Annotated in this window: 47 protein-coding genes and 1 pseudogene (1 of these 48 running past the window's edge); 38 read left to right on the top strand and 10 right to left on the bottom strand. The window is 55.1% G+C overall.

Annotated features, from left to right (window positions below; translation table 11 throughout):
- From GDA65_18145 to GDA65_18135, 3 genes and pseudogenes are all read left to right on the top strand, one after another.
- Nucleotides 1-1,369 carry the 3' portion of a filamentous hemagglutinin N-terminal domain-containing protein gene (locus GDA65_18145; GenBank protein MBA5864606.1) on the top strand. Its footprint begins 1,400 nt before the window's first position, so only the last 1,369 of its 2,769 coding nucleotides appear in the window; the start codon falls outside the window, past its left edge; it ends in the stop codon at nucleotides 1,367-1,369.
- 9 nt (nucleotides 1,370-1,378) lie between these two features.
- Nucleotides 1,379-3,232 (top strand): BamA/TamA family outer membrane protein, encoded by a 1,854-nt coding sequence (locus GDA65_18140; GenBank protein MBA5864605.1) that lies wholly within the window; start codon nucleotides 1,379-1,381, stop codon nucleotides 3,230-3,232.
- 9 nt (nucleotides 3,233-3,241) lie between these two features.
- A pseudogene (locus GDA65_18135) lies at nucleotides 3,242-3,487 on the top strand (hypothetical protein).
- On the opposite strand, the gene GDA65_18130 reads toward GDA65_18135, so the two are convergent.
- Nucleotides 3,451-4,350, bottom strand: a complete 900-nt coding sequence (locus GDA65_18130) for an OmpA family protein (GenBank protein ID MBA5864604.1) — start codon at nucleotides 4,348-4,350, stop codon at nucleotides 3,451-3,453. The pseudogene GDA65_18135 and the gene GDA65_18130 overlap by 37 nt on opposite strands.
- A gap of 138 nt (nucleotides 4,351-4,488) precedes the next feature.
- Entirely contained in the window at nucleotides 4,489-7,164 is a 2,676-nt protein-coding gene (locus GDA65_18125) for a CHAT domain-containing protein (GenBank protein ID MBA5864603.1), read from the bottom strand.
- A 155-nt stretch (nucleotides 7,165-7,319) separates the two neighbouring features.
- On the opposite strand from GDA65_18125, the gene GDA65_18120 reads away from it, so the two are divergent.
- Entirely contained in the window at nucleotides 7,320-8,264 is a 945-nt protein-coding gene (locus tag GDA65_18120; GenBank protein ID MBA5864602.1) for a DUF4384 domain-containing protein, read from the top strand.
- Nucleotides 8,265-8,320: 56 nt separating this feature from the next.
- On the opposite strand, the gene GDA65_18115 is transcribed toward GDA65_18120, so the two are convergent.
- A complete protein-coding gene (locus tag GDA65_18115) occupies nucleotides 8,321-9,298 on the bottom strand; it encodes an FHA domain-containing protein (protein MBA5864601.1) in 978 nt (325 codons plus the stop codon).
- Between the two features lie 79 nt (nucleotides 9,299-9,377).
- Nucleotides 9,378-10,166, bottom strand: coding sequence for a Stp1/IreP family PP2C-type Ser/Thr phosphatase (locus tag GDA65_18110; protein MBA5864600.1), 789 nt, complete (start codon nucleotides 10,164-10,166; stop codon nucleotides 9,378-9,380).
- A 285-nt stretch (nucleotides 10,167-10,451) separates the two neighbouring features.
- On the opposite strand from GDA65_18110, the gene GDA65_18105 reads away from it, so the two are divergent.
- Nucleotides 10,452-11,465: a hypothetical protein gene (locus tag GDA65_18105; protein MBA5864599.1), complete on the top strand. Its 1,014-nt coding sequence runs from the start codon at nucleotides 10,452-10,454 to the stop codon at nucleotides 11,463-11,465.
- Nucleotides 11,466-11,547: 82 nt separating this feature from the next.
- Complete coding sequence (locus GDA65_18100) at nucleotides 11,548-12,213, top strand: hypothetical protein (GenBank protein MBA5864598.1); 666 nt, start codon at nucleotides 11,548-11,550, stop codon at nucleotides 12,211-12,213.
- A gap of 7 nt (nucleotides 12,214-12,220) precedes the next feature.
- Here GDA65_18100 and GDA65_18095 read toward each other — a convergent pair whose 3' ends face one another.
- Both GDA65_18095 and GDA65_18090 read right to left on the bottom strand, forming a co-directional pair.
- On the bottom strand, nucleotides 12,221-15,346 hold the full coding sequence (locus GDA65_18095; GenBank protein ID MBA5864597.1) for a tetratricopeptide repeat protein: 3,126 nt from the start codon (nucleotides 15,344-15,346) through the stop codon (nucleotides 12,221-12,223).
- A gap of 63 nt (nucleotides 15,347-15,409) precedes the next feature.
- Nucleotides 15,410-17,077, bottom strand: a complete 1,668-nt coding sequence (locus tag GDA65_18090) for a tetratricopeptide repeat protein (GenBank protein MBA5864596.1) — start codon at nucleotides 17,075-17,077, stop codon at nucleotides 15,410-15,412.
- Between the two features lie 160 nt (nucleotides 17,078-17,237).
- Between GDA65_18090 and GDA65_18085 the strand changes: the two genes are divergently transcribed.
- From GDA65_18085 to GDA65_17945, 29 genes are all read left to right on the top strand, one after another.
- On the top strand, nucleotides 17,238-20,378 hold the full coding sequence (locus GDA65_18085; GenBank protein MBA5864595.1) for a hypothetical protein: 3,141 nt from the start codon (nucleotides 17,238-17,240) through the stop codon (nucleotides 20,376-20,378).
- Nucleotides 20,379-20,444: 66 nt separating this feature from the next.
- Nucleotides 20,445-20,900 carry a hypothetical protein gene (locus tag GDA65_18080; protein MBA5864594.1) on the top strand — a complete coding sequence of 152 codons (456 nt, stop codon included), beginning with the start codon at nucleotides 20,445-20,447 and terminating at the stop codon, nucleotides 20,898-20,900.
- Between the two features lie 785 nt (nucleotides 20,901-21,685).
- Nucleotides 21,686-22,996, top strand: coding sequence for a hypothetical protein (locus GDA65_18075; protein MBA5864593.1), 1,311 nt, complete (start codon nucleotides 21,686-21,688; stop codon nucleotides 22,994-22,996).
- Between the two features lie 8 nt (nucleotides 22,997-23,004).
- Entirely contained in the window at nucleotides 23,005-24,258 is a 1,254-nt protein-coding gene (gene tagH, locus GDA65_18070; protein ID MBA5864592.1) for a type VI secretion system-associated FHA domain protein TagH, read from the top strand.
- Nucleotides 24,230-24,721, top strand: coding sequence for a type VI secretion system lipoprotein TssJ (gene tssJ, locus GDA65_18065; protein ID MBA5864591.1), 492 nt, complete (start codon nucleotides 24,230-24,232; stop codon nucleotides 24,719-24,721). The genes tagH and tssJ overlap by 29 nt, the downstream gene beginning before the upstream one ends.
- 9 nt (nucleotides 24,722-24,730) lie before the next feature.
- Nucleotides 24,731-26,086: a type VI secretion system baseplate subunit TssK gene (tssK, locus tag GDA65_18060; GenBank protein ID MBA5864590.1), complete on the top strand. Its 1,356-nt coding sequence runs from the start codon at nucleotides 24,731-24,733 to the stop codon at nucleotides 26,084-26,086.
- Nucleotides 26,087-26,092: 6 nt separating this feature from the next.
- On the top strand, nucleotides 26,093-26,791 hold the full coding sequence (locus GDA65_18055) for a hypothetical protein (protein ID MBA5864589.1): 699 nt from the start codon (nucleotides 26,093-26,095) through the stop codon (nucleotides 26,789-26,791).
- Nucleotides 26,788-30,417: a type VI secretion system membrane subunit TssM gene (gene tssM / locus GDA65_18050; protein ID MBA5864588.1), complete on the top strand. Its 3,630-nt coding sequence runs from the start codon at nucleotides 26,788-26,790 to the stop codon at nucleotides 30,415-30,417. The genes GDA65_18055 and tssM overlap by 4 nt, the downstream gene beginning before the upstream one ends.
- 5 nt (nucleotides 30,418-30,422) lie before the next feature.
- Nucleotides 30,423-31,373, top strand: a complete 951-nt coding sequence (gene tagF / locus GDA65_18045) for a type VI secretion system-associated protein TagF (protein MBA5864587.1) — start codon at nucleotides 30,423-30,425, stop codon at nucleotides 31,371-31,373.
- A gap of 183 nt (nucleotides 31,374-31,556) precedes the next feature.
- Nucleotides 31,557-32,357 (top strand): avirulence locus temperature-dependent protein secretion protein, encoded by an 801-nt coding sequence (locus tag GDA65_18040; protein ID MBA5864586.1) that lies wholly within the window; start codon nucleotides 31,557-31,559, stop codon nucleotides 32,355-32,357.
- Nucleotides 32,358-32,372: 15 nt separating this feature from the next.
- Nucleotides 32,373-33,491: a type VI secretion system protein TssA gene (gene tssA / locus GDA65_18035; GenBank protein MBA5864585.1), complete on the top strand. Its 1,119-nt coding sequence runs from the start codon at nucleotides 32,373-32,375 to the stop codon at nucleotides 33,489-33,491.
- Between the two features lie 23 nt (nucleotides 33,492-33,514).
- A complete protein-coding gene (gene tssB, locus GDA65_18030) occupies nucleotides 33,515-34,048 on the top strand; it encodes a type VI secretion system contractile sheath small subunit (GenBank protein ID MBA5864584.1) in 534 nt (177 codons plus the stop codon).
- A gap of 2 nt (nucleotides 34,049-34,050) precedes the next feature.
- Entirely contained in the window at nucleotides 34,051-35,544 is a 1,494-nt protein-coding gene (tssC, locus tag GDA65_18025) for a type VI secretion system contractile sheath large subunit (protein MBA5864583.1), read from the top strand.
- Nucleotides 35,545-36,014: 470 nt separating this feature from the next.
- Nucleotides 36,015-36,470, top strand: a complete 456-nt coding sequence (locus tag GDA65_18020) for a hypothetical protein (GenBank protein MBA5864582.1) — start codon at nucleotides 36,015-36,017, stop codon at nucleotides 36,468-36,470.
- A 264-nt stretch (nucleotides 36,471-36,734) separates the two neighbouring features.
- A complete protein-coding gene (locus tag GDA65_18015) occupies nucleotides 36,735-37,133 on the top strand; it encodes a hypothetical protein (GenBank protein ID MBA5864581.1) in 399 nt (132 codons plus the stop codon).
- 188 nt (nucleotides 37,134-37,321) lie between these two features.
- A complete protein-coding gene (locus tag GDA65_18010) occupies nucleotides 37,322-37,798 on the top strand; it encodes a hypothetical protein (GenBank protein ID MBA5864580.1) in 477 nt (158 codons plus the stop codon).
- Nucleotides 37,799-37,896: 98 nt separating this feature from the next.
- Nucleotides 37,897-38,751, top strand: coding sequence for a type VI secretion system baseplate subunit TssE (gene tssE, locus GDA65_18005; protein ID MBA5864579.1), 855 nt, complete (start codon nucleotides 37,897-37,899; stop codon nucleotides 38,749-38,751).
- Nucleotides 38,751-40,565, top strand: coding sequence for a type VI secretion system baseplate subunit TssF (gene tssF / locus GDA65_18000; GenBank protein ID MBA5864578.1), 1,815 nt, complete (start codon nucleotides 38,751-38,753; stop codon nucleotides 40,563-40,565). Before tssE ends, tssF begins: the two co-directional genes overlap by 1 nt.
- The gene (gene tssG, locus GDA65_17995) at nucleotides 40,529-41,593 is read left to right on the top strand and encodes a type VI secretion system baseplate subunit TssG (protein ID MBA5864577.1); all 1,065 of its coding nucleotides are present in this window, start codon (nucleotides 40,529-40,531) and stop codon (nucleotides 41,591-41,593) included. The genes tssF and tssG overlap by 37 nt, the downstream gene beginning before the upstream one ends.
- Nucleotides 41,594-41,617: 24 nt before the next feature.
- Nucleotides 41,618-44,347, top strand: coding sequence for a type VI secretion system ATPase TssH (tssH, locus tag GDA65_17990; protein ID MBA5864576.1), 2,730 nt, complete (start codon nucleotides 41,618-41,620; stop codon nucleotides 44,345-44,347).
- Nucleotides 44,348-44,411: 64 nt separating this feature from the next.
- Nucleotides 44,412-45,065 carry a hypothetical protein gene (locus GDA65_17985; GenBank protein ID MBA5864575.1) on the top strand — a complete coding sequence of 218 codons (654 nt, stop codon included), beginning with the start codon at nucleotides 44,412-44,414 and terminating at the stop codon, nucleotides 45,063-45,065.
- A gap of 496 nt (nucleotides 45,066-45,561) precedes the next feature.
- Complete coding sequence (gene tssI, locus GDA65_17980; GenBank protein MBA5864574.1) at nucleotides 45,562-47,790, top strand: type VI secretion system tip protein VgrG; 2,229 nt, start codon at nucleotides 45,562-45,564, stop codon at nucleotides 47,788-47,790.
- 13 nt (nucleotides 47,791-47,803) lie between these two features.
- Nucleotides 47,804-48,316: a hypothetical protein gene (locus tag GDA65_17975; GenBank protein MBA5864573.1), complete on the top strand. Its 513-nt coding sequence runs from the start codon at nucleotides 47,804-47,806 to the stop codon at nucleotides 48,314-48,316.
- 11 nt (nucleotides 48,317-48,327) lie between these two features.
- Nucleotides 48,328-49,449 (top strand): DUF2169 domain-containing protein, encoded by a 1,122-nt coding sequence (locus GDA65_17970; protein ID MBA5864572.1) that lies wholly within the window; start codon nucleotides 48,328-48,330, stop codon nucleotides 49,447-49,449.
- Between the two features lie 62 nt (nucleotides 49,450-49,511).
- Entirely contained in the window at nucleotides 49,512-50,537 is a 1,026-nt protein-coding gene (locus GDA65_17965) for a hypothetical protein (protein MBA5864571.1), read from the top strand.
- Nucleotides 50,538-50,550: 13 nt separating this feature from the next.
- Complete coding sequence (locus GDA65_17960; GenBank protein ID MBA5864570.1) at nucleotides 50,551-51,438, top strand: DUF4150 domain-containing protein; 888 nt, start codon at nucleotides 50,551-50,553, stop codon at nucleotides 51,436-51,438.
- Between the two features lie 11 nt (nucleotides 51,439-51,449).
- On the top strand, nucleotides 51,450-51,923 hold the full coding sequence (locus GDA65_17955; GenBank protein MBA5864569.1) for a hypothetical protein: 474 nt from the start codon (nucleotides 51,450-51,452) through the stop codon (nucleotides 51,921-51,923).
- Entirely contained in the window at nucleotides 51,920-52,381 is a 462-nt protein-coding gene (locus tag GDA65_17950; GenBank protein ID MBA5864568.1) for a DUF4259 domain-containing protein, read from the top strand. Before GDA65_17955 ends, GDA65_17950 begins: the two co-directional genes overlap by 4 nt.
- 131 nt (nucleotides 52,382-52,512) lie before the next feature.
- Nucleotides 52,513-53,769: a TIGR02270 family protein gene (locus tag GDA65_17945; GenBank protein MBA5864567.1), complete on the top strand. Its 1,257-nt coding sequence runs from the start codon at nucleotides 52,513-52,515 to the stop codon at nucleotides 53,767-53,769.
- Nucleotides 53,770-53,784: 15 nt separating this feature from the next.
- On the opposite strand, the gene GDA65_17940 is transcribed toward GDA65_17945, so the two are convergent.
- The 4 genes from GDA65_17940 to GDA65_17925 form a co-directional block, all read right to left on the bottom strand.
- The gene (locus GDA65_17940) at nucleotides 53,785-53,979 is read right to left on the bottom strand and encodes a hypothetical protein (GenBank protein ID MBA5864566.1); all 195 of its coding nucleotides are present in this window, start codon (nucleotides 53,977-53,979) and stop codon (nucleotides 53,785-53,787) included.
- Between the two features lie 49 nt (nucleotides 53,980-54,028).
- Nucleotides 54,029-54,334, bottom strand: coding sequence for a BrnT family toxin (locus GDA65_17935; GenBank protein MBA5864565.1), 306 nt, complete (start codon nucleotides 54,332-54,334; stop codon nucleotides 54,029-54,031).
- A gap of 186 nt (nucleotides 54,335-54,520) precedes the next feature.
- Complete coding sequence (locus GDA65_17930; GenBank protein MBA5864564.1) at nucleotides 54,521-54,784, bottom strand: Txe/YoeB family addiction module toxin; 264 nt, start codon at nucleotides 54,782-54,784, stop codon at nucleotides 54,521-54,523.
- A complete protein-coding gene (locus GDA65_17925; protein ID MBA5864563.1) occupies nucleotides 54,781-55,023 on the bottom strand; it encodes a type II toxin-antitoxin system prevent-host-death family antitoxin in 243 nt (80 codons plus the stop codon). The genes GDA65_17930 and GDA65_17925 overlap by 4 nt, the downstream gene beginning before the upstream one ends.
- 336 nt (nucleotides 55,024-55,359) lie before the next feature.
- On the opposite strand from GDA65_17925, the gene GDA65_17920 reads away from it, so the two are divergent.
- From GDA65_17920 to GDA65_17910, 3 genes are all read left to right on the top strand, one after another.
- On the top strand, nucleotides 55,360-56,058 hold the full coding sequence (locus tag GDA65_17920) for a hypothetical protein (protein ID MBA5864562.1): 699 nt from the start codon (nucleotides 55,360-55,362) through the stop codon (nucleotides 56,056-56,058).
- A 72-nt stretch (nucleotides 56,059-56,130) separates the two neighbouring features.
- Nucleotides 56,131-56,664, top strand: a complete 534-nt coding sequence (locus GDA65_17915) for a hypothetical protein (GenBank protein ID MBA5864561.1) — start codon at nucleotides 56,131-56,133, stop codon at nucleotides 56,662-56,664.
- Nucleotides 56,665-56,832: 168 nt separating this feature from the next.
- Nucleotides 56,833-57,471 (top strand): DUF922 domain-containing protein, encoded by a 639-nt coding sequence (locus GDA65_17910; protein MBA5864560.1) that lies wholly within the window; start codon nucleotides 56,833-56,835, stop codon nucleotides 57,469-57,471.
- Nucleotides 57,472-57,671 lie beyond the last annotated feature (200 nt).

Here is a 57,671-nt window from a genome sequence, read left to right as displayed (position 1 = left end):
TTCCGATCACAAAGGCATCGTATTGAAAGCTGGCGAGTCTATTTCCCTGACAGCAGGAGACATCGTGGCTGCTGTTGAACACGCTAGTATTCATTCGGCACATTTTTCACCAGACAATATCCTCATTGCCGCCCCCACTTTATCCTTTAGGGCGACAAAGATATCTGCGGACGGTGGATCACTCGGCAGTGCGGGTGACATCGATATTCGTGCTAGGGATATTGTTGTCTTTGATGATTCTGTCATCAGCACAAAGAATTCCGGCTCAGATCCGTTGAATGGCGGAGGAGCTGCCGGCACAATCACTATTTCAGGTGTCGAAGACGGTGTCGGTGCCAAAACCATTCAAGTCCTGAATGACAGTAAGATATCGAGCAGTGGCCCTTCTGATAATAGTTTTGGATTTGCAGGTTCCATCAGTGTAAAGGGCGATTCTGTCGTCTTCGATGCGGGACACGCGGCAGTGAGTCATGCAGGTATAGGCGGTGGTGGAAGAATATCTATACGTGGCAACAATTTATTATTCGCAAATAACTCGAGTCTGGAAGCAACCACAACCGGTCTCGATAGGATAGCTCCTTCCCCTCAAGGTGTCAGTCAACTTTATCCAGCAGCAAGTGGAGGAAACATTGTAATCGCCGGAACTAATATAGTTCTGGCTGATCATTCCACGATAAACACCTCCTCAACTGGGGATGGAAAGGCCGGCGATATCACTCTTAATTCAGGTGGTAGTATCTCTATCGCGAATAGTATGGTGACGACCTCGGCGGCTGAAGCGTCTGGCGGCAATATTACCCTCACTGCGCCGAATCTGGTGCGCCTTCGTAGTAGCCAGATCACCACCTCGGTAACTGCTGGAACGGGTGGTGGTGGTAACATCACGATTGACCCACAATTTGTGGTTCTTCAGAATAGCCAAATTCTTGCCCAGGCAACTCAGGGGAAGGGCGGAGCGATTTCCATCGTTGCTGGGGTCCTGTTGGCTGACCCTGCAAGCGTGATCAATGCCGACTCTGGAAATCAGGCACTCAATGGTACCGTCAACATTCAAGCACCTCTCCAGCAACTTGCCGGTGCCATTGCGCCGTTGCCGCAAGCCTTTGCGGTCGCAACCAATCTCTATGGCCAGCGTTGTGCTGCGGAGAAGGGCGGGCAATTCAGCAGCTTCGTGCAAGGGGCGCGGGACGGCGTGCCGCCGCAGCCAGGGGATCTGATTCCGAGCCCGTTGCTGCTGGAGTTGGATGAGGTTCCGTTGAGCCGTAGCCTACAGTCCCCATCAAAGCTGTCAGCGATCCGTCTCGGATTGCCTGATTTCGAGCAGTCGTCTCGCAGCAGCCTGACAGTCTTTGTCGGCTGTCGATCGTAAGGCGGCAAGGTGGGGCACCTGATCGTCAAGAGCCAGGAGGAGGGGACCATCCATTACGCCACCGAGCATCAGCCTATGCCTTCCTCGCAGCCGAACAGCATGCAGAGAGGGTGGAGCGGTTGTTCCCGGAACGTCTTCTTCCAACTCTTGATGCTGGTTGCCTGCAGTCTGTTGATGCCTGAGCTTGACTATGCGCAGGTCGGCCTGCCCCCTGTGATCGATCCTTCCGGCCGATCCGGCCTTCCACCTCCGGTGGAACAGAAGCAGCCCTTGCGTCCGGAGCAGCCTCCCACGGAGATTCTTCCTCCGGTCCAACCTTCGCCGAGAGATCTCCGCCAGAAGGGCCCGCTATTGCGGGTTTTTGTCAGACAGATCCAGGTGGTCGGCAGCACCGTACTGTCACAGGAGGAGTTGACCCAACTCACCGCTCTCTACGAAAACCGGGAGGTGACGACCGAAGATTTGGAGGAATTGCGAAGGCGCATTACGCTGGCCTATATCGACAAGGGCTATCCCAATTCAGGCGCGGTGCTGCCTGATCAAGCGGTGGTCGATGGCACGATCACGCTGCAGGTGATTGAAGGAAGGCTCAGTGATGTCAGAATTCAAGGCACGAAATGGTTTCGGCCCTCCTACCTCCGCGACCGTATTGAGCTGAGCGCAGGGCCCCCCTTTAACATGAACCCGCTCCGGGACCGGCTGCAGCTGCTTTTGCAGGACGACCGGCTGGAGCGCTTGAATGCCGAACTCAAACCGGGCACAGTTCCCGGTGAAGCTATATTGGATGTCGCGGTGCAGGAGGCGAATCCCGTCAGGGCTTTTGTTGAGTATAACAACTACATCAACCCCACGGTCGGCGAAAATCAGCTGCGCGGGACGATGGCCCATCGCAACCTCACGGGCCGTGGCGATGTGTTGAGTATGAGTTTCGGGGCTTCGGGTCAGGCTTCCCCCGCTAAGATAGGCGTGTTCCCGGCGGTGGATGCCTCCTATGCGATTCCCCTCAACCGATACGACACCACTTTGTTTGCGGGCTACCGGTATTTCAAGTTCAAGGTGGTGGAAGATCCGTTTCGGCCGCTGGATATCAAGAGCGAGACACAGATCTTCACCCTGTCGCTGCGCCAGCCGGTCTATCGCACCCTGAACGACGAGGTTACGATCGCGCTCGTGGGCGAATACGAGCAGAATGCCAATAGTCTCCTTGGCACGCCGTTCGACTTCGTCACTGGCATGAAGAACGGCTTTGGGAATGTCGCCGCGCTCCGCTTCATCCAGGAATGGACCCATCGGACCACGGAGTCCGTATTTTCGGTGCGCTCCCGCTTTTCCACGGGGGTCGATGTCCTGGGGGCTACGGTCAACGGAGCGTCGGGAGCGGCGGAAGGTCAGTTTTTTTCCTGGCTCGGGCAGGCGGAATGGTTGAAGCGTTTTGAATCGCGTATCGAAATATTAAACTTTCTCAATATGCAGCTCGCCAATGACCATCTGTTTCCTCTCGAACAAATGGCGGTAGGGGGACGCTACAGCGTGCGGGGCTATCGCGAAAACACCCTGCTTCGGGACAACGCCTTCGTGTATCAGTTTGAGACCCGCTTTCCTCTGTGGAGTTCAAGCGAAGGATTCCCTTACGTGCAGTTCTGTCCCTTCGCGGATGTTGGCCATTCCTGGTCGGCCAAGGGCGTGAGCGGCGATCCGCAAACGTTGGCGAGCGTGGGGGCCGGACTCCGGTTCAATATCAGCACGGTGGCAAACCTCAATGTGTATTGGGGACGGCGTCTCGTGACGAATAATGTCTCGAACCCTCATAACGGTCTGCAGGATGAGGGGGTGCATATCCAGTTTGTGCTCAACATCCTCTAGCAGGATGCGGAAAAATTCGCCAGCGGCGCTCTCGCAAGACACTGCCGCCTCACCGGCTCGGCGGCGTTCACAAACGTGACGCGCGTTATTCCGCGCGTCGTGAACCTCAGAGTCTCACCGTACGGCACGAGTACGATTCGCCTCTTCGCTCGCTGTGGCCTTGCTGGATGGCCCTTTTGCGCATCCTGCGGGCTGTTTCTGAAAAGCTTGCTGTGTGCTTATCGGGGGCTAGGGGCGGGAGCCTTGGCGGAATAGGGTTCTCCCTGTTGGATGCGACGCAGGTAGGGGTGACCGGCCGCGACCATTGCATTCTCACCGAGCGGAGCATTGGTCGCAAGTTTGAGGCGGACTAGACAGCCCTGTTGGGACTCGACGGGAGAGAGCAGGCGGATGGACCATTTCATACGCAGATTGTCTTCCCAACAGGTCGTCGACTTTTGTTGGCAAGCTGGTTGTTGTAGACCGTAACTGACTGTCGTGACCTGCGTCTCTCCTACTCGCATCTCCTGCAATCGACGGCTCACATCTGATACCCAGGCCTGGCCGATGACGAAACTATAGGCCTCTGTCCCACGTTCATCACAATAGGCTTCCAGCGTCAGATGCGTTCCTGGATCTCGATCAAGGAGCAGGGCTGTCGAGGCCAGGAGTTGTGCCGCTTCTGCCGCCACGATGGGATGATCGTCGGCAAGGTAGAGGTCGCCGAGTACGGTGGTTCCGGTTCCTGAATGAAGGACGGCCTGCGTGCGGGCAAGCCTGACAGAGGCCGCTCTCGTGCCGGCTATGGGACTGTCCTCTACCGTCGCCACGAGAAAGCCTGTTTCGACCCGTGAAAAGTATCCGAACTCTTCACCGGTGAGATTTGGTTTGACTCGTTCTTTTGCTGAAAGATCCGTAAGGGAAGGCCAGGTGGAGGAGACGGTTGTTGACGACACTTCCGTGAGGCTCTCTGTTCCGGTATAAAAACCGGCCTCACTGATGGAGTTCGACAGAACGAACAGAGCAATCAAGATAGAGATGCGGAAGGCAGGCATGGGAATAGAAAAGGAATTGCTCATTAGAATCCGTGAAGCGGCATGCTCGACGGCAGGAGAGATCACGTGCCACGCAGGCAGCATTGCTCTCCATCAACTATAGCAGGGGATTTTCAGCTGGCTAGGAAGGGGGACCGGGGGCGAAGAGTTCCGCTCTGCTCGTGAAGGAGCATCAGGATGAGACAGGACGTAGATGCAGGAGGTCTGGTCGTGCAGTCGAGCTTACAACCAATTGTTAATCAACAAGAAAGGCGCCCACAAGCCGGGATGGGCTCGCTCGGGGTTTTTCAGCAGCGTGAGCTGAGCCTGTTGCAACGCCATCGCTTTGGATGTGGCTGGGTCCTGGAGATTCTTGTAGAACTCGGTGATGAGTTCGGCCGTGGCTTCGTCATCGATAAACCAGAGGGTCGCAAGGGCGCTTTTCGCGCCGGCCTTGATCGCCATTCCTGCCAAACCTAAGGCCGCGCGATCGTCCCCGGCGGCTGTTTCGCAGGCGCTCAGTGTCAACAATTCGAGAGGCACCGTGCGCATCTCGAACAATCCCACGAGATGGCTCAGGCGATCCATCGTGATGCGGTCGTCAAACGTGAGTACAAAACTCTTGGTGACATCACTTTCAACCTTGCCGTGGGAGGCAATGTGGATCATGTTGTATGGCTGTTCATTAAGGTCACGTTCGACCTTCCCGGCGCGAAACTCTTCATTCAGCACCTGTTTCCCACCGTAAATCGCCTGAACCGCCTTTAATTCATTGCCGACATAGGGCAAGGCCGAAAAGCCCTGCACCGCCTCGGTCAGCCCCATGGAGAACAAGCGGATCTGCTTCCGGTTGAGCGGTCGCGGATCCGTGAGTGTCAATCCCGGCGTGGTCGCCACCGCATAGCGCTCAATCAAAAACTTCGTGCCGTCATGCAAGGGCCCCATCGGAATCGTCCGTAGCGGTCCGTCCGGTACAAAAACCAGGGTGGTGATGTGCGCATTGGTCAGGTCTGCCTCCATGGGGCGAATCAACCACTGATAGAGCTTCTGGGCATGGGGACGATAGGCGTTGTTGGAACGATCTTCGAGGCCGAGTCTGAAGGCGCGTATTTCTTCCGTCAGCTGCTCGCCGGTCACCGGCACAATGAACTGTTTCAGTCCGGCCGGCATGCTCACGAGCAGCTCCATGCGGTCTGCCAGGATAATGGGATAGACGATAGCCGTGGACTTGGATTCCTGGGCGACCGCCGTGCTCGTCGATCGGGCGGTCGCGACACACTCATCTCTGAAATAGTCTTGCAGCTCCGCCGCCTTGTAGAGTTCAACCGTGTCCTGCGCCTGTCCGAGGAGACGCTGGCGGGCCGCTAGGTCTGGTGTTGAGGCTGCGCGTTGCAGTAACAGATCTGACAGCTCAAAGAACAGATTGCCGGTCGTCTCGCGAAAGGAAAACCGGCGGTTGTGGCCTCCCACCGTAAACTCCGACCTGATGGGTTGCAAGGTTTCAATCGCTCGCTGATAGGCAGCCATCGCCTCGTTGATCTGGCCTTTGGACCGCAGCAGACGTGCAGTCTGCCAGTGCCACCGGTATTGGGACTCCGGAGAGCTGACCTGTTGAGCGGCGAGCAGGGCTCGTCGGGTCAGGTCCAGCGCTTCATCCGTGCGATGCTGCGTTTCATACAAGTGACCCAGGTAGCCCCACCCGTAGGATTCGTTTCGTGCATCCCCGATCCTGGTCGCGACCTGGATCGCATTCCAGTAGGCGTCCGCCGCCTGGCGAAGTGTGGGTAGAGGGCTAGGCTTTTTGGGAGGGGGTTGTGTATCAGGTGGAGGTGTGGTCGCACCCGGCCCCTGCGTCGGAGGTGTCCCCGGCTGTAGTTCAACACCCCGTGAACTCTTGGCCGCAAGAAGCGTCCGTTGCACGACATTTCTCGAAGAGACGTCGCCGATGCGGGGCTGGACGATTTCTTCATAGGCGTCCCCAAGGCTGAGCCAGGCATTGGCCTTGTCGAACGAATCCGACATCGAGGCGATTTCCTGCGCGGCGAGGTCTAAGCGCGCCTTGGCTGTGTCGAGCGACCCCTCTTGGATTGTGGCTCGGCCGGCATTGATCAGGGCGATGGTGGTCAGCGATGGTTGACGAGAGGCTTTGGCCAGGATAGACGATTCGGTGTAGGCAGCCACCGCAGAAGAGTATCGTCCGTCGGCCGTGAGAATGTTGCCCTGATCGTTCAGCATGGTCGCGGCAAGGGCCGAATTGTCGAGTGCTCTGGCCGAGGCGAGACCCTCTTCGATTGCACGTAACGCCTCTTTATTATCACCTAGCGCAAAGAGGACAGAGCCCAGCCGCCCCTGCACAATGGCTTTAAGGAGGGGATCTCCAATTCGATCCACTTGTTTTCCCGAATCAACCAAGATCGATCCCGCTTCCTTATAGTGCCCGGTTTGATAGAGCGCTTGCGAGAGATTCACTTGCGCCTTGATTTGCTCTCGTGTTTTGCCCTCCCGTTCATAACGAAGGCCGGCCTCGGTCCAATATTGCATCGCTTGGGTGAAGGCCCCTTGCTGATAGGCGGATTGCCCTTGTTCCATCAGCGTCTCAGGAGAGCTGGTCTCTTGTGCGAGCGCGTCTGGTGCCCAGTCCTGACCGGCAACGACGATGCAGACAAAGAAGACCGCAAGAAGCGTCAGAGTTTTCATGTCGGGGATCACGTAAGATGCCGGGCCGTGAGAGGGCGTCGGCAGGGGTTTGTTGTGAATGGTTGGAGGGGCAAGCACCGTGGCCATGACGCACCTCCTTCTTTCCCGGCTGATCGACGGCATCGCGCGTAGGTGCTCCCTATTGCAGGATGCCATAGGAAGAGCAACACTTGGATGCCCGATATGATTGTATCGGGAAGCCAGGACTGCTGCAATGGACATTGCCGATGAATAAGAGGAAACTCCGGCCGCTATACGTGTATTTCTCGTGAGGCATTCCTCGACAAGGGGGGCACAATTGTCTATATTTTCTGAACTCCCTTGGCGGCGTGAGAACCATAACCTTCATTGCTGATTGACAGGGTAACGGGTGACCTATGAATAAGCTGCATCCATGGTCCTCTGCACCGCTTGCGCTCTGCGTAGTCTTGTCGATTTTCGATTCCCCAATCGTCCTTGCGGGCACAAAGGCAGCGAGTCACGAGCTGGAGACTGTTCGTGGCGAGGGCTGTTATTCCTACGGCGATAACGAAACACCGGCTCAGGCCAAAAGGGCCGCAATGACCATTGCGCAGGAGCAAGCCGTTCGCAGTCATCGTGTGTTGGTGGAATCCACTTCCACCGTGAGGAAGTTGAAGCTTGAAGACGACCTGATTCAAACGGTGAGCGCCGGAATGTTGGAACAGATCAGGGTGGAAAAAGAAGAAAAGAAGGGGCAGGAAATTTGTATTACGGTGAGCGCCAAACTGAGCCCGGTTTCATTCGAGGATTTGATCAAGCAACGAGCAAACGCCAAACAGGTTGCGCAAGAGGCGCAAACTCCGTTGATGCCGCAATCGCAAGGGTTTGGGTTGAGGGTGTGGGTCGATAAGGCCGATGGCCATTACATCGAGGGGGATCGTCTGATCGTGTACGTGCAGTCTGATCGCGATGCCTATCTCAAACTTGACTATTTCATGGCTGATGGTTGTGTGGTGCATTTGGCGCCGAATGTGTATCGCGGCCAGGCGCTGATTCATGGTGGGCGGACCTATTCGTTCGGGGGTGATGCAGATCCGGAACATATCCTCATCACGCACCCGTTTGGCGCTGAAACCATTAAGGCGATGTTGAGTGCGGTGCCGATCGAGGAGGGCGGTGATAGTGCCGGACGTGGGTGCGACGAAAGCCGAGACTACCTCCAACGCCTGGAGTCCGACATCAGGAAGGGGCGTCGAGGCGCGAAGTTAACCGGGGTGGATCGTTCCGTGCCGCTACTCACAACGAGCAAGACAGTCGATACCTACAGCAAGCAACGGAGAGGAGTTCCATTGGATAAGTAGTTGGACTCTCCCGCAACAGGGGCAAGGCACGATGCTCACAGGGCCGTGCGGGAACCCTAAGAAATGGTGGTCACGGCGTTGTCTTCAGATGCCTCGTCTGATGCGCTGGAAATAAACTGTAGGGTCAGGACATCTGATAAGCGAACGATAGTCCCTGCCGAGACGCTTGTTTCTTCTCCTTTGCAGATAGCCCTTCCATTCACCTCGGTCGGTTGAGTCGAAACTGAGCGCAGAATCAGTCCTTCCGGAGCCCGCCGTACTTCGAAATGCCACCGGCTGATGTGCTGCGCCCGAGTCGGATCTTTGTGGGTGAGCACAATATCATTCGCATGGGTGCCGTTCAGTTCGCGTAACCGGCCGAAGGTAATGATCGGCTGTGGCGGCAGAGGGATCTGTTCTCCTGTTTCCGCAATGAGCACGGCAACGGGAAAGCGGACGGGATCAGCCCAGGCGTATGCGAACAGGTCCATCGGCTCGTTTACCCCGGCGAGTTTTACCGGGCCAATAGACCGGCAGCGAAGCCGCCGTTGGACAGTCAGTTCGAGAAATGCCTGTTTCGTGATGCGAATCTCGCCTGGTTGCGCGGTAGCGGCGAGTTTCGCGCAGAGGTTGACCGGGTCGCCCGTGACGATGACCCCATCCGTCAAGACGGTGCCACAGTGGATGCCGATTCTCGTTGTCATCTGATGCTCAGGGGGAATATGAGAATTCTCCTGCAGTCGCAGGGACTGGAAACGTTCCAACACTTCTATCGCCGCCTCGACGCGGGGGAAGCAGAGAAACACGCCATCGCCGACTGTATCCACAATGCGGCCGGATGATCCATCCAGGCTCTTGACGATGAGGTCGACATGGCGCTGCTGGAGTCTGCGCCCCGCCTCATTTCCGAAGCGGGCAAAATACGCCGTCGAGCCGGTCACGTCGCTGAAGGCAAGCGCGAGAGTCCTTTCAAAACGCCGGGCAAGCAACTCCGACAGTTGATTTTGAAGCCGAATGATTTCGGTTAAATTGAGGGATTCGAAATCAAATGTCATAATGTTACGCTGCGATGCGCCGGCATCTTCGCTGTCGGGTAGTGTGTCTTATCGGGAGCAAGATGTTGGTTCCAGGTTGTTAGGAGAAGCGTACAACAACAGCTGTTGCATTGTCCTTTCCTCCCTCTGCATTGGCTTCTGAGACCAGCCTATTGCATGCCTCATGTGGTGAATGACTGGCGTGGTTCAAATGGCCGCTGATTTGCTGATCGCTCAACATTTTTGTAATGCCGTCGGTGCAGAGCAGCAGGATATCCCCTGGTTGGACCGCCTGACTGGCTATATCAGGGTCTGTCTGCCCCTCTACGCCCAATGCACGCACAAGAATATGACGCTGAGGATGAGAAGGAACTTCCTCCGGTGAAATGTGACCGCGTGCAAGGAGATCCTCGACCAACGAATGATCGCGGGTCAAAAGTCGAAGCTCCTGATCGCGGTACAGATACGCCCGACTATCTCCGACATGGCCGATCACGAGTTGTAATGGGGATAAGGATGACACCACCACCGCGACGATGGTGGTGCCCATGCCGGACAAGGCCGGTTCTTCACGCGCTTTCCCTCGAATGGCCTCGTCGGCCCGTTGAATCGCTTTACGCAATTGAACTGATGTCTCACCATCGTTTCCATTGACGATAGCTGGTCGGCCGCTTTCTTGGTGCTGCTGGAAGTGATCGATAAGCGCCTTGACGGTCAGCCTGCTGGCGACGTCGCCGCCGGCTCGCCCCCCCATGCCGTCGGCCACCACCCATACGCCTAGGTCATTGTCCACGACGAACGCGTCTTGATTGGACGAGCGGAGTAAGCCGACATCACTCAGCCCTGCACCGTGCCATGGAAGATGAGCGTTCTCTGAATGAGGAATCATTTAGTTCAAGTAAGGCTGGGAAACTATCCGTTCGGATCCTTGCGCCTGCCTGTTGGGACGATTTGGCCGGCAGCAAGAACAATGCTCATAAGCTACCGCAAGTAGGTTCGTTTCTCAATGAGGACTTGCCAGGGAGGGCCGAGAAATACGTGTAATTATTTCTTCGGAGGAATTGAGGAATAGTGGTTGAATTTTTTGAGTGTGAGGCGTACCAGTAGCTTCATTGCCGCAGGGGAGCCATCATAGGGCTGATGTCACCAGCCGCTATCCGGCAGGGAGGCCAAGATGCAACGGATCACAAGAGCTTCGCCACTCTTTTCGTTCATGTTGTGGCCAATACTTCTGACAGGTCTTAGTGTGGGCTGTGCGGAGACGCCACCGGTTTCCAATGTCATGCCACCGCGTGATGCGACGAGAATTTATGTGGCCAATGAGAGCTCGAATACGGTGTCGGTTATTGACGGCGACACCTTCAAGCCGGTGGGGGAGATCGAAACCCTCAATCATGCCACCCACGATCTGGCCTTGACCCGTGATGGTCGAAAGTTGTTTGCAACGAATCTTGCTTCAGGCGCCGTCTCGGTCATCGACACTCCCACCTTACAGACTGTTGCCTCGATATATACGGGAAAGCGAAGTCATGTGGTCGCCATCACCAACGATGGCAAACATGCCTGGGTTGCGAACATTGCGGATGGAACTGTTTCCATCGTTGAAACAGTCGGATACCGGGTCCTCGGCGTTATTCCCATTCCACAGGCAATGGGCATCACGTTTTCCCAGGATGGGCAATTCGCGTATGTCAGCAGTATGAACAAAACCGTCTCAGTTGTGGATGTGGCGGCCCATCAGGTTATCGAGACAATTCCGGTCGGCACGAACCCGCATTTTCTCGTGCTCGCTCCGAACGGGTATATCTGGGGCACGAATACGGGGCAGAACGATGTGTTTGTGATTGATCCGAAAGAGAATAAGGTTGTGGGGACGTTGGACGTCGGTCAGGCTCCACAGCAAATCACCTTCGGTTACAAAGGCACGACTGGTCCATTGGCCTATATATCCGTCGGAGGACTCAACAAAGTCGTGACCACATTGGCAGACCCTAAAAATCTCAAGATTCGAGATCAGATTGATGTCGGAGAGGAACCCAATGGGATTTGGTCGAATCCTCTGGGCTCGCTTGTCTACGTCGCACATTCGAAATCAAACGATCTCCGGGTGATCGATACGGCGACAAGTCAGGTCATCGCGACCGTGCCGTTAGGTCGGAAACCGATTCGCGTCGTGGTCTCTCGATAGAATCAGAATGGAGGCAATCAGCAAGAGCCAGCGCTGATCATGGATTTGACCAACATTCGAACCGCTCTTGGAGAACAGCATTATGCGCAATGTCTCATCTAGGCCAGATGCTCGGTTGGTTCGCGTTCTTGCAGTCGTTGGTCTCGCAATCATGGTGCCCTTGGGAGCGATGCTTCTCATGGACGAAGACGCGTCGGCTCAGTCACAAGCGGCTGGAATGGCGCAAAACGCCGTCGGGTCGCTTCTCATTGTGAGAAAAGATGGAATTCAAGAGGCCCTGCGCGGTAAGGGGGCGGTGCCCCTCTATGAGTTCGATGTGCTGAAGACAGAGCCGGGCAACCAGGCAGAGATTCTCGTGGACGGCGCGATACAAGTCTATTTGAACGAAGGGACGGAGGTGATGGTGCTCTCTCGATGGGAGAAGCATCGTCCCCTGATCAGAATTCTACGAGTCAAGAAAGGCGAGTTACTCGTCAGGATCGCAGAAGGGCCCAAGCCATTGGAAGTCGAAACGCCGGTAGCTAGTGCGCGAGTGAAACAAACCGAATTCGACATCAAGGTGCAGGAGGATGGCGAGACGACGTTGCGAGTGCTGGAAGGAGTGGTCGAGTTCGGAACCGCTTTCGGCACCTGTCCCATCCGCACGGGCACCATCAGTTACGGTGTTCGAGGTAAAAAATGCACCAAACCGAAGGAGGAGGAGTACGCCGCAGCCCTGGACTGGGCAAAGGATCTCGTGAAGAAATAGGATTATCCTACAAGTGGCCCTCGCCTACCAAGAAAAACGCAGCCCAGGCGAAGGGATGGGCAAAGTAGACATGCTTCGGATTCGAGTTTGCTTCGGCCATGACAGCCAACATCCCTCGACGAAGAGCTTGCGCCGGGGTATGTGAAGTATTCCCGCCATAGTATTTAAACGTCTCTGTCATGAGAAACTGCGTGGCTCGATCGTCGACGCTCCATTGAGAAACCAACAGGGCCTTCGCCCCGGCAAAGAAAAACGCTCGTGCCAAACCTGTCAGGTTATCTCCGCTACCGTCACCCCCTGCAGTATTACAGGCTGAGAGAATGACCCAATTCGTCCGTGCAAGGTTCAAATGAAGAATGTCGTCCAGCGAAAGCAGACCATCATCTTCGTCTGTGGGGAAGGGCGGAGGGGTCAACACCAATGCCGGCTGTTTCAAGCCCAGAAGTTCGCCAGAGAGAAGCCCATGAGTAGCAAACGACAGCACATTAGCAGAGCCGAGGCGGCCGGATCGATTGAGTTGAGTGACTTGGGTTTCCGTAGCTTGCTCAGAGAGGAAAACATGCCCTTCCGGTGGCACGTTCATGGCGGCAGCAACGGCAAGCAATTCTTCGCGGGTACCGGGTAGTCGATTCAGCAACTCGAGCTCGCTGCGGAGCACTCGCGCGCCTCGATGCTTCGGCAAAGCTCCACCTCGAGAAATTCCGGTTCCTTGGAGTACTGGATCGCCGAATCCGATAAATTGTTCCCGACGACCATTCTTAAGACTGGTGCTTTCTCTCAGTAGTTTTAGTGCTGAGGCGGAAGGAATGACGGTGAGGGTGTAGGCAGATCCGAGCCACGGAAGATCTTTATAGCGGACCAGATCTTTGACAGGCACGATTCCCCCTGTCCGAGCAAAGTCTGCTAGTCCGTTGGGCCATCGGTTTGTTTGGTCATGTAGCAATGCAGCGAGTGGGAGGGGCATAAGCACTGAATCAGGAATGAGGACGAGATGCTCAATTTTATCAAGCTGGGAGGAGACGGGCTCAATAAGTAGCCGATAGAGTTCGCGTGAGGCATCAATGGCAAATGGTGGAAGGCCTGCCACATCGGGAGACGACGTGAATGCAGGTGTCAGACTTGTTCTGACTTGATTGACCAAATCCGCCAATTTAGACCGGGGGATGAAATTCTCCCGGTAGAGCGGGGGCTGCCCTGATCGTACCAGCCAGATACAGATACGGTCGGAAAGTGTTAGCCAGCTGATGAGCGCTTCATTTGGGGTAAGCAGCGATTGTGTGCCAGATATTGTTGCGGGCTTTGGCAAGGCAAATTCGGCGTAACGAGGAGATTCATGTTCTAGATCTTTCTCATCTGACAAGATTGTCGCCTGAACAGTCTCAAGTTCCCTCTGCACATTGGCTAGGTCGGTTTCGTTCCGCTGTTCAACGGATTGTGAGTATAGCTCGGTCAGCTTGCCCCACACTGCCTGCCGCTGACGTCTCAAATTATCAAGCTTGAGCACCAGCTGATGCGTGTCTCCTTCAAGAGACTGTCTTGCCATGGCTCTCGCTATGGCGGATTGAATCATCCAGCCGCGGGCTTGCTCGGCTACGAGGAAGCTGTCGGCCATAGCAGTTGGCGGAGTTGTATCCAGTGAAGGCTTGTTCGCCACGGTGGCTAAGAGTAATTCATAGTCATACAAGCCTTTTAACTGTTGTGCCCATACCCGAGTCTGGGAGGCCTCCTCTAAATTCTGGTTTGCAGAAATATGCATGAGGGTGCTACGGCGCGCGCGTTCATAGTGCTCACGTGCTGCCTTGAGTTTGCCTTGCGCATGAAGACCCCGAGCTAGATCGAATAAGCTGGCTGCCACATCAGGATGAGTCGAACCTAGCAGCGACTCCCTGATTCGACTGGCACGTTCAAAGTAATCCGTTGCTTCTTTCAGGGCACCACGCTGAACATCCAGATAGCCAAGGGCCGTTAAGGTTTCGGTGGAGAAGATATGCCCATGTCCCAGTGCATGGTCTTGGATCGCGAGCGCTTCTTGAAACAAGGACTTGGCTTCGTCCGGCTTATTCACTTGAGCTGCCAGCTGTCCCAGGGCATTCAATGTCACGGCGACGAACGGATGCTGCGGGCCTACAGTGGCTTTCTGGATGCGAAGTGCTCGCTCAAAGGACCGCTTCGCCTCTGCAAAGTTTCCCAGTGCTCGATGCACTGAACCGATTTCGTTCAAATCGCCGGCGATTTCAGCGTGAGTGGCGCCAAGAGATTCTTCATTGATTCGCAAAGCGCGTTGGAACAGGGGCAGTGCTGCTTGATAATTCCCCGTCACTGCCTCGAGCTGGCCCATTCGGGATAACGTTCGCGCGACATGGGGATGTGAGGGACCGAGAATTCGCTCCCGAATCGAGAGCGAACGTTCGAGGGGAACACGAGCCTCCGCGAATTCGCCCTGGCGACGCAAAATGTTGCCGTAATAGTTGAGCCCCATGGCAAGTTCAAGCGAATGGTCATGTTCCAGAGGATTCAGAATGGAAAGGGCCCTTTCCATCAGTGAGCGGGAATGCTGGAGGTCACCATGTTGACTTACAACAATCGAAAGATGAACGAGGCTCACCGCGACTTGTGGTGCAGTGGGCCCGAGGGACGTTTCTCTGATGTGGACCGCTTGGTCAAGCATCGGCCGGGCTTGGGCGAATTGGCCTGCAGCGTATAGCGTACGGGAAAGGTTGGTCAGGCTTTCTGCGATGGCGAGAGGATCCGAAGGGAACGCTTCTTGGCGAATTTTGAGGGCGCGATCAAGTAAAGGACGAGCAGCTTTATAGTCAGATTCTTGGAGGACAATTCCTAGGGTATTTAGACTCTCCGCAATGAGCAGATCCTTGGGGACGAGAGCCGCCTCTCGAAGCGTTAGGGCCTCTTTCGCAAGAGGCAGCGCGTCCGCAAATCTACCGGAGTGGTGGAGCGTGAGCGCTTGCCGGTTCAGCTCATCGGCACGCGCGAGCGACTCTGCTTCGGCAGGCGGAGAATTGGATACAGGAGATCCGTGGGCGGCGCCCCATGCTGGATAAATCGAAAAAGCCGCTGAGCCCACGAGGACCGTGGCGATAGCGGAAGCGTGAACCGATCGGAGCTTGAACCACATGGTTCGATCCGTCCGTTATTCGAACAACCTCTTTGTCGATAGAATGGGTTGGAGCCTAATACATTAATAAACCCAGGTTACTAAGCCGGTCGCCACATTCTTTGAGTAATCATAAATGGCAACATTCGACACGGCGGTGGTATGGGAGAATTGGGCCGTGATCAGCCAGTGTTCGCTCAATGCTTTGGTCAGCTGGATCAAATGGTCGTATTGCGTGTCCTTGCGTTTGGATAGAGCGGCGTCTTTGTCCAGAAACAGCGTCTGAGGATTTTGATAGTCCCGGAAATGCAGGCTAAAAGTATAACCTGCATGCATATCCCAGGGAAGGCGCACTTGGAGTCCGGCCTCCAATCGATGGCCATTGTAGGAGAAGGCGGTCCCTTCTGTGCGTTCAATATCATATTCGTATCCGACGCGCAGGATGGTCCGATCACTTGCGAAACGGAACGAATGAAACAGGCCGACCATCGTGTTATAGCCGTCGCGTTGCTCGGAAGGAAATCGTGGATCGAATTCGCCAAAGAAGTTCTTCTTCTGGTATCGGCCCAGCGTGGTGGTCATATGACCGACACTGCCTAACAAAGGCACAGTTGTGTTCGGTTCCACAATCGTCGCGGATAGGGTCGGGCTGTGCCGGGATAGAAATCCGTTAAAATCGAGAAACACATAGTCGTAGGTATAATCCAATCCCAATTGGAAGGGCATGTCAGCCAGCGTCGTTCGATAGTAACTATGGAGTCCGGGTTGATGACTCTGAATGTTGAACCGATCCAAATTCCCGGCATAGTTGGAGGTCTGCAGAAACGAATAGCTCACAGAACTCTCAAAGCCTTCGTGACGGAGGAAAGAATATTCTGCATTCACCGTCGCGATGGCGCCCGGGGAATTGGTTCGGCGCTCCCTGAACTGGTCAACCAATGATCTCACCGCCGGGTTACAGCGGTCGCAACGGTCCGGATTGATGGCCACGTTGTCATCATAGTAGCCGCCCACGCTGATGCTGGCGCGGAGGCGCTTTTCTTCTCGTTGAACCCCCTGCCGAGCGGCCAGACTTTCACTGAGCCTGATCGCTGTCTGCGTCAACGGATCAACTGCCCGGCTACGTTGTAGATCCTGGAAGGCGGCCGTAGCTTCCTGTGTCATTCCCGATACGCCTAAGGCGAGTCCTCGATAGAAGGTTGCCAGGCGTTGGAGATTGGGATCGGTGACAGTGCCCTGGTCAAAGGCTTCAACCGCCGGCTTGTACTCTTTCCTTCTATAGCGGGTTAATCCGACATAATAACTAAGATTATCCATATTCGGTTCCTGCTGATAGACCTGCTCAAAGAGAGGGGCGGCTTCGTCATAGCGATTCGCTGCGAGATAAGCCACGCCGAGTTGATACTGGACATTCACATCGGTTGGCTGCAGTTGCCTGGCTGCCTCAAGCGGCTCGATTGCGTCATCCGGGTGCTGAAGAGCCAATTGGGTCAATCCCAGATAGTAGAGTCCACGCGCATTGTGCGGATCATGGGTGCGGGCACGGGTCAAGAGATTCAGCGCTTCATCATATCGCTTCGCCTCGTACGCGAGGACTGCCTGTGCCACTAAGACGTTCCCTTCTGAGGGCTGCGCAAGAGCAGGATGGAGAAACAATACGTGTACTCCCATAACCGTAATGAACAGGAGCAGTCCCGAAATACACGCATTTATTCTTTTCTTCTGGTGAGCCACTTGACCTTGTAAAGCCATTACTGTAGCCTCCTTCCGCCATCTGTAGGGAACGTTGCTACGTACTATACCGTGGTGATTTCACTGGCAGCCGTTGCCCTTGTATAGAAGTCACCTAGGCCTGTCAAGCAGAGATTCGTGCTGTGAATGCGAGTCAATTTCTCACGCGAGGAGGACGATCATGCCGGCATCTCCCTTCTTCCGTTTACTTGTGGTGACCCTGACAGCACTGCAATTCGCGGGGCCTGGATTTATCTGGGCCATGGAGCAACGGGGGGTGGAGGTGCGGCGCCACAACCAGGCAGTCGTGTCAGGTATTCGCGGAAGCGATCTCACGGTATCGGCAGGGGAGACGGCCAGACCAGTGCGGTTCAGTGAACAGATTCTATTTGGCGAACAGGTGCGAACGGCCCGTGACAGTTCTGCTGAGGTTTTGATCAACAATCACGCTGTTGTGACCCTGTTGAGCGAGTCCGATGTCATGTTAGAAGAGCGAGAGGGCCATACCGTCGTGCATCTCACGAAAGGGAGCGTCTTGGTGTCAGCCGCAGCCAGTGCCTTACGGGATGGGCAGACGGTGATCGTGGAAACGCCCGGTGCGCAGCTCGCGACCCGGGGCGGTCTTCTCAAAGCCACGGTCGGCACGGAGCCTCAGCAAACCGAACGGAAGCAGGAGCCAGAGGGACGGGCACTGCTGGTCTCGTATACTCCGGTCTACCCAGTGCAGACGGAGGCGATCCTTAACGAACGTTTTGAAGTTTATGAAGGGCCGGCGACGATTGGAACTCGGGCCGTAGGCGCAACGCCATTCGTTGTCGAGTCCGGCCAGTCGGTACAGGTGACCGGCGGGACACTGGGAACGCCGAGTGGGATCGAGGGCGCCTTAGCCGGGACTGGACCGATGTTGCTTGCGGCAACGCACCATGCCGCGACCCCGCAGGCGGGACTCGATCTGGTCTCGGAGCGGCAAATGCAACAGGTTAGTGCCCTGCAGCAGGCTCTCTATGGGGACCCTGATACGACAGTCGAAGGCAAAGAAAGTCAAAGCGGCACGATTATCTCGACCCTGTTTGGAACCAACCCGACCCAAACAAGTAATTCATCGAATTCCAACAATCCCACGGCGAGTTTGTTCGGCACTGGGAACCCCTACACCGCCGCCCTACTCTCGGCGATCAATCGGGCAGGGACAGGGATTGGAGATGACGGCAATGATTCTAATACAAGTCTAAATGCAAGGGCGCTTACATCAGAAATCACGGTTCCAGGTGGATTCGGGCTAGTTTCAATCACGAAAGGAGCGGACGGAACTCGCAGTCAATTTAAGGGAACAGAGTTGGTCTTTATAGACAGTGGTGCACGGGAATTTGCGCCACATGGAGGCCTAGCTCCTTTAAGTAGTTTGGTATCTCGAGGGATTAGAGATAGATTGCAGTTTCAATTGCCGAAGGTGAGTACGTTTGTCCCGTCCGGGCTGACAGAGATTCAGCTCGACGCCGAACCAATCCGGATCGTCGATACCAAGTTGCTGACTTTTCAACCTTACGAAATTCGAATTCTGTCCTTAACTCCTGGTACGAGCACTGAATCACCTCAAGGAGTGTTTGAATTAACCAATATTGGTACGAATCAAAAAAGTATACTCCGAACAAATATTTTTGCTTCTTTACTTGATTTTGGAAGAGAACCCCAACGAATTGGCAGTGCGACCGCGTTTCTCGAGTTTGATGGTTTAGAATTGCGGTTTAGTTTAGATGGGAAAAATCAATCAATATCAATAGGACAGCGGCTCTCAGTCTCTAGCATCACCGCTAAGCCTATTGAGGTAAACGGAAATATTGGGGTCAATATTAGCCAAGACTATAGGGGATTCATTGATCCCCTGCTCAGTGATGGCTCACTTGGAAAACTACCGACCATCATTGCGCGCTCTCCGACTGACAATAGGCCAGTTGTCAATGATTCTCTCAGCACGAATTTCCCCGGCCCAGCTGAGGGCGCTATTTTGGGAGATTTCAGCTCCCGTTCGGACAGGAAAGTGTGTGCCAATTGTGACTCGTTTTCCACGGCTAATGGATTTTTTGAGCCTCGATCCCAGGGGATTGGGACTTCACCCTTCAGCTTCGTGGACGCGAGACTCACGGCGAGAAGTGATTCCGATCCCTTGTCTCCCGTTAAGCTATCAGGAGGTATAGTACTAGCTGATGCCACTGACGTTACGGTCACGAATGCCATCACGAGAGGCGCGTATCCTTATCATTTCGGTGACCCTGAACCTCTTCCGGCACCTAGTGGAACATTGAGTTATTTTGAGCATCAGAGCGCTAGGCCTGAATTGCAAGGTTCGGTGGCAGCTATCGTTGCTGTTGGAGAAAGACCAGCTTTTGTGGAAGTCGAAGATAGGATCGTCGCTGTTCTAAGCGGCAGCTCTATCAGACCAGACATTGTGAATAATGAAGAACTTAGGATATCACTGGTAAGTGTGCTGGACAGTCAGTTAAGAGGGCCGAACTCCTCGACCTCGTCGCTAGTTGGTGCCACTCAAATCGAGGATTTTTCCACAGGCACAGGTCGACTTGAAAGCGGACAATTGATTCCCAACCGGGCGAAGGGAGAAATCCCCCCGCTGCTGGAGGTCAATGACTCCACGGTTAAAGTTTCGTCTGCTGCCGTCGTCAGGGCTACGGAATCGGGAATTGGACGATTTGTGCTGGATCGTGCCTTGCTGGACGCCAGCTCTCCCATTCTGACGGTGACGAATAGTCAATTCACTGCCACCGGGCATCTGATCGATCTGGCAGGGACGGGGCCGAGCAAAGAATTGCTGCGGGCCAATCTCGTCCCGGGTGACGCTTTGGTCCGGCTGAACGGGAAGACCATGGATGTCGCGGGTAATTTCCTAAATCTGGCGAGGACAGGTGCGACCGTGAACGGCTACCTGTTCTCTTTGGCGAATGCCGGCACCTTAAACATCGGCGGTACGCTCTTGAGCCTTACTGGAAACTCTGTCTTTCGATTGAACAGTGATGCGTTCGGGATTTTCGATCAAACCGCCAACACGCTAAGGCTTACAAATACCTTGTGCGCGAGCGGGGAATGCGGGCTCCTGACCGACCATCTTAATGCGCCGTTCCAATCGTCCAATGGCAAAGCCATCCAAGTGGCAGGGAGCAAAACTAATATACAACTTCCGCAGGGGTTCACGCCATTTCGCGCACCTGCGGGGACGACTTCAACCGTGGTATTGGATGAACATGCGGCGCTCTTGCGGATCGAGCCCGGCTCCGAATTACGCATCAGTGTACCGGTTGCGAAAAAATAATTCGGAGATTGTTAGCGTATGAAGCAGGATGAATGCAAGGATGTAGGGACTGCACTCTGGAGGACCATGCGAATTGGTCTCTGCATCGTCCTTCTTGCGGCCATGACGATGTGGGCAAGTTCGCTGGCGTGGGCTGATTCTGCCTACGATCCAATTATTTCGCATCTCGACTTCCTTGGATATCAGAGTGACGTGGTTGAACAGGGTGTGCGGGCTCGACATTTCTCCAAGCTACACATCATCGTGTCATATCAAAAGGGCGGGATTCTGGTTCAGACAGCCTTTCCAGGAAAGAGCGCTGAGGAAGATGTGCCCAAGCGCCATGCAGTGGCGAACGGCGTCAATCTACGGACACAAGTGTCGCGAGCCGTATGGACGACGGAGGGGCATTTATTTATGAGTGCCTGGATGCCGGGGCTGTATGACAAAACGCGCTTTGCGCTATTTATGGAGGCATGGGAACGAGATAGCCAGGTCTTGCGAGACGTGGCATCCGATCTAAGACCCTATCTGAAAGAGTAGAGGTCAGATACGCGGGGTGTTTGGTGCGGATTGCTGATGTCTGGGCTGCCAAGCAGGCTAATCCGAATGAAACTGTCCAAGAACCGCATGGTGCAGTTCGTGCCCACATACTTCAAAGTTCCACTTCGGACAGTAGAGGGTATTGGAGGGCCAATCATAAAATCCTCGTAAGGTTTTCAGCGTGGGGATCCCGGTACCTGACTGTGAACCGAATATAACCGGCTGGCGTCCGCTCATCGCTTGCCATTCACGGTGAAGACTTTCCTCATCCAGAAACACAACCGTCAGGTTTTTGATTGTGTGCCGCTCCTGATAGTTTCCCGCCGGAGTAGCACAACCTTGCAGAAAGAAGACTCCGAGCAGGGCCAGCTGGAGGGGTCTGATTACAAGGTGTGACGCCATCGTGTTTTGGTGTCAAAGCAGAATCTATACCTATTCCCATTTGTTCTATCCGTACGAATTTCAAGCGTCAGGCGGCGATTTGTCCGCAATCGTCTGATGGGGCAGCGATTTGTCAGAGTGATCCGTACATTCCGGTTCTGGTCAGGCGAAAAATTGGTCCACCGGGACAAAGGGAAGCAAGGCCGTTGATGCACGTCACTTTCATAACAACGTCCTCCGTCACGACATCTCCGCAAGTAGATCGAGGAAGTGCGAAATACTTCCATTCCACTATCTATGTGCTTGATTTGTTTCGGTGAAAGGACTACCTTCCGATCCGTCACAGACGCACCCAGTCATCTGCACCGGTCGTGTGGGATTTTGTTCTGTAAGGTGAAAGCTCTATGCCTGATCCTGCGCCACAGATTCCCGAATCTGGAGCTGCTGTTCCTTGCCTTCGATGGGACATGGCCTGTGATCTCCTAGGAGGCGCTGACTGGTCGACGGTCCCCGAGCCGATTCATTCCTGCCCGCCTCTAGAAACCAAATTTTCATCAGGTCGACAGTTTCTCTTCCAAGACGATGCGAATCGGCTTCCACTTGAGTTTTTGTGGTTGAAGCTCAGCGGATTTGCCTGCCTCTGCCGTTCTGTAGCCGAATTCTATCAACAGCATCAACGTCCTCACTTGTCGCTGGCGCCCCACCATATCAGTGCGCTTGCAAGCGACTCTACGTTTACGTGGCTGCCGGCTCGATGGTCATTCGCGGTGAAGTTGGATGTGGCGGAAGGGGCTCGATCCTTGGTTCATGAAACCATGCCGAAGGAAATGGCTCGCGAAATTGTTGTTCCGTCTGGAGAGGTTGATGCCGTCTATGCTGCGCCTGCCATCAAGCAATGGCCGATGGGGCGTGAAGTCCCGGTCACCGTCCTGCTTCGTTCAGTTGAGCGAATTCCCTATGATGCGGATGAGCAAGCCTCACGCGGCCTCATACGAGCCCATGTGTTTTCCGATGCGGTGTCGTTCGCTGATTTTTCCGAACACGATGTATTTTGCCTAGCCCTGAGGCTGCCAGGAAGTGGAATGACACCGATTTCACTGTGGGCAAGAAAAGTAGAGGAGGCGGAACGGGGGGTGGTCGTCAGCGGTGTGACAGATGCAATTTCACAGGCCGCTTGGGCGCAATTGGAACGGGCCAAACAACAGGTGTTTTCGGACGTCCGGACAGAAATCTATCGTGCCTTCAATCATGCATGCGATTTCCATAGTTTGGGGATGTTGTTGTTTCGATGCCTCCTTGTGAATTCATCTCGTCCATTCGAGCACGTGCAACACGAGCTGAGTGCGGTGCTTGAGAGATTGGAGCCGCTCGTTCAGGGCCTGAACCCGGATGATCACTGGACGCTCTTCAAGCGCGTCAGCGGACGACTAGAAGAACAGCGAGGAATCTTTACTCCACCCTCCGTCTGTATGTCTGAATTCGTCTGGTACGACGCGTTGATCTGTGGATTGCGGCTGGTCTCATGCATCCCGGGCTTCAGCTTCTGTGACAATACGGGTGGGACAGATGAGAAATCTGTGCCCGAAGCGGTAGATGGCGCAGTACGGGCTGCGAAGCATTTGGCCGAACAGGCGAGGATAGATCTGTTTGAAGCCGCGACCCGTCATCGCGATCTCCTGCGAATCTGCGATCTCGTGTTGGCTGAGCGGATGTAGTTTGCTCGATGGCTATTCGATTGGAAATTCAGCCGCGCAAGGATCTTGGCGGTGGCCAAACAGGGGTGCATGTCTTTGATCAAGGGGAGGTGACCATCGGACGGGCCTGCTCGAACGATGTGGCGTTGCAGGATCCCCAGAGGATGGTGTCCTCGCGTCATGCCGAAATCCGGCGAAAGGATCATGCCTGCGTGCTGGTGGATGTCGGGAGTACCAACGGCACTTGTATGAACGAGCAGCAGTTGGTGCCGCAGCGTGAATATCCGTTGAAGGAAGGCGATCAGATTGTCATTGGTGATTTCACCATTCTCTTTTCTTTGCAGAAGCCGGAAGCCAATGGCACCGCGCATCGTGTGGTGGAGGAAGCTCACACGGCGACTCAGCGCGGAGATGCAGATGCGGTTGCGTATGAGTTGTGTCGGCGTTACGCGGAATTAAGTGGAGCCGCTCCGCTGGAGCGGGAAGCGGAATTGTCAGATATGCTGCGCCGGGCGTTGAGACGACAGAATGGACCAGACAGTAGATCTCTAATCGAAAGAATTTGTGCTGCGTTATCTCTACGCCTCGGTCAGCCCGCGAATGTGCCCCCCATGAAGGTGAGCTATGAACCACCAGCGCGTACGCCTCCAACTGTCAACGAGGCCGCGTATCGAGGGCTCCTGGCTATTGCGCAGAAGTATTGCCGGAGGGTTCCCTCGCCGATGAGCGCTGAATTTCTGAGTCAGTTCGCCGGGCGAATCGATCGAGTGCTCCACATCACCTTCGGCAATTTGGTCGAGTCCATGCGAGGTCGGCGTCAGTTTGCCCGTGAATTGGAGGTGGAGGCGACTCGTATCCTCAATTGGGCCCCTAATCAGATCAAGCAGTCAGAAAACGAACAACAGGTGGGGGCCTATCTCCTCGACGCTGGGTCCAATCCCAATGAGGTAGAAGCGGTTATGGAGGATCTCGAGCGAGTCTTCCGAGATTTAGCCCTTCATCAGGTCGGGTTGATCAAAGGGTTTGAAGAGAGTCTTCGGGCCGTGCTGAGAGAGTTCGATCCTGCGGTCATTGAAGCCGACCTCGCACTCGCTCCTGTGAAAATCGGGCCGCTGCGTCTTCCTCCGTCCTTTCGTCTCTTTAAAAAGTGGGGCGTCTGGAAGCAGTTCAAGCAGAAACATCGACGATTTACAGAGGAAGAGGTCAGGATCTTTGAACAAATATTGGCACCACATTTTGCGAAGGGGTATTTGGATGTACAGAAGACGAAACGCGATCTTTAACCTTTCTGTCTGCCTGCTCATGCTCCTCATGGGAGGGATCACAGTCGGCTGCGGAAGCGGGGTGAAAGATGTCCGCGTGACGCTCCTGCCGACCCACCGACTGAATCCAGATGAATCTGGCGCTCCCTTGTCCGTCGTCGTGCGCGTCTATCAACTGAAAAACAGAGAGCGTTTTGAGCGGGCTGATTTCCGAGCGCTTTGGAAGAATGATGAGAAAGTGCTGGAGGGCGATCTTCTCGAACGTCAGGAAGTCACGGTCTATCCTGAAACCAAGACCTCTGTCGAGTTGCAGGTGGATCAGAAAAAGGGCGTTCAGTTTTTGGGAATCATGGCGTTATTCCGCAAACCGGAAGGGGAGTTGTGGCGACAGATCACATCTTCAGACGTGTCCTCGTGGGTTCCGTTCAGGACTCCGAGAGTCAAATTCATCTTGGATGAACACAAGCTGACATTGAAGGACTAACCAGGAAGGGTGCCGGACATCACAATGGAGAACAACCAACGAGTCGTCTGGAGTGAGGGGATGCTCCTCACGCCGCAGTTATTTCAACAGTGGGACCAATCTTACGAGTGGCAGCTGAATGAGCGTTTCCATGCGTTGATTGCCTTTGGCTCTGGAGCGCTGCGTCTGGACTTCGATCATGACGGGTTGTCGAACGGGCGAGTTACCTTGCTCGGCTTTCATGGGGTATTGCCGGACGGACTCATCGTAAAGATTCCGGAAGATGATTCGGCCCCCCAAACGCGTCTCATCGGCGATATGTTTCCGGCCTCGGTCGATCATCTGGATGTGTTTCTGGCAGTTCCGGTTGAACAGACGGAAGGCATCAACTGCGCGCTGGAGGGCGATTCGGGATCTCGAGCCGCTCGATATTCTTCTGCATACATAGAACGGAAGGACACCACGACGGGCGGAAATTCGCGTGAGATCCTGGTCGCAAAAAAAACCCTCCGTATTTTATTTTCTGGTGAACCGACAACCGACATGGTGGTCCTGAAGCTCGGCGAGTTGCTCAGAACTCCGGCCGGTGCCATCGCTCTGAAAGAGACCTATATCCCGTCATGCGTGTGGATTTCCGCTTCTCCGTACCTGCTGCGACTGCTCCGCGGCCTCATTGAACTCCTAGCTGCTCAAATCGGATCGTATGGCAACGCCCAGCGCGGGATACTGGAAGCCATCGGGATGGATTTAGGTAAATATCACCTCATCGCCGCCCTCGTGGCCACGTTGCCCACCCTGCAGCACATGAGTCTCGTCGAAAAGGTGCATCCGGAACATCTTTACCTCGTCCTTGCCCGGCTGGCTGGCGCGCTCACGATGCTGGCGGGTCCGATGGAGACGCTGGAGGTGCCTCCTTATCGCCATGACAATCTGTCGGCAACGTTCGAAGAGCTGGATCATCGTATTCGTGCCATCCTAGACCGATTCCAGCCGACGCACTATCTGACCATCCCACTCGAGGCAAGCGGGGACAATGTATGGGTCGGGCGAGTACCGGAAAGCCGCCCGTTCGCATCGTCTCAGTTCTTCTTGGTGGTGGCCGGAGATTTGAGCGAGGACCAGATTCGCCAGCAGGTGCCGCAATTCATCAGGATTGGCTCGCCGACGAAGCTGAAAGAGATTGTGGCTGCCGCCATGCCGGGCGTCCGTCTGTACCATACTCCGCGGCCGCCGGCCACATTGCCGGTCCGGGTCGGCCAGCAATACTTTCGCCTGGACGATCGAGGCGTGTTCTGGGAAGAGATCAAAAGGTCCCAGATTGTGGCCCTGCATGTTCCCCAAAGCTTGCAATCGCTTCGGCTGCAGCTGCTGGCGACGAAGGAGTGAACAACCATGGCTACCGTTCAGGCTGAGAAGACGAGTGCGCTGAGCGATGTGTTCAATGACCTCTTGGTCCTGGGCGTACAACTACGTGACGCGACCAATCCAGGAAGCGTTGAGAGCCTGCGAGCCCGGCTTCATCAATTGTTTCAATCGGCAGAGGAAAGTGGGCGCGCGGCTGGCCTCTCTCAAGAGACGTTGGCTCAAGCGCGCTATGCCGTCGCCGCATTTATCGACGAGATGCTCATCAACTCGCGCTGGCCGCACAAGGACGAATGGGCGGCACGGCCACTGCAATATGAATTTTTCGGCGAATTTGTTGCGGGGGAAGGGTTTTTCAAACGCGTGGAGAATATTCGCGGGGGAATTCCGGTCAACGCCGATCTGCTGGAACTCTATACCTATTGTCTGATGCTCGGGTTCGAGGGGCAGTACAAGCTGGAAAATCGTGAACGACTACGTGGTCTGGTTGAAGATGTGACACGCCAAATTCAAGGAAAACGCGGGGAGATCCCACCGCTGTCGCCGCGGGGGCGGCGTCCGGAAGAGTTGCTTGAGATGGTCAAGCGTGAACTCCCTGTGTGGGTCATTGTGGTGACCAGTGCTTCCTTGGTGCTCTTGTTCTACATCGGATTGTCATTCTTGATCGGACAAGACGTCGATTATGTGAACCATGAATTGAAGCGCCTCCTGCAGGAGGTGCGGGGATGATGGCGTTATTCTCAAAGCTCAAATCGCTCGTGGTGGCCATACTGCGGCATCCGCGCTTGGTGATCGAGTTCGGAGTGGTCTGTCTGATCTGGCTGGTGTGGTTGATCGGACCTCAGATGGGGCTGGAATCAGTCGAAAGCCGAGTGCAGGTGATCATCCTCATCGGCCTACTTCGGTTCATCTTTTATATCGTTCACCATCTGGTCTCGCAGCGCCGTGCAACCCAATTGGAAGCATCGCTTCAACAGCAAGCGCAGGTACAGGTGGCGGCGGCCAGAGCAGATCATAAGGAAGAGCTGGAAGCGTTGCGTCGCCAGTTCGACAAGGGCGTGGCGGCGTTGAAAGAGTCCAATATCGGGAAAGGGCTCAAGGGGAAAGCCGCTCTCTACGCGTTGCCCTGGTATATGTTTATCGGCCCGCCTGCGTCGGGAAAGACCACAGCTCTGCGCCATTCTGGTTTGCAGTTTCCCTATCTCGGCGAGTCGGGTAAGGGACTGCAGGGTATGGGAGGAACGAGAAACTGCGACTGGTGGTTTACCAATGACGCGGTGCTGCTTGATACGGCCGGTCGTTATGTCACGCATGAGGAAGATCAGAAAGAATGGCTGGGCTTTCTCGATCTGTTGAAGCGATGTCGGAAGGAGAAACCCATCAACGGAATCCTCGTGGCGATCAGTATTGCTGATCTGATGCAGGCCGGTGAAGAAGAGTTAGAGGCTCATGCCAAGAAAATCCGCAGCCGAGTCGATGAATTGATGACACATCTCGGGATTACCTTTCCCATCTATCTCATTTTTACCAAGTGCGACTTGGTAAGGGGTTTTGTTGAATTTTTTGAAGAGCTGACGAAGAGTGAACGGGAGAAAGTCTGGGGCTGCACGTTCTCCAAGAGCTCCGCCAAGGAACCGGCGCATGTACGCTTTCAGGCCGAATTTGATCAGTTGCTCACCTCCGTGAGATCCCGGCGGCTCGTGCGCCTCGTGAACGCGCGGGGACCGTACAAGCTCAATATTTTCACGTTTCCTCTCCAGCTGGCGTCTGCGACCGACAAATTGACCCATTTTGTGGATGTGTTGTTTCAAGCAAATCCGTATCAGGAGAATCCGATGTTCCGGGGATTCTATTTGACGAGCGGGACACAGGAGGGCGCACCGATCGATCGGATCTTGGGGGCCATCAGCAGGGCTTCCGGACTTGGCGAGATGGTCGCCTCAATGCTCTCGCCGGCAGAGACGAAGAGCTACTTCCTGAAGGATCTCTTTACTGATGTGATCTTTCCCGATCACTTTCTGGCCGGGCCTACGACGACCATCCACAAGCAACGTGGTTTCCTGCGCGTTGCCTCCTTTGCCGCGGCGACGGTGTTTATCGCCGTTTCCGTTGTCGCGCTCGCATGGTCCTACATCGGGAACAAGGCGCTGGTCAGCGGTACCTTGTCCGCAGCGTTGAATGCGCCGGACGTCGCATTGACGGATGCGGCAAGTCTTGAAAGGAACACGGAGTACCTTGATAAGCTGGGCGATCGTTTCGACGAGCTTCTGTCCTATACCCAGAACGGCGCGCCTCCGCGTCTATGGGGTTTTTATCGTGGCGAACGGCTTCTCGATGATCTTCAGGAGGTCTATGCGAGACAGTTCGAAAAGATCTTCCTCATTCCAACCAAGCGCTACATGGAAGACGAGTTATATCGGTTTACGGCAGGGGATGTCCCGCGAACGGCAGGGCATTCGAGTGATTACTATTATGCCATGCTCAAGGCCTACATCATGCTGGGTGAGCCCAAGCGCGTGAGCACTGCCTATCTAGAGCGGTGGCTGAGTGCGCACTGGAGCGAGCAACTGAGCCGCCTGTATGCGACCTATGCTGTTCCCGACTGGGTGCAATCAAGTATCAGGCGGCACATGACCCTCTACGCCAGGTATCTGGCTCGTGTGCGGCAGGGACGCGTCGAATTAAACAAGCATCTCGTGGCAAGCGCGCAGGAGCAACTGCGTGATATTCCCATTGTGGAACGCCTCTATGGCCTCGCTCTTCGTGAAATAGACGAATCGCTGCGCCCCTTTTCCGTCGAAACAGCGCTTCAAGGCAGTCATCAGGGCAGTCTGCTGAGCGACTATAGTGTCCCAGGTGTGTTTACCCATGAGGGGTGGAAGGGACCGTTTCAGAGCGCCATGACGCGGGTGCTCGAAGGTCTCGGAAACGAAGCCTGGGTCATTGGTGAGTCTGATACGCAACAGATCGATCTCGAGCGGGGCATGAAGAAGCTCTATTTCCAGGATTATGTGCTTCATTGGCGCGCGTTCCTGAAGTCACTGAAACTTGGCCCGGCCGTGACTCCGGCGAATATGGAGGAATTGCTCTCAACGCTGAGCCAGACAGATTCGCCGTTCCTGAGAATATTGGAAGCGGTGGACCATCATACCGTGCCTGAGCCAGAGGGTATCGCAAAACTCCAGGATACGGCCGCCGGTCTGCTGGGAAAGGTCAAAGAGAAGTTGGGGTTGGAATCTGTCGGCAAGAAATTTGAGAAGACAAAAAGGGACCCGGATTCCGCGGAATTTCCCGGCGGAGTGACCATACACTTTCTCGCCATGCATAACCTGATCGCGGTCCCGAAGGATGCGAAAGAGGAGGCTCCCTTTACCCAATATCTGGCAGAGTTACGAAAGGCGCATCAGGTGTTTCGGCCAGTTCTCCGCTCGGAGACCGTAGGTCCGGACACGAAAGCCCTTGCGAGGAGTATCGTGGCGGGAGAGTCCAATGACCTTCTGCAAGGAATCATTAAAACGGACGCGTTGCTCCAGAAGCTGGATGCTGAATTGCGTGAGTCGATGTTGGCGGTGTTGTCCGAACCATGGTTGATGACCATGCGAGGTGTGCTGGAGCGAACCCGATCGGATATCGATCGGCGCTGGGGCGCCGACGTCTTTCAGGCCTGTCAACGGACGATTGAAGGGAGGTTCCCGTTTCGTCCGTCGGGCGAGGATGCGGTGGTTGCCGACGTCGTGGATTTCTTTCACCCCTCCAATGGCACTCTGTGGCGCTTTTACCAGGCAGAACTGAAGGCGTTTATGGAGGAGAGTGGTGAACGGCTGGTTCGCAAGGCTTGGAACGGAGTCGGAATGACTTTCTCGGATGCGTTTTTGGAGTCGATGGAGAGGGCCAAATTTATTTCAGATGGTCTCTTTACCAAAGGCTCTCCCGATCTGGGAACGGTTCTAGAGGTCTATCCATACCCGCCACAGGGATTTGCCGGTCGAACTGTCACCGAGGTCCGACTGGATGTGGGCGGTCAACCGCTCCGTTATCGCATGGAACCGCAGGAATGGTGGGAGATGAAATGGCCGGGGCCCACACCTGCAGTCGGAGCCACGCTTCTTGTCCAGGTGGGCAACGCCTGGGTCACAAAGGAGTACAAAGATGTCTGGGGACTCTTCAAACTTATGAATGCCGGGTTGGTTGAGACGGCCGATCATAGCGACGTCATGGTCAAGGTCCGATGGGAACTGCAGTCCCCGGATACAAAGCCATTACAAGTTCGGTATGACGTGAAGGGCCGGAGTGCCAGGAATCCATTCCGTTCCGGATTTTTTGAGCAGTTCAACTGCGCGCAGCACCTCATGTGACTCAGATGTATAGCTCTACCCTTGGGTATTACGGAAAGCTCCCGCTGTCCGCAGAATTTATCCGGTGTCAGGCCTCAGGTGCCGAAATTGATGACTTGGACCGATGGCTTCGCGAAGGGATGTACCACGCGAAATCGCACCTGGGATCCTCCTGGTCCAGGGATTTTACACAAGGGGACCCATGGGGGTTTTTATACGTGCCTCGTCACGGGAAGCGATTCCTGATCGGGCTCCTCAAGCCGAGTCAGGATAAGGCGGGACGGGAGTTCCCATTCCTGGTGTATCTGCTGTTGGAGAGGGAAGAGTTTCATGAGCTCCCCTGGTGTGCGCCGATGCATTTCAAGGAGTTCTTCGCGCAAAGTCACCGTGTGTTGGCGGATGTCGGTGCCGAGTCTGATCTGGCTCGGTTGCAATTTCGCTTACAGGCGCTGACACCGGTGGAAGGGCCTGAGACGTCTTCTGTCGAGTCGCGATACCACGCAGAACTGCTCCGTCACCGGCTGCGTGATCACTGGACTGATCTATTTGGCGGGTTTGAAAATTCCCGGAAACGCCGGGCACTGCAGTCGTTGTTACGCTGGGGAGCAGGATGCAATTCGTCGACTCCACTCCAGTGGCTGGCAAAATTGCCTCTGTTGTCTACCAGCAAGGAGGAGACCTATGACCTGCCGTTTTGGATGGACGTGGTATCTCATGCGTCCAACCACAGACTCGATGCCGGGCTCCTCTTCTGGAATCGGTGGCTTACCAGTGGCAAGCCCGTGTTGTTTGTGTCGCTGGAATGCCCGACCCCTCAATTGTTGCTATATCTCATCCATCCGGAAAGTTGGGAGAATGAGCCGCCCGGTGCGGGCACAGATGGGGAAGAATTGTCCCACCCGGGACGCGCGCTTCTTGAGGAAGGCGAGGTGACATTGGAGGCGTTCCTGCAACGGGTGTCCGGACTCAGGGCATAAGGGATGCGCAGAAGTCAATTCTCTGTGCCGAAGGCAGCGCTGCATAGCGTACCGCCGGTCCCACGAGTTTCGATGGGGAGATGGAAAGACCGTGGAATACACGTATTTGCCGCAGGATAGCCTTGCGCTTTTCCTGTGATTTCACTAGGATTGAACCCCTTCCAGCCTAGCGGAGGTGTTTGTATGGGAGCTAAGGAGTTACTCGATCAACATCACCTTTCCGCCGCAATTAGCGAACTCAATCAGGATATCAAACGGCATCCGACGGACGCCCGACTGCGAACCTTTCTCTTTGAACTTCTGTGCTTCGCCGGCGACTATGAACGTGCTCACCGTCAGCTTGACGTCATCGGACATCAAAACGAAAAAGTCGGCATCGGTGTGGAGATCTACAAGAATATTCTCCGTGCGGAAAGCATCCGGCGGCGAATGTTTGCCGAGGGAATCAAGCCGGGCTTTCTGTTTGATCCTCCTGAACATGTCGTGCGCTCGATGGATGCGCATAACCAGCTGCGCGAGCATCACGTGGCCGAAGCCAAGGCGCTGTATGAGCGGGCTCAGCGTGAACGGCCCGAAATACGTGGCAGGATAAAGGGCCATCCCTTTACGTCTTTTCGCGACACCGACGACCGCACGGCGGGCATTCTGGAAGTCATCGTACGTGACTCATACATCTGGGTGCCATTCGAGCGGATTCGCAAAGTTGTCATCCCGCAGCCAAAGCACTTGCGAGATTTATTGTGGGCGCCGGCGTCGTTGGAAATCGAGGACGGACCGGTGGGTGATGTATTTCTTCCGGTGCTCTATGCCGGTTCGGAGTTAGACCCGGATGATCAGGTGCGTCTCGGCCGGATCACCGAATGGGTTGATCTTGGCGTAGGATTGGCAGGAGGAGTCGGTCAAAAGACGTTTCTCGTGGACGACCGTGAAGTATCGATTCTGGAGATCGGGGAAGTGGAGTTCGAGGTGCTGGCGGCGGTGTGATACGCAAAGGAGACCATGGCTTCCGTAGCGACAGTCGATATCGATGCGATTCTTAAACCGATTTCGGGCGACAAGCCCTGTGGAGTCGATCCTCGCGATGGCGTGTCTTTTGATCTGCTGAAGGAAGCTCGTCGGGAGGAGGATACCGCAAGCCAGGGGGACTGGAAGCGAGATGTGAAGGTCGCTGATTGGCAGAAGGCCATCCAAATCGCGACAAAGATTCTGTCGACTGAGGGCAAGGACCTTCAGGTGGCGGCCTGGCTGACTGAGGGATTAGTCAAGAAGCACGGCTCGGCTGGACTCCGGGATGGCCTCAAGATTCTGCGTGGATTACATGAACAGTATTGGGATCATTTTTACCCTGCGATCGAAGACGGTGATCTGGATTTTCGGGGTGGGCGACTCGACGCACTGAACAAGACCCTGCCGATCGCTGTCCTCAACATGCCTCTGATTCATCCACCCGGCGGGCCGGCGTACAGCTACTGGCAGTATCAAGAGTCCCAAGAGGTTGAGAACCTGCGTCGCGGGGCCTCGACGGATGGGGATAAGAAGCGTGCACTTGCTGAAGCGTTGGAGGAAGGAAAGCTCGAAGGTGACAAGTTCGAGAAGGCCGTGGCAATGACACCTCTGACCCATTGCTCAACAATTCTTGAGAACCTGAACCAATGTTGGGATGAATTCGAACAGTTTGAGCGAATCGTGGATGAAAACTATCGCCCGGAGGCGCCAAGTTTGCGATCCATTAAGGAGGCCGTAACCGAATGTCGGTCTCTGATGAATGGAATTGTTCGGAAAAAGGGGGGCGTTGGGGCATCCACGGAAAGTCAACTCGACACAGCCTCTCGGGAGGGCGATATGGCACCAGTGGTACAGATGACGGCGAGCGGATCGGGCATTATGCCGGTTGATCGCACGGATGCCCTACGGCGGCTGGGGGCCGTGGCTGAGTTCTTCCGTCGGACGGAACCGCATAGTCCTGTGGCCTATCTCGTCCAGCGCGCAGCGCGGTGGGGAGAAATGCCCTTGGAAGAATGGCTGCAGGAGGTCATCAAGAGCGACGATGTGCTCGGCAACGTTCGTGAAACGCTGGGACTGACACAGAGCCGGCCAACGAATGAGCAAACTTCTTAGCAATCAACGTACGGAGGATTCCCATGGCACGTGAAAGCACTCAACATAAGTTGGACCGGGTTCGGCCGCCGCGTGTGCAGATTACCTATGACGTGGAGACCGGAGGCGCGATTGAGATGAAAGAGTTGCCGTTCGTCGTGGGTGTCATGGCGGACTTGGCCGGAAAGCCGGCTCAGCCCCTCCCGAACTTGAAGGAGCCCAAACGCAAATTTGTGGAAACAGATCGGGATAACTTTAATGACGTGATGAAAGGGATCGGGCCGCGTCTCGCCTATAAAGTGGATAACAAGCTGACCAATGACGATACCAAGATCGGCGTGGAAATCCGCTTCAACAACATCGATGACTTCAGTCCCGAGCAGGTGGCCGAACAAGTCGAGCCATTGAAAAAACTTGTGGAAGTGAGGAAGCAACTCTCTGCGCTGCTTGCCAAAACAGATGGGAATGACAAGCTTGCCGAAAAATTGCAGGAGATTATCGGCAATACCGAGTTGCAACAAAAAATTGGAAAAGAGGCGGGGCTGGGAACTGAGGGTGGTTCCCAGAAGGAGGGGTAGTCATGGCGGATGAAGCGAAACAAGCGCAGCCTCAGGGAGCGGCGGTCGCGGGAGCGGAAGAAAGCGGATTTTTGGATCAGATTATCAATGAGACCCGCATCGGAAAGGACGATTGGGAGCGGGACCAGTCTCGCCGGCAGATAGCGACGCTCGTTGATGAGGTCATGAAAGGCACCCTCCGTGTGTCGAAAGACCTCGAGGCGACGATCAACGCGCGCATCGCGGACATCGACAAGGTCCTCTCCGCTCAACTCAATGCCATCATGCATGCGCCGGAATTTCAGAAGCTCGAAGGGGCCTGGCGCGGACTGCACTATCTGGTGATGCAAAGCGAAACCAGCACCATGCTGAAAATTCGTGTGCTGAATATCAGCAAGGACGAACTGCGCAAGGATCTCGAGAAAGCGGTCGAATTCGACCAAAGCGCACTCTTCAAGAAAGTGTATGAGGAGGAGTACGGGACCTTCGGTGGAGCGCCCTACGGGGCCTTGATTGGAGACTTTGAGTTCGGGCGGCATCCTCAGGATTTGGCTCTACTCGAGAAGGTCTCGAATGTGGCCGCTGCGGCACATGCGCCCTTTCTCTCGGCGGCGGCGCCCGGTCTGCTCGGGCTTGAGAGTTTCACAGATCTGCCGAATCCTCGTGATCTCGCCAAGAAGTTTGAAACGCCGGATTACGCCAAGTGGAAGTCATTCCGTGAATCGGAGGATTCGCGTTATGTGGGTTTGACCTTGCCCCATGTGCTGATGCGTCTGCCGTACGGGCCGGATACGGTGCCGGTGGAAAGCTTCAATTTCAAAGAAGACGTCGATGGCACGGATCACAGCAAGTATCTGTGGGGAAATGCCGCTTATGCGATGGGGGCTCGTCTCACCGATGCCTTTGCAAAGTATGGCTGGACCGCGGCCATTCGCGGGGTGGAGGGGGGAGGGCGCGTGGATGGGCTGCCGACCCATACGTTCCGTACTGATGAAGGTGAGATCGCGCTGAAGTGTCCGACAGAGATTGCGATTACCGACCGGCGCGAGAAGGAACTATCGGATCTCGGGTTTATTCCACTCGTCCATTGCAAGGGGACAGACTTTGCCGCCTTCTTCGGGGCCCAATCCTGCCAGAAAGCCAAGAAGTATGACACGGATGCGGCGAACGCCAATGCGCGGCTCTCAACGCAACTTCAATATCTTCTGGCGATGTCACGCTTCGCGCATTATCTCAAGTCGATCATGCGGGACAAAATCGGAAGCTTCATGACACGCAAAGATTGTGAGGATTTCCTGAATCGCTGGATCAGCAAGTATGTTGTGAGCACGGAGGATGCCGGGCAGGAGATCAAAGCCAAGTTTCCTCTGAAGGAGGCCCGGGTGGAGGTGGCAGAGGTGGCGGGCAAGCCCGGTGTCTACAGAGCCATTGCGTTTTTGAAGCCTCACTTCCAGTTGGATGAACTGACGCTGTCCCTCAGGTTAGTGGCTGAGTTGCCGCCGCCGGCCAAGCGATAGCTAGACGAGGGGCGTAGCATCAATATGGATGACTGCAAGTGCCGGCTGGTGCGGCTTTGTCACGGGTGGTGTGTCGATCCCGGCGGACGTGAGTGAAAGCTAGGATATGGCAACGGTACGCGAGTTGAATATTGCCTCTGTCCGTCAGGTCAATCTATTCCCGCTTCATAGTGTCGATGATTGCCTCACCTCTGCCTCGTTGCGTACAGCCTTCTGGTGCCTTACGTATCCGATTGTGTCGATCGCGTATCTCTTTGGATAAAGCAGCGAGTCTGGCCGTGCCCGTCCTGGTCTGGTTGCGACTCGGAATGATTGTTCTTCCCGATGATTTAGGGGCTCAGGAGAGATTCTCAACTGCCGATAAGTGGACCTTCGGCGGGCATGTCTGTTGCTTTTGGTGATAGGCAAGACATCGTTCACAAAACGGACAGTTGTACGGCCGTCAATCAGACTCATATTAGGAGGTCATCATGGCAGAGGTGAGGCAGGAGAACGCATTTTTAAAGTTAGGTGATATCAAAGGTAAAGCGACCACCGATAAGTTCAAAGACCAGATCGTCTTTCAATCGATGTCCTATGGAGTGAATCAAGCCGGCGAGTGGGAAGAAGGCGACCGGTTGTCCGGCAATATTACGACCTTTGCCGACTTCGTGATCGTGAAAGAGATGGATGCGGCCAGTCCTTCCCTCGCCAAGGCTTGTGCGGTGAAGGAACAGATCCCCAAGGCGGAAATTACACTGATTTCGGGTAAGGATGTCATGTGCAAGGTGACCCTGGATGACGTCATTGTGAGCAACGTATCGGTCGGGTTTCATAGCGCAGAGGCCAGGCCCACGGAAACGATTGCCTTGCGATATCGCGCTGCCATGTGGGAGTGGGGTACCTCGAAGGCCGGATATGATCTGCGCAAGGGCGTGAAGAAGTAGAGCAGGATACGTGCTCAGTAAGCCAGCCACAGATCCTGAAAAAAACAGCGGGGGCTACTTATGAAATTTCAATGGGTAGATAGAGAGGGTGACTGTGATAGGGCTGCTGAGTAGGTACGTCCTTCAAGACGGGTTCACTCTGAATGGACAGCTGATTGAGAGTTGGCGACGTAGGTTTGCTTGAGGGCAAGGATTCAGAGGGGAAATAGTTCGCGACTTCAAACTCTGATGTCCAGACCCAGATTGATGGGAGGACGTTGAGCGATGCCTCAGGTTAACTATAACGGCAAGACGGTGTCAGATGAAAATATAAAAACCGTTCTCGGTCGCATTGCCACAAGATTGGGTGGCGATGTGTCTGTGACCAGTGGTGACCGTAATTACGTTCCACAGGGAGGCAGTCAGACAAGTCTTCATATAGGAAAGCGCGCAGCGGACTTCTCAGTTTCGGGTTTCTCTCTCGGGAGCGCATTCGCGCAGTTAAAGGCTCACGAAAAAGAAATATTCGATAACGATAAGAAGTATGAGGTTATACACCACGGAACGCATACTGCTACAGGTGGTCCACACCTCCATGTTGGCCGCTTTAGTGAGGGCGTGGGAGTTGGTTGGCTAGTAGAAGGTCTGGAGGCGACGGGTAAGGGTGTGTATTCAGCGGGGTGAGATGGATGGTATGTCGCTTGCTCGTTTCTGCGCTGCTCATAGTGGCCGCGTGCGGCTGCTCCTCTACAGGGGTCGTCGCTCGGGGGGCGCAAGACTCCTCTTCCTCCGTAGTCGATTATTATCCTTTAGATGTTGGGGCGGCATGGGTCTATGAGGTACACATCGAGGGTAAAGATGAGCCTGCTAGTATGCAGGTACTTGTCAGCGGGTCATTGGGTGTAAAAAATTCTGAGAGGCAGAGTTATCTCCTCTCTGTCTTGGACGAGTCGCTCCCTCCCGAAAATCGAATTGATGAGCCTGTGAGTTATGAGGTTAGGAGCACAGAGGGGATCTATTGCCTGAAGTGTGGAGGTTTTTTATTGAAAGGGCCGATAGCTATAGGAAATGAATGGCCTGCTGGACAGGAGGAGACGACGGCGAGGTATAGGATAACTTCAACAGATGCAACAGTGCATGTTGGTGGAAGGAATATTCATGAGTGTCTCGCCATTGAACTAATTGATTTGATTCAAGGTCGTCGTATTGAGTTCTTTTATGCTCCCAATGTTGGTCCTGTACTGGTTCGTTATTTCCATTTTGGAAAAGACACACAACAGACGAGCCCCTACAGGGTAGAGAATTTTGTGGAATTTGGAAGAACGACTCCACCACGGTTTCTCAGATGACATCAATATAAATAGGGATATAGAAACGGTTCAACCTGAGAACTAGTCGATTGTAAGGAACTGCAGTTGATCCCAAGAACGCAAACACTTCGGGGACGATGGGTTGGGTATCGTCAGTGAGCAAGCCACAGAGCGAAATGGGTTTAACTGCTTCAATTCTCGACCGTCTCCTCGATGACGATCCTCGGGCAGGCGATCCCTATCTGGACACGCTGGATCTCAAGGATGCCTCGAAGCTGACGGCGAAATTGCGGAATCCTCAGGACTCTGTGACGCGGTTCTTGCGGGACCAGCTTGGTCAGGAGGAGCGAGAGGTCGTGGATCGGGAAGGGGCTGTGGCCAATGACCTCCTGCTTGCCCTGACCGAGGGGCTCAATCGCATTATCAGAGGACCCCTGCTGTACGAGCGAAAGAGATTCGAAGGAGTCAAACTTTCCCAGGATACGGTGCGTCTCATGGAAGAGAGCCGGAAAACATCTCATGTGGCGCTGCTGAATCGTAGGTTGCTGGATGAGATCTTCCCCGGCGAACTATACAAGATGCGGAAGCCTGTCCCCTCCTCAACGAACATCCGCGAGCTGAAGAAATCGATTTCCCGGGATATTGAGGCCTTGCTGAATACCAGGCGTGAACTCCTGGACGGCGCACCCTCTGAGTACAAAGAAGTCAATAATTCGCTCTTGATGTTCGGCTTGCCGGATTTCACCAGCTACAGCCTGTTGAACCCTGAACACCGAAAGTTGATCCGCCGGTCCGTCGAGGAGGCCTTGACCAAGTTCGAGCCTCGGCTGAAATCCGTGCAGGTGACGCTGGAACCGCCGCGCAAGTTCGATGCAGCGCTTCATTTCCGTATCGATGCGCTGCTGCGTCTGGATCCGGCGCCGGAACCGGTCACCTTCGATGCAGCCCTGCAGCTAGGGACGTCGTCTTACAGCGTGCGAGGAGAAGTCTAGTGCAGGAGACATTGCTGGAATACTATGAGCGGGAACTCTCGGCTATCCGGCAATTGGGCCAAGAGTTCGCTCAGGCCTATCCCAAGGTAGCGGGCCGGCTCCTTCTTGAACCCAACAAATGCGAAGATCCGCACGTTGAGCGCCTGATCCAGGCTTTCGCATTCCTCGCCGCGAGGGTCCATCTCAAGATCGACGAGGAGTTCCCTCAGATTACCGATGCGCTGCTCGGGATGCTGTATCCACATTACCTGGCTCCCATCCCCTCTATGTCGGTCGTCGAATTCGTTCTGGATCCGGAGCAGGGAAAACTGACGAGTGGGTATGTCATGCCGGCAGGCACGCAGTTATATTCCCGCCCCATCGATGGCACCCAATGTCGATTCCGGACATGCTATGCCACGACCCTTTGGCCGATCACGCTGGCTTCCGTCAAAGTGCAGCCGGCTGACCGTGCCCTACCTGGAGGAAAGCCGGGAACGGCCCTCAAATTGGAACTCCATTCGCTGGGCGGTCACACGTTCAAAGATCTGCAGGTCGATGCACTCCGTTTCTATCTGAACGGGGAGGCTCCGCTGGCCTACGCCCTGTATGAGTTGCTCTTGAATCACACGTATGAGGTCCGTTGCCGGGCGGTTGGGGCGAAGCCGGGCGAGAAACCGGTCGTGCTCCCGCCGGGTTGCTTGCGTTCGGTTGGATTCGAGAAGGACGAAGGGTTGCTGCCATATCCTCCGCAGGCCTTGCTGGGCTATAGACTCTTGCACGAATACTTTACCTTCCCGCAGAAATTTCTGTTCGTGGAACTGAGTGGATTGCAGCGAGCGGTCAAGGCAGGGGTAGGGAATAAGCTGGAAATCGAGATCATCCTGGATCAGTCGCCGCGGTCGGATTACATGCCGACGGTGGAGACGTTTCGACTCGGCTGTGCGCCGGTGGTGAATTTGTTCTCGCACACGGCTGAACCGATTCGACTGGACCAGACACAGCACGAATACCGAGTCATCCCCGAGGTGAGGCGACCGCTGGCGAGCGAAATTTATTCCATTGATGCCGTGTCTCTCATGTCCGGGGAGACGCAAACCGTGAGGCCGGTGCAACCGATCTATTCGTTGAAACATACGCGCACAGATCGCGACCAGAGCGCGTTCTGGTATCACACCCGCAGGCCGTCAGATCGAAAGGGCGATGCCGGCACCGAGGTGTATGTCTCTCTCGTGGATCTGGCCTTGAATCCCACGGTGCCCGCCGGCGATACGCTCATGCTGTCTACGACCTGCACCAATAGGGGGCTCACCGGTCGGCTGCCAATGGACGATCCCCGAGGTGATTTTGAGCTGGAGAAGGCTGCGCCGGTTGCGCGCATACGAGCGCTGGTGAAACCAACGCAGCCGATCCAGCCGCCGCTGGGAGGCGATCTGCAATGGAGATTCATTTCCCATCTCTCGTTGAATTACCTCTCGTTGACCGAGGGAGGTCCCCATGCCTTACAAGAAATCCTGCGGCTGTACGACTTTTCTGATTCCAGCGTGGTTCACCAACAAATCGATGGAATTACGAAAGTCTCCTCCCGCCGGGTGACGCGTCGGCCGACGTCGCTGGGGTGGAGCGGTTTCTGTCGCGGAATGGAAGTCACCCTTGAGTTCGACGAGAACAAGTATGTGGGGAGTAGCGTCTATCTCTTCGCGAGCGTGCTGGAGAAGTTTTTTGCGCTCTATGCGTCGCTCAATTCGTTCACCCAGTTCGTCGCCCGTACGGAACAGCGAGAAAGGCCGCTGAAACAATGGCCGCCCAGAGCAGGGGAGCAGATTCTCATCTAAAACAGGAACTTCTTGAGCAAGGCTTCCGCTTTGATTTTTTTCAGGCGGTCCGGCTGCTTGCTCGCATCTATCCTGAGCGGCAGGTGGTCGGCGACAGCGCAAGCCCCTCGAAGGAAGTCGTTCGCTTCCGTGCTCATCAATCCCTCGCCTTTCCTCCTAGCGCCATTGCTCAGGTACGCCAGGATCACGATGAGCGACGACCGGCTGAAATGACCGTGGCGTTCATGGGGCTGACCGGTCCTCAAGGAGTTCTCCCTCTCTATTACACAGAACTGATGTTGGAGCGGCTACAGGCCAAGGACCAGACGCTGCGTGATTTCTTCGACACGTTCAACCATCGGATGATCTCGCTGTTTTTTCGAGCCTGGGAAAAACATCATTGCGCGGTGGGGTTTGAACAGTGGCTGTTAAAAGGCAAAGAAGATCGCTTTGCCCGTTGTCTGTTCGCCTTCGCCGGACTCGGCACGAGCGGGCTGCGGGATCGATTAACCATCGACGATCGATCGGTTCTGCGCTATGTCGGCCTGCTGGGACAACGTCCGCGGTCCGCTGAATCCTTGGAGCGTTGCCTGAAAGACTATTTTGAGGTGCCGGTGCGCGTGAAACAATTCGTCGGAGCCTGGCTGAATTTGGAGGAAGCAGATTGGACCACGATTGGGGTGACGGGCAGCAACAATCTTCTGGGTCATTCCGCGCTGGCCGGAACCAAGATCTGGGATCAGCAGGCAGGGTTTAAGGTGGAGCTGGGCCCGTTGGAATTTGAACAGTTCAACAGATTGTTGCCCTCCGGCCGGGCCTATCCGACGCTTGTGCAGCTGACGAAGTTATTTGCCGGGCCGGAGCTGGATTTCGACGTGCAGCTCCTGTTGCGCGCCGACGAAGTGCCGGCTACAAGACTCGAGTCGACAGAGAGCTATGCCCCGAGACTGGGCTGGACGACGTGGTTGAAGACCAAACAGTTTGAGCGTCACGCGGACGAAGTCAGGTTCTCCGGTTCCACGATGACGACACAGGCTGCGACGGCGTAATGACCCATCGCTGAGAGGATACGCATGAATATCAATTTGAAGGGACTCATCGGCAAGCTCGATGACACCTGTCGTCGCGCACTGGAGGGCGCGGCAGGGCTGTGTCTGAGCCGGACCCATTATGACGTGGACATCGAGCATCTTCTCAGCAAATTGCTTGAGATGTCGAATACGGATATCCACAAGATTTGCCATCACTATGGAATCGATCATTCGCGGTTGGCTAGGGACCTCACGCGATCGCTCGACCAGTTCAAGACGGGCAACGCCAGGACGCCGACCTTGGCGCCTCAAGTTCCGCGCCTCATCAATGAAGCCTGGTCATTGGCCTCCATTGAGTACGGAGTCAATCGTGTGCGATCCGGCCATCTGATGCTGGCCTTGCTCGTCGAAGCCGATTTTGCCCGCATGATGCGCGAGCTCTCGCCCGAAACGCAGAAGATCTCGGCCGAAGATCTACACCGCCGGCTAGGGGAGATCGTCTCTGGTTCTGCAGAGGATCTGGAAGAGGTCCAGACGGGAGGGAGCGAGCAGCCGACGACACAGGGGGCTCCTCATGCTTCCAGGACCCCGGCCCTTGATCAATTCACCATCGATCTGACAGCGAGGGCCAAACAAGGGCAGATCGATCCGGTGCTGGGGCGGGATGCCGAGATCAGGCAGGTCGTGGATATCTTGACGCGCCGACGGCAGAACAATCCCATTCTGACCGGGGAGGCCGGAGTGGGAAAGACCGCCGTCGTGGAAGGATTGGCGCTCAGAATCGTCACGGGCGATGTCCCCCCGCCGTTACAAAACGTCACCCTGCGGGTGCTCGACCTTGCGTTGCTCCAGGCCGGAGCGGGAGTCAAGGGAGAATTCGAAAATCGGCTCAAGTCGGTCATCAACGAAGTCAAAGCCTCACCGAAACCCATTATTACCTTTATCGATGAGGCGCACACCTTGATCGGGGCGGGTGGAGCAGCGGGTCAGGGCGATGCCGCCAACATTCTCAAGCCGGCGTTGGCCCGGGGAGAGCTGCGGACGATTGCTGCCACGACCTGGGCCGAATACAAGAAATATTTCGAGAAAGATCCGGCGCTCACCAGACGGTTTCAGGTGGTGAAGGTGGAAGAGCCGACCGAATCCGTCGCGATCAACATGATGCGAGGATTAGCCGGGACACTGGAAGAACATCACAAAGTGCGGTTGTTGGATGAGGCGATCGAGGCTGCGGTCAGGCTCTCTCATCGGTATATTTCCGGCCGACAACTGCCGGACAAAGCGGTCAGCGTGCTGGACACCGCCTGCGCCCGTGTGGCCCTGGGACAGGTTGCGGAGCCACCGGCGCTGGAAGACGCGCGCCGGCGAATCTCACTCATTAATACCGAGGTCGACATTCTGGAGCGGGAGGCCATCACGGGTGGAAGCCATCAGGAACGCCTGGCCGAATTGAGCAGAGAGAAAGCCGCAGAAGAACAGCGTCTGGCCGAGCTCCGGACCAGGTGGGAGCAGGAAAAGAAGCTGGTCGGAGAGATCGCAGGGATCCGGAAAAAGTTGGAACAGCATGCCGTGCCACCAAAAACGCTGGACAAGCCAACCGAGAAGGCTCCTGACAAGGCAACCGAAACGCCGCCCGCCAAGGCGATTGAAATGCTGCCCGCCAAGCTGACCGCTCAGGAAATCGAGACGCTGCAAACGGACTTGGCGAGGCTGAATAAAGAACTGACCGTACTCCAGGGAGAGATCCCGCTCCTCCAGCCCTGTGTGGACGGGCAGGCCATCGCCCAGGTGATTTCGGCCTGGACCGGCATTCCCATCGGACGTATGGTCAAAGATGAGATTAATACCGTGTTGACGCTCAAGGAGCATTTAGAAAAACGCGTGGTCGGACAATCTCATGCCCTGGATGCGCTGAGCCAACGCCTGCGAACGGCGCGTGCCAAACTGGAAGATCCTCGCCGTCCGATCGGAGTGTTCATGTTTGTCGGACCAAGCGGAGTGGGAAAGACCGAAACGGGGCTGGCCCTCGCCGAGTTGCTGTTCGGCAGCGACCAAAACATCACGACTCTGAATATGTCTGAGTTCAAGGAAGAGCACAAGGTCTCGCTGTTGATGGGGTCGCCTCCTGGCTACGTGGGTTATGGCGAGGGAGGGGTCTTGACGGAAGCGGTACGCCGAAAACCGTACAGCGTGATCCTGTTGGATGAGATGGAAAAAGCCCATCCCGGTGTGCAGGACATTTTCTATCAGGTATTTGACAAGGGCATGATGAAAGACGGCGAGGGGCGGGATATCGATTTCAAGAACACCGTCATCATCATGACCTCCAACGCCGGGACGGATACGTTTATGAAGCTCTGCGCCGATCCGGAGACCAGGCCTGATCCAGAGGCGTTAGCCGATGCCATTCGACCGGATCTCTTGAAATACTTCAAGCCGGCCTTTCTGGGACGACTCATTGTGGTGCCATATTATCCGATTTCTCCCGATATCATGCGGCGCATCATCGAATTGCAGCTCAGCCGGGTCCGCAGTCGCATCAAGGAGAACCATCGTGCGGTGATGTCCTACGATGAAGCCCTGATCACGGCGATTGCAGACCGCTGCACCGAAGTGGAGAGCGGCGCGCGGAACGTGGATCACATTCTGACGCGCACGTTGTTGCCGGAACTTTCGACGGAATTTCTTTCGCGGATGGCCGCAGGGGAATTGGTCAACAAGGTCCATATCTCGGTCGAGTCTGGCGGGAACTTCCGCTACGAGGTGGCGTGAAGCCTGCGAGTGGAGTTGTGCTGTTCGGTCAATGCTCCGTGGATAGATGTTGCCGAGGTTCAGTATGGTCATACGTAAAGCTCTGCGCGCCGATGTCCCGCTTCTTCCGTTGAGTGGCGAGGCAACGGACACGTTTCGAGACCGGCACTGCCAGGTCGGATGGCTGCCAAAAGGCAGTCGCGTGTATCGCTATGGGTCCGAGGAGACCCAAGCGAGATGGAGCCGAGGCCAATGGGTCAACGTTACAGAGGACCTGTTTCATTTCACGGACGAGGCGTTGGAAAAGTGCGCGTTGCTCGACGCGACATTCTGGACCATGGAAACGGAACAGGAAACAGCCCAACGGGAAAAAGCCAAGCGGGAAGCAGCCATGCGCATGAATGGCAGGTCTGCGGCGGTCAAGAATACTGACCTGTGGCGGAATCCCGGTCCTGAATATCAGACGGCGGGAAACAAGCCGGCGTCCATCTGGAACAGCGCGGCTTGGCGAGCGACCTTGATTGCCTTGGAAGATGTGCCGGTCTATTTCGGCGTGGCCGGTCCGATGGCCTTCGATCTCTCGACCGGTAAGCGGTATCGCGGGCAAGGGGATCAGACGGCACATCGTACGTATCCAGGCGGAGCCTCCCAGATTCTCATCAGTGGAATGGCGTTCGATAAGTTTACCTTCGTGCCGCCGGAGCGAATGATGTGGACCCGCTGGCCCCAGCACCATTGAAGAGTCGTTGGACTATCCAATGGGGTATCAGGTCTTATCTGTTTGGATACGACGGCGATGGACGGGTGAAAATAGCAACTGAGGGGAAGCGCCGATTTGTCGGGAAAAGGAGTCTGAGAAGCGGTGCAGGACGCGACTCTGACGAGGCACGAACGTTGCTCAGCCATAGAATTAGAATATCCAAGGTGTACGCATCGCGGATGAACTTGCAGATTGCGGAAAAATTCGATTGTTGCGCAGCGTGCCGTGGGCAACGCATGTGGCCTGCTGGGATCAGAAGAGCGTGCAGGATGCGCAAAAAGGCCGTCCAGCAAGGCCGCAGCGAGGTCCACGGCGCGAAGAAGAATGAGTGCCACGTCTGTGGACGCCGGCGAGACGGTGAGCCGGCAGTGTCTTAGGGGTGAAGCGTACTCGTGCCGTACGGTGAGCCGCTGAGCGATGCGAGAACGCCGCTGGCGGACTTTTTCCGCATCCTGCAAAGTGAGGGGCTGAAGGTATGCCGCACACGCAAGAGACCAGGCTGATTGGAATCGAGACACCGCTTGGGAAGGACATCCTGCTCCTCAGAGGGTTTTCCGGGCAGGAGGGCATCTCGCGTCTCTCGAATTTCGATCTGGACCTGCTCTCGCACGATCCCGATATCAAGTTCGAGGATATCATCGGCAAGCGTGTCACGCTCCGGGTCACCCTCGGCTCGGACAAGAAGCGATACTTCAACGGGTTCATCAGCCGCTTCATGCAGACCGGGAGTGACCGGGGGCTGGCCAACTATCGGGCGACCATGGTGCCCTGGCTCTGGTTCCTCACGCGGACCTCGGACTGTCGAATCTTTCAGAAGAAAACCATTCCGGATATCATCGAGCAAATTTTTAAAGACCTAGGGTTCACGGATTATAAGCTGCAGTTGCAAGGCAGCTTCGAACCGCGCGACTACTGTGTCCAGTATCGCGAAACCGATTTCAATTTCGTGTCGCGTCTGATGGAACAGTACGGCCTGTTGTATTTCTTTGAGCACGAAAAGGGTAAACACACATTGGTCATTGCCAACGACCCGTCAGCGCACCAGTCCTGCCCCGAGCAGAAGGAAGCCAAATGGGAAGCGCAGGGCAGCGGTGCGCTGGCGGAAGATGTCATTACGAGTTGGCAATGGGAACAGACGCTCCGGCCGGGCAAGTACGCCGTCACCGACTATAATTTCGAGACTCCGAGCACCAGCCTCGATGCGGAAATGAAAACGACGATCGAAGTAGGGGGGAACAGCAAATTCGAGATCTATGACTACCCCGGAGAATACACGAAGAAAAAAGAAGGGGATACGATCGCCAAGCTCCGTATGGAAGAGGAGGAGACGCAGTACTTCGTGGTGAGCGGCACCAGCTCCTGCCGGGCGTTTACGTCCGGCTATCGCTTCGACTTGAAAGACTATGTGCGCAAAGACATGAATCGGGCCTACCTGTTAACCAATGTTCACCATGTCGCCACGGTTGGTAGTACCTATACGACCACCACGGTGGGCAAAGACGAATCGGCCTATACCAATTCCTTCACCTGCATTCCCCACAAGGTCCCTTTCCGACCGCCGCAGGCCACACCCAAGCCGATTATCCAGGGAGTGCAAACGGCGGTCGTCGTGGGAAAGGCGGGCGAGGAGATCTGGACGGATAACTACGGACGAGTGAAAGTCCAATTCCACTGGGATCGGGAAGGGAAGTACGACGAGAACAGCTCCTGCTGGACTCGCGTGTCCCAGAACTGGGCAGGCAAGCAATGGGGGACCATGTTCCTTCCGCGTATCGGCCAGGAAGTCATCGTGGAATTTATCGAAGGCGATCCCGACCGGCCGATCATCACGGGACGAGTCTACAACGCGGAGCAAATGCCGCCCTATCCGCTGCCGGGCGAACAGACCAAAAGCACGATTAAGTCGAACAGTTCCAAAGGCGGCGGTGGTTCCAATGAACTGCGCTTTGAAGATAAAAAGGGTGGCGAAGAGATCTATCTACATGGGCAGAAGGATTGGACCATTGCCATCGAGAACGATAAGAACCAGACAGTTGGTCATGACGAAACATTGAGCGTTGGCAACAACCGCACGAAGACAGTCGGTGTGGATCAAAGCGAAACCATCGGCTCCAATAAGACCATCCAGGTTGGCACGAACCACACGGAGGCGATTGGTGCGAACAAGACGATGACCGTGGGAGGCAACCATACCGAAACGATCAGCGGTGCCGAAGCCATTACCATTGGGATGGCCTCGGCCCATACCATTGCATTGGCTCGTGCCTTGTCCATCGGGGGCGCCTATCAGGTGACGGTCGGCGCGGCCATGAACGAGACCATCGGCGCAGCCAAGGCGGAAGAGATCGGGGCAGTCAAATCCGTCAACGTCGGTGGCAACAGCAGCGAGAATGTGGGAGCCAACAAGTCTGTCGATGCAGCGAGCAATATCTCGGAGAAGGCGGGGAAAGATATTTCGATGAGCGCCGGAAAGAACTTTTCGGCTAGTGCTGGGGACAACATGTCCGAGACTGCGGGCAAAGACGTCACCATCAAGGCCGGCAAGAAAATGCTGCTTGATGCGGGAGATGAAATCACGATTCAGACGGGGAGTGCCAGAATCCAGATGAAGAAGAATGGCGACATCGTGATTGAGGGCAAGAAGATTTCAGTGACGGCCTCCGGCGACATCGTCATGAAGGGCCAAAAGATCCTGCAGAACTAGGAGGGAGCGGGAGATGGAACAAGCGAGAACGGAGGATGTGTTTGAACTATTGGCTTCCAGATCTCTTGAGGCAAAGGAATCTCGACTTAACCAAGGCCTCTCCCCAACTGGACTCATGCGAGGGGTGATTTCCGAGTTCGACCAGGCAACGGGACGCATCTATATTGTGGTGCCTCACCTGTCCATGTTGGAGCCGATGGTGACACGATCCACTGTGCCGGTCACCCAAGCAGACGTTGGACGAGAAGTCCTTGTCGCATTTGAATCAGGCGAGACACGGGTACCTTTTATCGTCGGTCTCCTCTGGGAGCAAAAGCAGGCTCCGGAGATTCAGGCTGCTCCGATCGAAGCGAAGGTGGACGGCGAACAGGTTGTGATCGAAGGCAAGAAAGAAATCGTCTTGAAGTGCGGCAAGGCGAGCATCACGCTCACACGGGCAGGAAAAGTGTTGATCCGCGGCGCCTACCTGCTCAGTCGGTCTTCCGGAGTCAACCGTGTCAAAGGCGGGTCGGTCCAAATTAACTAGGGCCTATCGCCATGGAACTGCTCAACGCCACTAAGATGCAGGCCGGGTATACCATGGGGATGGGGCCAGATGGGCGAGAGTCTCTGGTGATCGTGGTGAAGGGGACATTCCGGCTTCCAGAAAAGGGCAGTCAGGAACCGGTCCTCGCTGACGAACAAGTTCCCCTCGTCATGGCCGACACCTTCGCCGGAGACCCTGGGTTTTCTGCACCGATTTACGAGAGCGAATTTCCTCCAAGAAAACCTAAGTGTGACATCCTCTTGAACGGGAGTGCCTATGCCCCTGGTGGTCGGCCAACAAAGCGTGTGTTGGTCTCGCTGCAGATAGGGAATTGGCGCAAGTCCTTTGCGGTGGTGGGAAATAGGGTTTGGAAGAAGGGCTTGTTCGGCGTTTCAGCCACGAAGCCGGAGCCCTTTACCGTCATGCCGATTTCGTATGGAAACGCATTCGGGGGGACTGATACGTCGCATGAGAAGCCTGAGAAGCACAAATTTGTTCTTGCCAATCCTGTTGGGCGCGGGTTCCATCATCGTCTAAGCTCGAAGCTGGTCAAGGGCATGCCGCTGCCGAATACCGAAGAAGAAGGCCGTCCAGTGAAGAAGCCTGGCGGAGCCTATCGCCCGATGGCCTTTGGGCCGGTGGGACGCAATTGGGACCCACGGTACAAACTCGCCGGCACCTATGATCAGAACTGGATCGACAATACGTTTCCCTTCCTGCCGCCAGATTTCCAAGAGGCCTACTATCAGGCGGCACCGATAGATCAACAGCTTCCCTATCTGCGTGGGGGAGAACCGGTGACACTCACGAATCTCACGCCGGAAGGCACAACACGATTCGCCATTCCGATGATTGACATGCCGGTCGTCTTTTTCCCGAGAAAAGGCGAGAAGCAAGAAACGCAGGGTGCAATCGATACGCTCATTATCGAGCCAGACAAGCGGCAGCTCATGCTGACCTGGCGGCAGTCCTATCCGCTGAGACGAAACATGTTTGACGTCGTGCAGGTGGTGGTCGGAGTGATGCCGAGGGGCTGGTATCGGGCTCGAGAATTGGGGAAGACCTATTATCCTTCGCTGGGTGCTCTGGTGGCAGCCAGAAGTGCAGGGTATAACGACGCCGAAGACGAATAGTAGTTCAGAGAACATTTGTTCTAATTCTTTCTTATATCCGTGGACAATGTCTGGATAGACGCATGAACAGATTTCCTTTAGCGATCACGGGAGTTGGTATGGTGACGGGGGTTGGGTTGAATGCACCAGCATCCTGTGCTGCCATCCGTTGTGCCATCGACAACGTTCAGGAAACTCGTTTTATGGATAGTAGCGGGGAATGGCTGATGGGCTGTGCAGTACCGTTAGAGCAACCCTGGAGAAGCAGGGATAAATTACTCAAGATGGCTGCGCTAAGTATTCGTGAATGCGTAAAAGTGAAAAAACAGATTAATCCTGAGCGCACTCCCTTATTGCTGTGTCTGTCTGAGCATGAACGAAAAGGCCGTGTCATTGGCGACGACTTTCAATTCTTAGGGGATTTACAGAATGAGCTAGGAATGAAGTTTCATAAACAAACTCGCGTGATTGCTAGGGGACATGTGGGAGTTGCCGTAGCGTTGGAACGGGCGCGGTTTATGATTCAGGAATTAGGTGTTCACCATGTACTCATTGCGGCAACGGATAGTTTACTGGTTGGGCCAATGCTGGAACATTATGAAGAGCATGATCGCTTGAAGACTAGTACGAATTCGAATGGGTTTATTCCGGGTGAGGCGGGTGCAGCGTTGGTGGTGGAGTCGGGTAATGCTAAAAGGGACAATCAGTTGTTTTGTTGTGGGTTAGGTTTCGGGGTGGAAAAGGCCCATGTGTCCTCTGATGAACCGTTACGGGCGAATGGATTGGTGGCTGCGATTAAGGCGTCTTTGGCAGAGGCGGGGCACGGGGAAAGTGTTCTTGGATTTAAGGTTACCGACCTTTCGGGCGAACAATATTACTTCAAAGAAGCGAGTCTGGCCTTTAGTCGCATAGATCGAACGAAGCGAGAAGAGTTTGACCTCTGGCATCCAGCAGAGTGTATTGGCGAAGTGGGTGCCGCGATTGGCCTTATTATGATCGGTGTCGTGAAGGCGGCTTGCGAAAAAGGGTACAGCAAGGGGAGTGTAATATTGGCGCATTTGGGGAACGATGACGGCAACAGAGCTTCAATGATCCTCTCCTGGAAATAGGTTAGAGGTTCTTGTGTCGAACAATGTGTTCGCCAATGGGCGAGAAGTGTCCTGTAAAAAGGCAGATGGGAAATCGATTTGTGAGTTCCCTGATGTCTGTTTTACTCCGCCTGAGAGTCCCGCCACTCCTCCTGGTGTGCCCATTCCCTATCCGAATACGGCTTTTAGCAAAGACACCACATCTGGAAGCAAAACAGTCAAGATTTCAGGGCAGGAGGTCATGCTCAAGAACGAGTCGTATTTTAAGACCTCAACGGGCGATGAAGCCGGCTGTGCAGCAAAGAAGGGAATAATTTCGAGTACGAACAAAGGGAAAGTCTATTTCATCAGCTGGTCGATGGATGTGAAGTTTGAGGGGAAGAATGTCGTCCGACACCTCGACATGACCACACACAATCATGGGAGTCCCATGGCCACTGGTGCAGCACCGATGCCCCATCAAGATGCAGCTGCTCAAGCGAAAGCCATAGAGGACGCTTGCAAGCATCCCAACGATAAAAAGAAGAAGGGGTACACCTATGTTGTCTATAGAGCAGAAAGTAAACCGAAGACTACGCCCCCAAGCTATTATATAGGGCGCTCCATGGGGCCAAGTACAATGACCCCATCACAGATCGCAAACAAACGGAGGCGCGGCCACCATCGCACGGATATAGGGCGTCCGACAGTTATCTGCGTAACTACAAGATATGCTGCCGTTCGAGCGGCTGAGCAAGCTCATATGGATGATCTCCCAGCTGCGAACAAGATCTTGGAAAAGCCACCAAGTAAACGGGCAGGGAAGCCGCAGATTAGGGCCCTTAGCCCCAAACACAAGAGAAGCAGAGACGGGTCATATAAGAAATGTGCAAAGGCAATGTGTGGAGATCCCCCCGGTAGTTGCAAGACTTGCGGGGCATAAGGAGCCAAGTTATGGCAAAGAAGAATAGATACAAATGCAAGGTTGGCCTCATTGTGGCGATTCCGCTTCCCGACGGAAGATTTGCGTTTGCAAAAGTTTTTAACGACAACTTTTTTGGTGTGTACTCTCTTGTTTCCAAGAAGATTGAGCCATTGGAGAAGATCATCAAGCATGACATTACGTTCTTTCAGTCCGCGACGCACTCCGCAGTTATCTTGGGGGAATGGCCTATTGTTGGAGAGGACCCCTTTCCTAACGAAGAGTCTGCTTGGGCGCCCCCTCAGGCCGCGGGGAACTTGCCACAGGACAATCTCGGTACTCCAAGTCCAATGCTGTATTACAAAGGCAAGATGAAATCGGCCAAGATCGAAGATCTCATTGGTCTTGATATATTCTCAGCTTGTCCGGAGCCTGATTTGTTCATAGATGTCCTAGTTGATCGATTAATTAAGGGCGATCACTCCGAGTATCGCGTGCGGTTATGAGTATCTGGGGACATAAACCGAGCCAAAACGATGATGCGAGTGACTGGTTGAACGAGTTTCTCGAAGCCCCGAGTCTTGATCTCTTAGAAGAGGCCTTGTTGGAGGTTGCGAATCCAGCGCATGTCGGGTACATCGAGATTCCAGAAGGAGGCATCGCCATCGTGGCTGCAGAGGTACTGGCTCAAATCCTTGGCGCACATGCAGAGGATCCGACCCTAAAGCCAGACGAGGTGTTACCCCTCGTGGATCTCGTAGAAGACGTAGAGCCGCTGGTCGTGAAGCGACTCGTCGATCAAGCACTGGTAGCGGTACAGCGTGTGATGCACGATGCAGAGCACTCGGAAATGCGCCAAGTGTACGACGAAGACGAGTCGGGCGCTGAGGAGTGGCTGGAAGAGACGCAGGCGCTAGTAACGCGTTTGCAATCTGTTAGGCCGCAGATCGAGGGGCTCGGCTGAGCCTCAAGGCCTGACTTTATTCGCGACAATGCGCGCGGGGAGTTGTTTCACAAGGCAGTGAGTCTGAAGTCATTTTGGTAGGCTCGGGTATGGCTGCTCGGTTCGCTAAGAGTTGATGGGGAGGGCGCAGTTTGAAATTCTCCGGCGTGATCTCGTCCATCGTCTCTCAACATGCCGAGGGAGCGGCGTTCCTATGGCTGCTCCGAGTGAACGCCACCCGGCAGCCGCATTATGCGTTGAAGGATCTAGCCAAGCTCGATGACCGTATCGAGGCGCATCTCGATGGATTGCGGGTGGCAGGGGAGGCTGGGTGGGAGTTGTGCAAGGCTGCGCTGGGCAACGAGGAGAACGGTGAGGTCTTTGCTGCCTCGGTCATGGCGTTCGAGTCCGGCATCGAGCCGCGTATCCAGGCCGTCTTTGAAGCTGTTCAGAAGACCCCGGAGTTGAGCATTGGCTCGATCTCTGCCCTCGGATGGATGCCGTTCGAACAAGCAGCCCCTCATGCGCAGCGATTGCTGGCGGCTGACTCGCCTCTTCAACGGCTGGTCGGACTCGCTGCCTATGCGGTCCATCGTCAGGATCCAGGTCCTTCGCTGAAGGATAGTCTTGTCTCGGCAGACCTCTCACTGAGAGGGCGTGCGCTCAAAGCCGTGGGCGAACTCGGCAAGGCGAATCTCCTTCCCTTGGTCAAATCGAATCTGTCCATTGAGGACATCAACTGCCGCTATTGGGCGGCTTGGTCCGGGGCATTGTTAGGGGAGCCGACGGCGATTCCTGTGTTACAGCGGCTTGCCGAAAGCGGGCATGCCAAGCGTGAGATTGCCTGTGCGATGGCGCTTCGACGAATGTCGGTGGAAGAGGGGCAGGCATGGCTCAAGGTCTTAGCGAGCCGTCTAGAGACACTCCGTCTCGCTGTCCAGGCAGCCGGAGTCATTGGCGATCCGGCACAAAGTTCCTGGCTCATTCAACAGATGGAGAATGCTGCTATCGCTCGGGTGGCAGGTGAATCGTTCACCTACATCACCGGAATCGATCTTGCTTATGACGACTTGGATACCGATAAGCCGGAGGGTTTCGAAGCCGGGCCGACGGAGAATCCAGAAGATGAAAACGTCGACATGGATCCGGACGAAGACTTGCCTTGGCCCAATCCGCAGTTGATCGAAAAGTGGTGGTTCACCCATCGGGTCCAGTTCACGAACGGGACGCGTTATCTCTGTGGCCAGCCGATGACAGTTGAATCGCTCAACCAAGTCCTCCGAACCGGCAAGCAGCGCCAACGCACCGCCGCAGCTATCGAACTCGCCATGCGCCAACCAGGCCAGCCACTCTTCAACACTAGCGCCCCGGGCTTCCGCCAGCAGGCCCTATTAGGACTCAAGGGTTGAGAGGGGAATGAGGAGCTAGGCCGCGAAGCGGCGCTTGATTTTGCGGAGTTCCTGTTCGAGTCGATCTAGACGGGACTGGACCGATTCCTGTTGTGTGAGGTTGCTTGTGAGCACAGTGTTTAAGAGGCGCTGGTAGGGGATTCCACTTTTTTTCGATAGTGTCTGCAGCGCCTTGAGGCTTTCCGTGTCGAGATTGACTGTGATGGTCACCCGGTTCTTCTTTGAGAGCGCAGTGCGGATCTTTTTCGTGGCACCTTGGTCAATCTTCAGGTGGCTGAGATTGGGTTGTTTCATGGTAAAACCTCCGAAACTTTCTCCATTCGGCGGAGCCGATGATACGGATTTTATTACCGCGCTTGGTACACCGAGTTGTGAGAATGCGGCCCGTGGAGACGCGTCCAACCCAGTACAATCGCTTTTCCTGCACCGAATGTTTGATATCGGTCAATTGAACGCCGTAAGGGTCCAAGAACGATTCGACGGCCTCCGTAAAACTTACTCTGTGCTTCCGAATGTTCTGGACTTCTTTTTCGAGGTCCCATTCGAATTCCACCGCGCCGAGCATACCATACCGGGAAGATCGGGTGCCAGATTGACGGGGACGGACATGGCCAAGGGTGCCGGTTTGGAATCATTGTTCGCGCTTCAACCGCAGCGCTCACGGGTTCGGCAGCAGGCGCTGCTGAAATAGGGGGGCAGGTCTTGTTAGGAGCGGTGCACGGTCTTACTTGAAAGGAAGTTTGAGGGGACACTATTCGTAATGCGTCCACATTCGAAGGATTTTCACTGTGTGCTCCTTTTCAATCACTTGATAGACGAGTCGATGTTGGATGTTGATGCGGCGAGAATAGGCTCCTTGGAGATCGCCGACCAGCTTCTCATAGGGAGGTGGATTTTTGAAGGGATTGACGGTCACTGTGGCGAGGAGCGATTCCGCCTTACTTCGGAGTCCGCTGGCGGTTAACTTCTTGGCATCGCGTTGGGCTTGCTTGGTATAGACCAGCTGCCATTTCACCAGCGAAGGTCCTTCGCGCATTTAGAAACGGGCGTTTTCAGACCTTTCCGAATGGATTCCCGCATGCCAGGTATGGAGAGAAGATACACTGTTTCTTGAATAGCGTGCCAATCATCTTCGGACATCAGCACGGCATTCGTTCGTTGATCGGTAATGATGATGGGTTCGTGAGAGCGCGCGGTTTGATCCATAAGCTGACGTAATTTGGACTTGGCCTGTGCGGCTCGGACGGTGGTCATACGGCTCTCCTCATGATAGGTGGGGCTTATCGGAGAAGGTAAGTGACAGGTGACGAATTGTCAAGGTGGCGCACGGGCATATCATAGGCTCAGTGATGGTTCCACGAGCCTGGTTGGCATCAGACACGATCGGCAAGCCGCTCTCCAACACCAGCATCCCCGCTTCCGCCAGCATTGTGGTGCTTGGAGAGAACAGAGACATATGACTATATGGTGCCTCAGTCCGGCGGTGAACTGAACAAGTTGCGATCAATGAATCACACTGAGGGGCCAATGTTTTCCGAAAGTGTGGCGAGCTTCGATGTTTAATGGGTGCGGCAATCCTGGAGCTCCGAGATGGGAATCTATTTCGCGATTTACTATAGGAACATAGCGACCGACAAAGACGAGGCGTTTCGTCGCGCGGCAGAAACATGGGCACGTACGCGCGAAGGGTTGTGCGAGATGGTTTCCGTCACCTATGTGTACGAATTAGTCGCTGCATTTCGCCATCTGGCGAATGTCGCACGTGATTCAAAACAAACTTACGATCAAGGGGCGCTGTTTGCTCACAGCTCTCCTCCGAAGCGCACCAATGACACCTCCCGAGGTGTTCATATGGCGTCGTTTAAGCCGAAAACCTTGGCTGAACTGCATTATCGCGAGGACGTGCTGACTCCACAGGGACTGGACAATCATACGCTGACACCCTCTCTTATGAACCAGCTCACGTGTCTTCCTTGGTCCTCGGCCGCAAAACTATATATTTATGGCTGTTTAAGTGGAACTGGCTCAGCGCCTGTCGCGAAGCTCTTTGCCGACCATCAACGCGTCACTACCATCGGGCAAACCGGAAAGGCATATTTTTCGAAAAGTCCGTATGTCTATGAGGAGATAGGCGCCCAGGATAAGACAATTTATTTGAAAGCCTTCTATCGTCCCCAAAACGCTGCACTCGATGTATTGGAAACGATTTCAGGGAATGTCGCCGAAATTCCAACAGTCTTGTGGAATAGGCCGATGCCGGAACGAAGCTTTGTTCCCACAAAGAAGTAGGTCAACTGTCGCATTGCGACGATTAGTCCTTGCTGGGTTTGAATCTGCAAAGGTGGGTGGGGGGAGAAAGGCGTGAGTTTTTCTCAAGCGAAGTGGGCTAATCAAGAAGTGATGAGCCAGGGCTACCACAAAGCTTTGGAAGGGATGAGCATGGTTCGGCAACAGGAACTACGCCTCGGCCAGGTGCTCTACCGATTCATCGATACGTCAGCCGGTAGCCCCGAGAGTGGCGCCAGTGGTCCCTGGTGGCTGGAGTATGAATATTTCATGAAGATCAAACAATTCGCCCTACAGCACGGGTATTCCTTGAGCTATGCGGCTCGGCTCTTTGTAGCCATCCTCTATGAATACAACGAGGTCAATGGATTCGTACGGGCTGAGGTCATTCAACCACTGGGCTGTTGGAAAGGCAGAGGTAAGCAGGTTCGGAGTGCTGGCAAGGATTCGCGGGATCTTCCCACCATGACGCCCATGCAAAGCATTCATGAAATCTATCAACTTTATGTGCCGGGCATTGTTCGTGACGGCTCGCTATTTAGATCCGCACTCAAGTTTCTCGAATTCATCCCCTTGCCGATCTCGAATCACTGGCCGGGGACAGGCTAAATACATCGTCTCCGGCAGGTTTCCCTGTGAAATGTAACCTGCAGATGGAGTCGTATTTTGCAGGCGCGACATTCTCATGGCTTTGTCCTTATCGGGCTTCGCCAACCGGACTAGCCGATCTTTAATCCCACGGCCACCGGCTTCCGCAATTGCATAGGAGGTTCGTCAATGGGCGGCGGACGCACACCAGGACCAATTGGGTCAGATACCAGGCCATTGCACGGGTCCTTTGATCCGCATCTCCCGATTGGCGGGTTCGGAACTCCCGGTCCGCTCGGCCTGAATGAAGGCGCGACCACGGGGCCTCGACTGACCGGTTGGCCTAGACAGATTTCCTGGAATGAGTTTAAGGATGTAGCCACCCGTCCATCCGGCGAGACCGAGGATGCGCAAATTGAGACCCAGACCGCGCAACCGGAGCGAGTGGGAGTCGCGCGCGAGCAGGGCCGCTTCCGGTTGGGGGATTTTGAAGTCCGGCTCAAAGTCGTTCGCGATAACTCCTGGGTTGTGGTGAGTCAAAAGAACGATACGCTTTTAGCTCACGAGCAGGAGCACTTCGACATCACCGGGTTGGTCGCGCGTGACTTGGTCAAGGCGTTGGGTGCGTTACGGGTGGGGACGACGGATGAGTTGCAGCGGGACGTGTCACGGCTCTATGAGGCCTATGATACCTGGGCGAAATCGCTCTCTAAGCAGTATGACGATGAGACCAATCACGGGCGGAATGTCAAAATTCAGGCCGAGTGGGAAACTCGCATCCGGACCTGTATGCAGCAAGGGACCAGTCTCGGGACTCCCCCAGGCTGATGAACGAGGGATTAGTTTGTTTCCCCGTTAACCGCCCTGATATCGCAATGCAGTGATTGCCCTGAGCTCTGGCAGAGGGGGCGCCGGAAATTCGGACAGTGTGTTAAGTGGAAGCCTGGCTTCACCCACACCACCGAGAGGTGGCAGACGAGAGGAGCGAGGCAATGAAACGAACGAGACGGAATCACGGGGCGACTTTT

Source organism: Nitrospira sp. CR1.1 (genome assembly GCA_014055465.1).
Lineage (GTDB): Bacteria > Nitrospirota > Nitrospiria > Nitrospirales > Nitrospiraceae > Nitrospira_A.
This window is presented reverse-complemented; position numbering and strand designations above follow the sequence as displayed.

Coding starts and splice junctions, on each gene's coding strand:
- GDA65_18055 (MBA5864589.1), top strand. CDS start 26,093: ATGGCTACCGTTCAGGCTGAGAAGACGAGTGCGCTGAGCGATGTGTTC.
- GDA65_18115 (MBA5864601.1), bottom strand. CDS start 9,298: ATGACATTTGATTTCGAATCCCTCAATTTAACCGAAATCATTCGGCTT.
- GDA65_17955 (MBA5864569.1), top strand. CDS start 51,450: ATGGCAAAGAAGAATAGATACAAATGCAAGGTTGGCCTCATTGTGGCG.
- GDA65_18010 (MBA5864580.1), top strand. CDS start 37,322: ATGCAGGTACTTGTCAGCGGGTCATTGGGTGTAAAAAATTCTGAGAGG.
- GDA65_17925 (MBA5864563.1), bottom strand. CDS start 55,023: ATGACCACCGTCCGAGCCGCACAGGCCAAGTCCAAATTACGTCAGCTT.
- GDA65_18125 (MBA5864603.1), bottom strand. CDS start 7,164: ATGTCCATTGCAGCAGTCCTGGCTTCCCGATACAATCATATCGGGCAT.
- GDA65_18110 (MBA5864600.1), bottom strand. CDS start 10,166: ATGATTCCTCATTCAGAGAACGCTCATCTTCCATGGCACGGTGCAGGG.
- GDA65_18080 (MBA5864594.1), top strand. CDS start 20,445: ATGCGAATTGGTCTCTGCATCGTCCTTCTTGCGGCCATGACGATGTGG.
- GDA65_18085 (MBA5864595.1), top strand. CDS start 17,238: ATGCCGGCATCTCCCTTCTTCCGTTTACTTGTGGTGACCCTGACAGCA.
- GDA65_17975 (MBA5864573.1), top strand. CDS start 47,804: ATGGAACAAGCGAGAACGGAGGATGTGTTTGAACTATTGGCTTCCAGA.
- GDA65_18040 (MBA5864586.1), top strand. CDS start 31,557: ATGGGAGCTAAGGAGTTACTCGATCAACATCACCTTTCCGCCGCAATT.
- GDA65_18075 (MBA5864593.1), top strand. CDS start 21,686: ATGCCTGATCCTGCGCCACAGATTCCCGAATCTGGAGCTGCTGTTCCT.
- tssJ (MBA5864591.1), top strand. CDS start 24,230: ATGTACAGAAGACGAAACGCGATCTTTAACCTTTCTGTCTGCCTGCTC.
- GDA65_18095 (MBA5864597.1), bottom strand. CDS start 15,346: ATGTGGTTCAAGCTCCGATCGGTTCACGCTTCCGCTATCGCCACGGTC.
- GDA65_17910 (MBA5864560.1), top strand. CDS start 56,833: ATGGGCGGCGGACGCACACCAGGACCAATTGGGTCAGATACCAGGCCA.
- tssB (MBA5864584.1), top strand. CDS start 33,515: ATGGCACGTGAAAGCACTCAACATAAGTTGGACCGGGTTCGGCCGCCG.
- GDA65_17950 (MBA5864568.1), top strand. CDS start 51,920: ATGAGTATCTGGGGACATAAACCGAGCCAAAACGATGATGCGAGTGAC.
- tssE (MBA5864579.1), top strand. CDS start 37,897: ATGGGTTGGGTATCGTCAGTGAGCAAGCCACAGAGCGAAATGGGTTTA.
- GDA65_18015 (MBA5864581.1), top strand. CDS start 36,735: ATGCCTCAGGTTAACTATAACGGCAAGACGGTGTCAGATGAAAATATA.
- tssG (MBA5864577.1), top strand. CDS start 40,529: ATGGCCGCCCAGAGCAGGGGAGCAGATTCTCATCTAAAACAGGAACTT.
- tssH (MBA5864576.1), top strand. CDS start 41,618: ATGAATATCAATTTGAAGGGACTCATCGGCAAGCTCGATGACACCTGT.
- GDA65_18130 (MBA5864604.1), bottom strand. CDS start 4,350: ATGCTGCCTGCGTGGCACGTGATCTCTCCTGCCGTCGAGCATGCCGCT.
- GDA65_18090 (MBA5864596.1), bottom strand. CDS start 17,077: ATGGCTTTACAAGGTCAAGTGGCTCACCAGAAGAAAAGAATAAATGCG.
- tssM (MBA5864588.1), top strand. CDS start 26,788: ATGATGGCGTTATTCTCAAAGCTCAAATCGCTCGTGGTGGCCATACTG.
- tssA (MBA5864585.1), top strand. CDS start 32,373: ATGGCTTCCGTAGCGACAGTCGATATCGATGCGATTCTTAAACCGATT.
- GDA65_17935 (MBA5864565.1), bottom strand. CDS start 54,334: ATGCTCGGCGCGGTGGAATTCGAATGGGACCTCGAAAAAGAAGTCCAG.
- GDA65_18120 (MBA5864602.1), top strand. CDS start 7,320: ATGAATAAGCTGCATCCATGGTCCTCTGCACCGCTTGCGCTCTGCGTA.
- GDA65_17985 (MBA5864575.1), top strand. CDS start 44,412: ATGGTCATACGTAAAGCTCTGCGCGCCGATGTCCCGCTTCTTCCGTTG.
- tagF (MBA5864587.1), top strand. CDS start 30,423: ATGTATAGCTCTACCCTTGGGTATTACGGAAAGCTCCCGCTGTCCGCA.
- GDA65_17970 (MBA5864572.1), top strand. CDS start 48,328: ATGGAACTGCTCAACGCCACTAAGATGCAGGCCGGGTATACCATGGGG.
- tssC (MBA5864583.1), top strand. CDS start 34,051: ATGGCGGATGAAGCGAAACAAGCGCAGCCTCAGGGAGCGGCGGTCGCG.
- GDA65_17965 (MBA5864571.1), top strand. CDS start 49,512: ATGAACAGATTTCCTTTAGCGATCACGGGAGTTGGTATGGTGACGGGG.
- GDA65_18105 (MBA5864599.1), top strand. CDS start 10,452: ATGCAACGGATCACAAGAGCTTCGCCACTCTTTTCGTTCATGTTGTGG.
- GDA65_17920 (MBA5864562.1), top strand. CDS start 55,360: ATGGGAATCTATTTCGCGATTTACTATAGGAACATAGCGACCGACAAA.
- GDA65_18020 (MBA5864582.1), top strand. CDS start 36,015: ATGGCAGAGGTGAGGCAGGAGAACGCATTTTTAAAGTTAGGTGATATC.
- tssI (MBA5864574.1), top strand. CDS start 45,562: ATGCCGCACACGCAAGAGACCAGGCTGATTGGAATCGAGACACCGCTT.
- GDA65_18100 (MBA5864598.1), top strand. CDS start 11,548: ATGCGCAATGTCTCATCTAGGCCAGATGCTCGGTTGGTTCGCGTTCTT.
- tagH (MBA5864592.1), top strand. CDS start 23,005: ATGGCTATTCGATTGGAAATTCAGCCGCGCAAGGATCTTGGCGGTGGC.